The sequence below is a fragment of the Streptomyces sp. NPDC015127 genome, from assembly GCF_043080095.1.
In the GTDB taxonomy this organism is placed as follows: domain Bacteria; phylum Actinomycetota; class Actinomycetes; order Streptomycetales; family Streptomycetaceae; genus Streptomyces.
Map to the genome: position 1 here is coordinate 172,178 of NZ_JBIBVE010000015.1, position 46,382 is coordinate 218,559.

Consider the following 46,382-nt stretch of genomic DNA (forward strand, 5'->3'; position numbering starts at 1 on the left):
CGCATGGCGAACGGCCCGCGGGCGCAACGGCCCGCCGCCGCTGCCCTCCGGCGGAGCCTTGTCATCCGCCCGCGGGGATACCCGGCCCTGCTCGGGCCCGTACCGCAGTGCCCGAGGCATCGAGCACTCGGCCGCGGTGCCCGACGACCTTGCGCATGGCGAACGGCCCGCGGGCGCAACGGCCCGGCGCCCCGGCGGGGCATGTCGCCCGCCCCGCAGGGGTACCCGGGCCCGCCGACGGCCCGAACCGCAGTGCCCGAGGCATCGGAACCCGCCCCCGGGGTACCCGGCGGCCCCGGCAGGGGATCGCCCGCCGGGCGGGCGCGGCCCGGTCGCACCGCTGCGGTCGGGGAGCGAGGCTTGAGGTGACGGGGAGGGCGCGCCGCGTGGTGCGCCGCCACGGGACAGGAACGGAAGGCGGGAATCACGGTGAACACTGCACAGGAGCACACGGAGTCGGTTGTCGTCACGGTCACCGGCTGCTCCAGCGAGGACGCGGACGCCGTCTTCCGCGCTCTCGGCCGCGCGTACCCCTCGGATCGCGACGAGACCGAGGTGCCCCGGCGCATCTCCGAAGGACACGAGACCGTGTGGACGACCACGTTCGACGTGTCCCACCCCCTCGGCAAGACGGAGCCGGTACGGCTCGCGGCACCCGTGACGGTCGAGATGCAGGGCGGCTACTGGGCGGTGGACCGCATGAAGGAGATGCTCGCGACCAGCTTCGACGTCCAGGAGGAGGGCATGGCGGCCGGTGACCAGGAAAAGGACGTGCAGCTGCGGCTGAGCAGCGGCATCCGTCAGTGACCGGCTCGGCGGAGCAGGCCGGCGACCCACCCAGCACCGGAGTCCAGGAGGACCGTTCATGCCCATCGCCACCGTCAATCCCGCGACCGGGGAGACGCTCCAGACCTTCGATCCCTTCGGTGCCGACGAGATCGAGCGGCGCATCCAGCTCGCGTCCGACGCCTTCGCGAGGCACCGCACGACGTCCTTCGCCGAGCGGGCCGGCCTGCTGAACCGCGCGGCCGACCTGCTGGAAGGGGACCAGCAGGACATCGCCCGGACCATGACCACCGAGATGGGCAAACCGCTGGCCGCCGCCCGCGCCGAGGCGGCCAAGTGCGCCAAGGCGATGCGCTGGTACGCCGCCCGCGCCGAGGGACTCCTCGCCGACGAGCACCCCCCGGAGGCCGACGTGACGGACTCCGGAGCGGCCCGTGCCACGGTGCGCTACCGACCCCTGGGCGTCGTCCTCGCCGTCATGCCGTGGAACTTCCCGCTCTGGCAGGTCGTGCGCTTCGCCGCGCCCGCCCTGATGGCGGGCAACACGGGGCTGCTCAAGCACGCGTCCAACGTGCCGCGGACCGCCCTGTACCTGGAGGACCTGTTCCGCCGGGCCGGTTATCCGGAGGGCTGCTTCCAGACGCTGCTGGTGGGTTCCGACGCCGTCGAGTCGGTCCTGCGCGACCCGCGCGTGGCCGCCGCCACCCTGACCGGCAGCGAACCGGCCGGACGTTCCGTCGCCTCCGTCGCCGGCGACGAGGTCAAGAAGACGGTGCTGGAGCTCGGCGGCAGCGACCCCTACCTCGTCATGCCCTCCGCCGACCTGGACCGCGCCGTCGCCACCGCGGTCACCGCCCGGGTGCAGAACAACGGCCAGTCCTGCATCGCGGCCAAACGCTTCATCGTCCACACCGACATCCACGACGCCTTCCGTGACCGGTTCACCGACGCGATGCGCAGGCTGACCGTCGGCGACCCGATGGACGAGGCCACCGACGTCGGCCCGCTCGCCACCGAGAAGGGCCGCGAGGACCTCGAACAGCTCGTCGACGACGCGCTCGCCCGGGGCGCCACCGCCCAGTGCGGCGCCCGCCGCCCGCCCGGCCGTGACCGCGGCTGGTTCTACGAGCCCACCGTCCTCACCGATGTGACCGACGCGATGCGCATCCACCGGGAGGAGGCGTTCGGACCGGTGGCCACGCTCTACCGCGTCGCGGACGCCGACGAGGCCGTCGCCCTCGCCAACGACTCGCCCTTCGGTCTCAGTTCCAACGCCTGGACCCGCGACGAGGCCGAGATCGAGCGGTTCTCGCGGGACCTCGAGGCCGGCGGAGTCTTCTTCAACGGCATGACCGCCTCCCACCCCGCCCTGCCGTTCGGCGGCGTCAAACGATCCGGCTACGGACGCGAACTGTCCGGGCACGGCATCCGGGAGTTCTGCAACGTCACCACGCTGTGGCACGGCAAGGACAAGGAGGAGTAGGGCATGGTGCGCATCGGGTACACGATGATGACCGAGCAGGCCGGGCCGCGAGAGCTCGTCGGCCACGTGGTCGGGGCCGAGGCGACCGGGTTCGACTTCTCCGTCATCTCCGACCACTACTTCCCCTGGCTCGACTCGCAGGGCCACGCCCCCTACGCCTGGAGCGTCCTCGGTGCCGCCGCCCAGGCCACCTCGACCATCCCGCTGATGACGTACGTGACCTGCCCGACGGCCCGGTACCACCCGGCCGTCGTGGCCCAGAAGGCGGCCACCGTCCAGCTGCTGTCCGAAGGGCGCTTCCGCCTCGGCCTCGGCTCCGGCGAGAACCTCAACGAGCACGTGGTGGGCGGCGGCTGGCCCAGTGCGCACGAACGCCTGGAGAAGCTGGAGGAGGCCACCGACATCATCCGCCGGCTCCTCGACGGCGAGCACGTCAACCACCACGGCCCCCACTTCGACGTCGTCGACGCCAAACTCTGGGATCCGCCCGGACAGCCCGTGCCCATCGGCATCGCCGTCTCCGGCGACAGCTCCTGCGAGGTCGCCGGCAGCTACGCCGACCTGGTGATCGCCACCGAGCCGAAGAAGGAGCTGCTCGACGCCTTCGACCGGTACGGCGGCACGGGCAAACCCCGCGTCGGCCAGCTGCCCGTCTGCTACGACCCCGACCGGGACGCGGCCGTGGCCCGCGCCCACGACCAGTTCCGCTGGGCCCTCGGCGGCTGGCGGGTCAACGCCGAACTGCCCGGCCCGAAGTCCTTCGAGCAGGCCACCGAACTCGTCACCCCCGAGGACGTCGCCGGGCAGATCCCCTGCGGAGACGACGTGGACGCCTTCGTCGACGCCGTACGGCCGTACGCGGAGGCCGGCTTCACCGAGGTCGCCCTCGTCCAGATCGGCGGGGACCGGCAGGAGCCGTTCCTCGACTGGGCCGGGAAGAAGCTGCTGCCGGCACTCCGCGAACTCTGACTCCCGGCGCCCCGCCCCCGGCACTGCCCGGGTCACGGTCGCGCGGCAGGTGACACCCGGCGGTCACAACCACCTGCCGAGCGGGCGTACGTCGGGTAAATTCCCTCTGTGCACGGCGAGTTGATCTCATGATGCGCAGCTGGCAGGGGGAGGCGGGGGAGCGCCATGGGCGGGAGACTGTACGGTCAGCAGGCCTTGCAGGAGAGCTTCGTCCCCCGGCTGGTGGGACTGCACCACACGCACGCGTACCAGGTCCCCTTCGCCTATCCCAAGGGCGCGCCCCTGGTGCGGATCGTCGGCGGACGCGGCAGCGGCAAGACCGCGCTGCTCGGGGCCGTCCATGACGCCTACAACGGGCGGGTGCCGCTCGCGCGGGTCGACCTCGGCGCCCGCGGATTCGGCGAGCCCGGCGTCGCCGAGCTCAGCGACGACGACGTCCCCAACGCCTCCCACATCACCCACCTGCTGTATCTCCTCGCCTACAAACTCGGCCTCGACGTACGGCACTTCGGGCGGCCCATGACCTTCCCCAGGGTGTCCCTGGGCCTCCTCGTCGTCACCGCATGGCGCCCGCTGAACAGCGACGAGAACGACGTACGGCCGCCCGACCTGCGCCGGGCCGAGGCCGACCTGCGCACCTTCATCACCGCCGAGGACCCCGACGTACGGCGCCGCAGGGAAAGCCTCGGCCGCTGGTTCGACGTCGTCGCCGACAACCTCCCGCAGGTCCTGGCCGCCGTCCCCGGCCTCGACAGCATCGCGGGAATCGTCCTCGACTCCGCACGCCAGCAGCTCGTCAAGAGCGAACCGGACAAGGGCGCGCTCGCCTGGTGGGGCGGCCGGCTGCACGCCTCCCAGGGCTACCAGGGCGACTCGCTGCAACGGCTGTTCCAGTTCGTCCGCGGCTTCCGCCGCCTCGACGACCGGCGACGCACCGCCGAGGAGCACCTGGTCGCCGCCCTCCTCGACGACGTCGACGCCAACTACGGCAGACTGCGCCGGCTCAACAAGAAGCCCCGCCCGCTGCTGCTCCTCGACAACGCCCACACCGCCGTCGGACGCGCCTTCCTCGGCCTGCTCGACGCCGGATACGACACCGCTGGCAAGGACCCCACCCGGCCCGTCACCCTCGCCACCCTCCTCGGCAAGGGCGAAGGGCATCCGCCGCTGGGCGAGGTCGGCGGCGACGCCGTGCCGCGGGAGCGGCCCCTCGTCCTGAGAATCCCCGGCATCGAACAGGCCCACATCGCCGAGATGCTCAGCCCCGTCGACTACCCCGACCACCTGCCCCGCCTCGTCGCCCGCTACAGCGGCGGACGCGCGGCCGCCGCCCGCATCCTCACGGACACGGCCGTCCGCCGCGTCCAGGAAACAGGCACCGTCCGCAGCCGGGACCTGCTCGACGAAGCCGCACCCCGACTCCTCACCAAGCTGCTGCCCGACCCCGTGCAGCGGGAGCGGCTGGTGCTGCTGTCCGCCGCGGCCGACGCGGGCACCCGGCGCGGACTGTGGACCTTCGCCCATCCCGAGGACCACTCCGACGACCTGGTCGCCGCCCGGGTCCGGGAGGCCGACGACTACCGCACCCGGTCCTGCCTCGACGGCGACCGGGCTCTCGATCTGCTGCTGCGGCACCGGCTGGCCGCCACCACCACCCACGAGCGCTGGCGCGACACCCAGCTGCGCCTGCGCTCGTTGTGCGACCCGCGCGGCGACACCTATCTGCACCACACGCTCGCCCTCGGCCGCGTCGATGAGGTGGTGTGCGTGCTGCACCACCGGTTCACCCTCACCCCGCCCGCCGAGTGGCTCCGCGCGCTCAACCTGATCTGCGCCGCCCCCCATCCCCGCGAGGGCTACGAACCCCCGGCCGGGGGGCCCGTCCTGTCCTGCACGGCCTGCGGCAGCGACGTCCCCGGCCCGCACCACGAGGCCGTCGCCTCGCTGGTGCCCCTCCTGTGGCGGCTGTCCGACCCGCTCACCCTCGCCCCGCGCGAGGACGAACTGACCACTGTCCGCATCGCGCTGGAGACGCTGTACGGCAACAAGGCCGCGCACGCCGCCTACCGCGAGGCGTCCGCCGCCTGGCCGGCCCGCCTGAGGGCCGGAACACAGGCGCCCGACCTGCCCGTCGAGGAAGGTGCCGCGTCATGACGTCGTTCATCGGAAGACTCCCCGGCGGACCGCTCACCAAGGCGGCCGTCATCGCCGTCGCCCTCGTCGTCCTCGGTGCCGCCGTGTGGACCGGCATCGTCGTCTTCGGACCAGACCCCGCCTGCGGCAAGGGCATCGAGGAACGCGGCCCCGAAGGCGACAGGGAATGCACGGGCGTCACCGACGGCAGCTACGTCTTCGCCGCCAACCTCAAGGAGGTCAGCGCACGGATCAAGGCGGAGAACGAGCGGATCGCGGACGAACCGCACGTCTCCGTCGCCGTGATGCTGCCCATGGCACCCGCCCAGACTTTCGAGCAGGAGAAGACCCTGCACGAGGTGCAGGGCGCCTACCTCGCCCAGTACCGCGCCAACCACGACTCCAACAGCAAGAAGCCCGCGATACGGCTGCTGCTCGCCAACCCGGGCCGCAGCCATGCCCACTGGAGGCCCGTCGCCGAACAGCTCGGGGAGATGTCCGAGTCCGCGGAGGACAACCTGCGGGCCGTGATCGGCTTCGACGTCTCCACCGCCACCACCCAGGCGGCCATCGGCTATCTCACCAGGGAACGCGGCATCCCCGTCGTCGGCGGGCCGATCACCGCCGACGACTCCGGCAACAGCCCCGAACGCCCCGACGCCTACCCGGGCCTCGCCCGCGTCGTGCCCACCACCACCGACCAGGCCAAGGCCCTGTCCCACTTCAACAAGGACATCGACCCGAAGCACACCCTGGTCGTCGAGGACATCCGCACCGGTGACAACTACGTCGACGCGCTCAAGCGGGCCTTCGCCGAACGGACCCTCGGTTCGCCGCGCGCACCCGAGCAGTACCGCGCACCGGACGAGTTCCACGAGGAAGGCACCACCGCGAACGCCTTCGACCAGATGGTCGACACCATCTGCACATCGGCCGCCAAGGTCATCTACTTCGCCGGCCGTCCCGTCCAACTGCGGCAGTTCGTCAACGAACTCGGCAACCGCGGATGCACCGAGAAGAAGTACACCGTCATCACCGGCTCCGGCGCCTCCACCCTCTCCTCGGACAAGCGCCTCGACTGGAACGCCTTCCGCAAGGGCGTGACCCTGCAGTACGCCGCCGTCGCCCACCCCGACGCCTGGACCGGCCGCGAGGCACCCGCCACCGGCGGTTCCGCCGCCGCCTTCCGCACCCTCGCCGAGCTCGCGCGCAGCAAGGAGGTCGGAAACATCGGCGAGGTGGAACTCACCGACTCACGGACCATCACCTTCTACGACGCGGGCCTCACCGCCATCACTGCCATCCGGATGCGGGACGACGGCGACCCGGTCATCCCCGCCCTCAGCCGCATCAGCGACTCGTGGCTGCGGCTGCACGGCATGGGCAAGGTGGACGGCGCGAGCGGCTGGATCTGCCTCGACAACTACGGCAACCCGTACAACAAGGCCGTCTCCGTCGTGGAACTGGCGCCGGACGCCCCCGGCCGTATCCGCTTCGTCGGACTGGCCTGGCCGACCGGCAGGCCCACCCCCGTGGACTGCACCGCGAGCCGTACCTGACACGTGACGGCGGCCGCCCCCCCCCCGGGGGGTGGGGGCCCCGTCACGTTGACCACAGCCGGTGGGGCCCGTGAGCGTGTGCCAGCGCGGCTTGGCCGGGATGGCGTGCGCGGGGCGGCCCGCGGAGCCGAGCTTGCGCTGCCACGCCGCGTACGACTTGCGGTCAGCCTCGGTCCACTCCGGGCCCGGGCCCACCTCGTAGCGGCCGCAGCCCTCGGCCACCAGCCGCTTGCCCATCGCCGTGATGATCGGGCTGCGCCGCCCCACCTGGAAGAACGCCGCACCCGGGAACGGCTCGTACCGTGTAGCCGGCGGCGGTGTCGCCGGGCCGTCCGGACTGCCGCCCAGCCGCTCCCTGATCCGGCTGCGCATCGCGTCCATCGTGAACCCGCGCGGGTCGACCTTCCCCGGCTGCCACTCCTTGTGCCCGATCACCGAGCGGTGCGACCAGCCGTGCGCCCGGCAGATCGCCGCGGCCGCCTTCTCGATGGCCTCCAGCTGCGCCGCCGGCCACGGGTCCTTGCCGTCACCGAGGTTGATGCACTCGAAACCGTAGAAGTGCCGGTTCCCGTCGGTGTTGGCCTCGTTGTCCGCGGGCAGCGGTGCCGATTCGTTGACGACCGCGCGCAGGACGTCGTCGTCGCCGAGTCCGGCATGGTTGGCCCGTCCGTTGCCGACGAGGTAGACCGTGCCGTCCTTGGCGATGACACCGTGGCACAGCGGTCCCGGCAGGCTGGAGTGGCCGTTGTAGCAGAGTTCGACGGAGCTCTCGGTGCCCTTCGTCACGGTGTGGTGGATCATCACACCGTTCACCGGGCCCCACGGCCCCTTGTGGTTGCGGTTGTGCGTGCGCCAGCTGCGGTGCTCGACGACGCGCAGACCCTCGTTGCGAAGGGCCTTGAGCAATCTGTCGGCCGACAGGGGTGTCGCCATAGTGGTGCTCCTTCCCGGGAGTCCGTCAGTTCTCCGGCCGTCCCTGATCGTCCTGCCCGGTCTCCACGTCCGCCGAACCGCCGTCGGCGGCACGTTCCGCCGCCACGGCCTCCTCCTCCGCGCTCGCCTCGGCCGCCAGGGCCTGCGCGTCGGCCGCGGGGATCGGCGCCGCCAACCCGCCGAAGGTCTTACGGAGATCGGCGACGGACCCCTCACCGAGGATCCACGCCAGCGGCGCGTGGTGCACCTCGATTCCCTGCGGCGAGCGCAGCAGCGGACGGCGCGCGCTGTCCGTCGGCCACTCCACGTCACCCGTCGCCGTGCGCGCCGCCACGGTCCAGAAGTCCCCGGAGCGGTAGGCGCGTCCCGGTTCGAAGTACACGAACACCCCGTCCTCCAGGGGCAGCCACGTACCCTCCTCGATCCGCAGCGCCCCGCCGCGCGCCTTCGCCGCACCGCCCTTGCCGCGGCCCGACGGCGGCCGGTGGTCCCAGCGGCGAAGGTACGGGTTCAGCTCGGGACGCCGGCCCACCGACGGGTGGGGCTCGCCCGACAGCCGCACCCGGCGCCCGGGCAGATCCAGTTCCTCGACCCGCAGCAGCGGCAGCGGCTCACGGCGGCTGGTGCAGGCGGTGTCGGTGAACTCGACCCAGTCACCCACGTTCAGGTCGAGCTTGCCGTCGCCACCGAGCAACCCCAACTCCACCCAGGTGCCGTCCAGTTCGTCGACCGGGAAGGTCACCGACCCGTTCTCCCTGGACCACTTGAACGTGGCGTCCTTCGCCGCCCCGCCCTCATGGATCTCCACCCGGTACAGCTGGTTCTCCGGGCCGCGGTACCGGGCGTCGGGCCGTACCGGGCACGGGTCCTCGTCCGCACGGTCCGGGCGCTCGCTGCGCGCCGCCATCCGTGCTGTCGGCGCCTGCTTCGCGGCCCACGTGTTGAACGCGGCCCGCACCTGGTCCTTCGTCGCCCCGTCCTCGAGCTCCAGCTCGGAGCCCGGCACCGGAACCACCTGCCAGACCACCTTCACCCGCGCCGCCGTGTCCGGCATGGCCGAGCCGAGCGCGACCTCCCGCAGAAGCGGGTCCTCGGCGGCCGTCACCACCCGCTCCCACACCTTCAGCGCCGCCAGGTACGGGAACTGCGTGGGCAGCCGGTCACCGGGCCGCTCCGGGTCCCGGTAGCCGTCCGGCTGGTCCCAGTACGTCCAGCTCGACGGCGGCGCCGGGCTGTCGGCGGACTCGCCGTCCGCCGTGTCCTGCGTGACCGGTACGCCCGGCGCGGGACGGGTCGCGTCGACGAGGATGCCGTCCACGTAGTAGCGGCCGCCGCCGATCGCCAGGTCGTCCAGCTCCCGGCTGCCGCCCAGGAACTGCACCGCGAAACCGGTCGCGCCCTGCGGACCGCCGTGCTGCCCGATCAGGTCGCGGGCGACGGTACGCGCCTGGTGCAGCTGGATCGCCGTCTGCTCGTTGGCGTCCGCATCCAGCTGGACCCGGCCCTGCTGGGCGATCACCGCCGAGTAGTGCCTCTCCGGCCGGAAGGTGACGCGGGAGATGTCTGCGTGCATGAGTTGGGGTCCCCCTCGGGAAGTTCAGGCAGTCGTGAAAGTCGTGTCAGGTGACGGGGATGATCCCGGCGTCCGTACCGGCCGGGGTGTACTCGGCGAGCCGGGCCCGCAGGCTGTCCTCGCGCTGCGGTTCGTACAGATCGTGGAAGACGCCCATCTCGGAGCCGTCGTCGGCGCCGCGCCGGATCTCCGGCGGGCACACTCCGGCGAGCCGGCCGTACGCGGGCGTGCCGTACCGCTCGCTCGTGAAGAGCGGCCGTACGAGCGAGTCGCCGGCGAGATCCGGTTGGCAGCGGTGCCGGCGCGGCGTGCGCGAGCCCGGCGGCACGTACGAGTACCGCAGGCAGCCGATGCCGCGCCGGGCGACCCGCATCCGCCCCGTGAAGACGCTGTTCTCGCCGATCTCCACGGCGTGCGTGTGCACTTCGCCGATCACGGTGGTGCGGTAGGCGTGCAGCACCGCGTGCGCGAGCCGGCAGTCCGGCGCCGACAGCGCCTCGCGGTTGTGACCGGTGGCGTCCAGGATGCTGTCCCTGATGTGGAGGGCCAGCGGATCGTGGTTCACCTCGTCCCCGATGACCTCGATCGTGCCCAGGATGCTGTGCTCGATCTGCACACACGCCGTCGTCCGCTCCAGCACCAGGCTGGGCTCCTCGGGGGAGTGCGGATCGCACTCGGGCTCCAGCGACCAGCCCGGCACCAGCGTGCAGTGCCGTAGTACCACGGCGCCCACAGGACCGCTCACATGCAGGCCGCGGCCGGTGATCAGCAGACCGTCCAGGACGATGCGCGGCGCCTCGGCCCCGCAGTCCTCCTCCTGCGCCCGGATGTTGAGCGCGTCGGGGCGGTTGCTGTACCAGTCGAGGAGACGGATCACCGGCCGGCAGCCCTCCGCCGCGCGCAGCTCCAGCCGGTCCCCCCGCTCCAGATCGAAGTCCAGCTGCTCCTGGTAGGCGCCGCTGTGCGTGATCTCGATGATGCCCTCGGGCCCGCACCGGCCCGCCCTGCGGTCCTCGCGCCACTCCTCGTACGCGTCCATGATCTTCTGGTGGCCGCCGCGGGGCCCCACCCGGTAGACCTTCGCCGCCGGTGAGGTGTCCCGCTCCCGTGGATACTCGCCGCCGCCGATGTCGTCGCCGAAAGCGTAGTGGTAGGTCACCCACACGCCCTGCCGCGGCGCCGACCGCGATCCGAAGGCGATCCGCCCCAGCACCGGGTCGACCGCCACCTGGCCGCGCCTGGGCCGGTAGCGCCACTGGGACAGGTCGGCGACCACGATGTCCGACATCGGCACCGGCTCGTCCTGGCCGTCCCGCCAGATCGTGAAGCTCTTGCCAGGACCGTAGTAGTCAGCCAGCCGGTCGGCGAGCTGCCGGCGCCGGATGTACGCGGGCACGTTGTCGATCGTCGCGATGTGGGTTGCCGACGGCTCCGGCACCGGATTCGTCACCAGCGGGGCGTCGTTGCCGAGGATCGAGAACGTGTACAGACTGCGCGCACGGTCGATGCAGTACGCCGGGGCCCGGTTGAGGTGATACGGCTTCAGCCGCCACACGAACAGCCCCACCCCCGCGGGCGTGTACCCGCCCGCGCGGCGCGCGGAGCCCGCCCTGCGCACGTCCACCGACCGGGCGGTGTTCCCGAACGGGCCGCCCGCCAGGTCCAGTTCGGCTCCCTCCCGCACGTCGGCGAGACGGCCGCGGCCCGCCCGGCGCACATCGGCGGCCGCCGGTCCGGACCCGTACAGCTTCACCGGCTGGTGATGGGAGACCAGCCGCGAGAATTCCACGGCCCGCGCCGGCCAGCCACCGATCTCCTGAGCCAGCTCCTCCAGCAGGTGCAGCGTGCCCTTGCGGCGCCGGTTGGCGACCGTGGCCGCCACGTCCCGGCGCGGCGCGAGCGCCTCGGCGAGCGCGCCGCGCGAGGCGTCGCGGCCCGCGTCGCCGAGCCCGTCCGTGCGAACCCGCTCGTAACCCGGCAGCGGCCTGTACCCCACCAGGTCGCCGATGTACGGCAGCACCCAGGGCGCGGCCGTCTCCACGAACAGGTCCTCGTAACTCTGCTCGACCCCGTCGCGCACCAGGTCGGCCTGCTCGGCGATCACCGCGAGGAGTGCCCGCAGCGGTTCCCCGGCCTCGGCGTCCCGGAGCCGGTGCCACTGGGGGAGCAGCTCCGCGAGCCCGTCCGGTTCCCTGCTCATGCGGCGCTCCTTTCGTGCGTGTTCATGCGGTGACCTCCGTGAGAACGAGCGTGTCCGCGACGTGCGGGGACAACAGGACGAGCTGGGCGGGGCGCACCCCGCGGAAGACGCACACCGCGCGCCCCTTCGCCAGGGGCCGGGTGTCGGTGATGTCCGGGTTGAGGCGCAGCAGTTCGGCCAGCGGGACGCCGTACCGCGCCGCCACCGCGGTGAGCGTCTCCCCGCCGTCGGCGGTGACCCGGTGCACGTCCTCGTCGTACGCGGCGAGCCGTGCCGGGACCGTCGGCCGCACCTCGGTGAGCCGCTCGGCGAGGCGGGTCAGGCCGTCGGGTGTGACCGACGCCGGGACCCCGCCGAAGACGTCCACGTCGACGAAGTCGACGCCCGGCACCCGGTGCGCCGTCGCCAGTACGTCGGACAGCTGGGCGGGAGCGCCCAGTTCGCGCCGGGCGGGCCCGAACTCCCGTAGCAGCGCCTGCCGCAGCCTCGGCTCCACCACCTGCCAGCTGTGGTCGGGGGCGACCTTGACCTTCGCCGCGATCAGCAGCAGCACCAGCTCCCGCACGTCCACCCGCACCGGCAGCCGCGCGTCCCCGTACTCGGCCAGCGACGAGCGCAGGGCGCGCAGCACGTCGGAATCCTCGGCGATCGGGATGTCGTCCACCCCGGCGACCGTCACGTGCAGCACCCGCCGGCGGCCGTCGAAGACCTCCCGCGCCACCGCGCGCCCGATCCCGGCCCGCGACCGCGCGAAGTCCTCGTAGTCCGCGACCGACACGAGCCGGTCCAGCGCCGAGACTGCGAGCGGCACCGTACGGCGGGTCAGGCCCGGCCCGTCGGCGTCCGCACCGCCCGTCGCCGGCTGCGGATTGGTGACCCCTGTGACGCCCAGCGGCCGGGTGACGGCCTGGGTGATGCGGTTCGCCCGGACATTGGCCGCGCGGCCGTTGCCGAAGCGGTAGCGGGCGCGGACGTTCTCGCTGCCGCCGGGCAGGCGTGCCCCGTGCACCCCGTCACCGAATGTCACCGTCGTGCGGCCGTCGGCCGTCGTGCCCGTGACATACACCCTCTCGGTCGGGCCGCGCCCGGCGAGCGAGTCCACCTCGTGCCACAGGAGCCCGTCGACACGGACCTCCAGCACGGGCACCGCCCCCAGCGGCGTGTCGGCGGGCAGCCACGTGAGCGGGGACTGCCACAGGGCGAACGTCTGGTTCGACCGGTTCGCGTCACCGCTGCCGATCGGCTCGTCACGGCTCTCGCCGTGCGTCGCCGGCACCACGTTGCCCAGCACGCGCACCGTGTCGCGGCGATAGCGGTAGGCGAGCTTCGACGTCAGCGACAGCCGGGTGTGCACATGGTCCCCGGGCAGCCGCTGATCGACCACCTGCTCCACCTCCGCGATCGCCACCAGCTCCGTGCCCATGACGCCCGACGCGCCGGGGGACTGCGGCAGCACGTCCGTGCGCTCCCCGGAGACGACCAGGTGCCGTCCCGGACGCAACCCGTCGTACAGCTCCGCCAGTTCGATCTCGTCACCGTGCACGTCCTCGCCGAGCGGCTCTCCCGCGAGCCGCAGGGGCTGACCGCCCGCGTGGACGGTGGTGTCACGGATGTTGGACAGCAGCACGTCGTGCTCGTCGAGCCACGGATCGGCCAGCGTCAGCTCCGTGCCCCGGCCGGTGATGCCGTAGTTGGTGTACACGGCCGTACGCACGCCCGTGACCCGGGTGGTGACGAAGCTCAGCCCCGCATCACCGGGGATCCCGTCCGGCCCCTCGGCGCCCTTGCGGGGACGCTCGATCGCCACCCAGCTGCCGACCGTCACCGAGTCCTGCACCGAGTCCAGCGGCAGGACATGACGGTTGGCCGGCTCGGGCACCGTCGCGATCCCGATGACGACGTTCGCCGGCTCGCTGCCCACCGTGTAGCTCACGGTCAGCTCGAGGCCCTCGTGCCGGACCTGGCGGCGCTCGCCCGGGGCGAGCCGCCAGTTCACCGGATCGCCGTTCTGCACGGCCACGTGCACGCGGCCGTCCTCTCCGGGGCGGGACACGAACAGCGTCCGCTCGGGCAGGCCGTCGAACAGCTGCGCCGTCACGCCCGGCTCCTGGGAGTCCGCGGGCCGCCTGCTCAGCCAGCTCAGGTCGTGGTCCTGGCCCGCTCGCGTGCGCACCGTGATCCGGCCGGGCCCCAGCTCGATCGTCTTGTCCGCCGGCAGGTTCTCCGACACCTGGACCGACGAACCCGCCTCGGTGTGCTGGAACTCGGCACGCTGCGGCACCCGTCCCGCCGGGTCGTACACGACGCGCATCGTCGTCAGCGCCGCACCCGTCAGCGGCCAGTCCGCCTGCCGGACCACCCGCCCGCGCTCGTCCTGCACCGGCCGCAGCGGAGCCGTCGCACCGAACGGCGCCGCGGTCACCCGTATTGCCTGCACCTCGCTGAGCAGCGCGGGCGCGGTCGGCGCGGACCGCCGCCACGCCGCGTACATCCCGTCGGCCAGCCGCGGGTCGAGCGCGGACAGCAGCTGTGCGCCCAGCTCCGAGTCCGCTGCCGGAAGCCGGTCCCGGGACAGCGCCCCGGCGCCCGCGCCCGGCCGTACGTCCCGGGTGCGCAGCGCGGGCAGCACCGCGCCCAGCGCCCGCAGGGCGGCGGCCCCGCCGGACATCTGCTCCTCCGGCCGCGGCGCCGGGCGGGACGGCTCCAGATCGGACGCCCGCTCGCGCAGATCGCCGACCACCGCCTCCAACTGCTCGAACCAGGCCGCCACCTCCTCGTGCGCGGCGGCCACCGCCTGCGCCTCGGCGAGCCGTTCGTGCGGACCGGCGAGCAGGGCCGCGAAAGCGGCGGGCGTGGTGACGGCGTCGAGGCCGGCCCGCAGCGGGGCCAGCACCTGAGCGTCGAACTCCTCGATGTACCGGCTGACGGGACGCGGATTGGGGTTGTCCGGCGCGGGCTCCCCGTCCTCCGTCTCCCGGTCGTCCTCCGTGATCCACCGGCGCAGCTCGTCCACCAGCTCGCCGAGCGTCGGCGGCGCGGACCGTGGCAGCGCGACAGCGGTCACGTCGTCGTCGCGGTCGATCCGCGTGCGGGCGACCGGCAGCAGCAGCCGCTGACCCGCCGGCCCGCCCTCCTCACCGGCGAACACGAACAGCAGCCGGTCACCGGTGTTCAGCCCCGTGGACGTACCGGCGAAGAAGATCTCCGACCGCCGCTGCAGATCGTCGGGCGTGAGCAGCGAGGGCCTGCGCCGGCGCACCGCCAGCTCGTTCCACGCCGCCCGCGCCACCAGGTCCTCGCTCGTCTCGAAGACCTGCGACTGCTCGTCCGACGTCGTGGGCACGCTGTTGCTCCGTGCGCCCCGGGGGATCACCACCGAGAGCTCCGCCTCCCGCGGATCCCGGTCCAGGGTGTACGCGAGATGCGTGTCCGCCGCGATGCCCGGCCGCGGCCGGTGCCCCACCAGCCTGCCCAGCAACGCCAGCGAGCGGTGCTCGTTCGCGGTGCGCAGATACGCCTCGTCCGCGATGCGCTCCGAGTGGAACGTCAGCAGATCACCGACCACCGCCCACGCGTCCAGCAGCCCGATCGCCGGATCGTCCGGAGTACGGACCGTCAGCCCGCGCAGCGCCGGATAGGCGGGCGAGGCCAGCCGGTCCAGCATGGCCGACCGGAACGAGCCGTACGCGCCCACGCGGTAGTCCAGCGCGTTCCGGCCCGGAGGGTTGTACAGGGCCCTCGGCGCCACACGCTCGTCGTGCCCGCCGCAGCCGCAGCCGCACGTGCCGCTCATCGCGCACCTCCGCCGATCTCGAGGGACAGCAGCCCGTTCTCGGGCCGGTCGGGGTCGTTGTCGCAACGCGCGATCTCCAGCGGGCCGAGCCGCAGCACGCCTGCCTCCAGTGCCGTGTCGTCCGTCTCCTGCGCGGGCCCGGCACCGAACAGCCGCGCCAGCCTGGTCACCCGTACGCTCTCCACGCCCCGTACGGCCGCCGCCGCGGCCACCAGGCGGCTCAGCCGCACCGGTTCGCCGAACGACAGCGCATCGGGATGGAAGAATCCGAGCCGCCCGCCGGGCAGACGCCGGCTGCCCAGCAGCCGGTACAGCTCGGCGAGGATCTGCCCGTGCTGGTGGCCGGGCGCGGCACACACCTGGAGCGCGATGTCCAGCGGCACCATGCGCGCCGGACCCACCACCAGGTCGTGCCCGATGCGCCGGTATGCCTCCAGCGCGTACGCCACCGAGTCGAGCAGCTGCCGCGACGGCTCACCCGCGCCCAGGGCGTCCACCGCCACATGGGCCTCCTGCACACTGCCCGTCCACCGGATCTCCGCCGCCGCGCGCTGCACACCAGGCAGCGCCGACGCCAGCGCCGCGTAGTCGTCGGCCGTCACCGCGCGCAGCCGCGAACGCCGCAGATCCAGCGGCGCGAGCTGACGCACCTGCTCCAGCGGCTCCGGCTCGGTGCCGCCCACCGCCGGAAGCGGATTGCGCACGCCCGCCACCGGCATCGGATCGCCCGCATCCGCCGCCTCGGGATCGCGGCACAGCACCAGGTGGTTGATGGCCTCCGCGCCCACGTTGCCGGCCGTGCCGCCGCCGAGCCGGTAGTGCAGCTCCAGCCGGGACCCGGGCCGCGGCCGCGCCCCGTGCCGCCCGTCGCCGAACCGCAGCGCGATCCGGCCGTCGTCCTCCAGCTCCCCGACGAAGTGCCGCTCCCGCTTCCCGCTCGCCAGCAGGTCCCGCCGCGGCGTCCACTCCTCGTCCCGCTCCGCGTCGACCACCCGCACCGCGGGCAGCGCCTGACGCGGGTCCTGGACGAGCGCCGCCGCGGGGCCGCGCAGCTCCGGCTCGTCCGGGTGCAGCCCCGCCGCATACGCCGGACCCCAGGTGTGCGCGATTTCCCACGCGATCCCGCCGTCGAGAACGGCACCCGCCCGCGCCCGCGCGGTCAGCACCTCCAGCCGGCGCAGTTTCGCCGCCAGCAGCCGCTCGCTGCGGTGCAGCAGCTCCCTCAGGGCGGGCACCGGGTGGCGGCGCAGCTCCAGCCGTTCGAGCACCTTCAGCCCGAACAGGACCGTCAGCTCGGCGATCTCCGCCTCGGTCAGGCCGTCGCAGTCACGGGCGCTGCGCCACAGCTCCACCAGCCGCTGCCGCACCCGCTCCGGGATCGCCGCGAGCCGGGCGGCCTGCCCGCCCGACACGTGCGCCGCCAGGGGGAACGGCACGGACTGGACCACGGGGGAGCGGTGCAGCACGGGACGGAACCGCGGCCCGATGCCCGGATACACGACCTGCGCCAGCAGTGTCTCCAGCGCCTCCGCCTGCTCGTACGCGGTCCCCGGCACGACCTTCTCGCGCCGCCGGCCCGCCAGTTCCAGACCGAGACCGGCCCGGCCGGTCGCGTCCTCGCCGACGACCGCGAACAGCTCGCGTATCTGACCGGCTGTCAGCAGCCTGCCGTGCCCCGTCTGATCGAGGCGCGCACCGATCAGATCGGCGACCGCGTTCCCCGCGTCCCGGTCCCGGCAGCCGAAGCCGGACGGCTCGCACGAGCCGAGCACGGCGGGATCCGCCGGCACGGTCACCGTCTCCGCCGTGCCCTCGCAGAACGTCAGGGAACGCCCGTGGTCGACCAGGGCCACGTTGCCGCGCGCCACACTCACATCGGCCACCGGTTCGCAGTCTCTGCCGCCCCGCGTGGCCAGGCACACCGGGAACGCGAGCGCGTCCTCCTGCGCCCACGTGACCTCCAGCACCGGCTGGTCGCACAGGGCGTCCACCACCGGTGTGACGGAGGTGAGCCGCACCGCCTGCCGGTGCGCCGGGTCGGCGTCCCCGGGCGTGCCCGAACGCGGCCCGCGCACCTCCTCGATCAGCAGCAGATCGCCCGGTGCGAGACACAACTCCCGCACCGAGCAATCCTCGTCCGCCCACGCGTCGCGCAGCGTCGCGGACGTCGCCCCCTCGGGCAGCGAACACACCTCGCCGCCCCAGGTCCAGAAGCCGATGGTGTTGTGCGCGGGACGCAGCACCAGCGGCTCGGCCGCCACGACCGGCTCGAACACCTCGACCGACCCGCGCTCCCCGAGGACCGCCAGATCCCGGTCGTCGATCACCGTGCCGATCTCGGGCCGGTCCCTCGGGCCGAGCCGCGCCACATCGACCGCGGCGAACCGGAACGTGCCCGGCAGCAGGGCCAGTTCCCGCGCCACCTCGACCGTGACGAACGCACGGGCGTTGCAGCCGTCGTGCATCGGATAGTCGATCAGCCGCACGTGCCGGCGCACCGACACCCGCCGCCGCGCGGTGTCGAGATACGCCTCCGTCGCGACCGCGTCCTGCTGGTAGCTGATCCGGTCGGCGGTGTGCGCCAGCAGCTCCACCAGCGTGACACCGAGATCGGCCGGGTTGCGCTCCACCCATTCCGGGGTGGTCAGCGCGAGCCGGTCCAGGATCAGCCGGCGGATCGTCTCGTAGTCGCGCGCCGTGTAGTCGACGACGGGCGCGGCCGGGAAGTCCGGCGGACAGTCACCCGGTTCGTCCTTGCAGTCGAACGGGGTGGGGCAGTCCGGCCGGAACGCGAACCCGGCCGAGAAGTACCGCTGGTCGAAACCCGGGAACGGCTCCGTACCCGGACGCCCGTAGGGATCGGTGTCCACCACCGACAGCCGGTAGCGGCTCGTGTCACCGGTGCGGTCCAGCGTCACCAGCAGCCGGTCGTCGAGCTCCGGGTCCTCCTCCCGCTCCACGACGACGTCCACGGCCTCGATCCCGGTGACCCGCCGCCCGCCGTCGATGCGGATGTTCTCCGGGCACAGCCCGTGCGGCGCCTTGCCGAGGAACGTGACGGTCAGCGTCAGCCCGTCGTCACCCACCTCCACCGCGTCCACGCCGCCGAGCTGCGCCGCGCGCACCTTCCCACGCCTGCCGTCGCCGCGGCAGACCATCTCCTCCACGCCGCTCATGCGGGCCCGCTCCCCTCGAACACCTCGTCGCGCAGGCTCCCGGTGGCGCGCACGGAATAGCGCAGATACACCCGGACCACGTTCTCCTCGCTCACCACGTCCAGCGACTCCACCTCGATCAGCTCGCCCAGCCAGCGCTGCAGCGACGCCTGCACCGACAGCTCCAGCGCGGAGGCCAGTTCGGGGCTGTTCGGGGTGAAGACCAGATCCAGCAGCCCGCAGCCGAAGTCGGGGCGCATGACCCGCTCGCCCGGACTGGTGAACAGCAACTGCTCGATCAGATCGCGCACATGCTCGTCGTACGCGGCATGCGCGGTACGCCCCCGCCGGTCGCCGCGGAACGGAAACGCGATGTCACTGCGGACGGCCCTCATCGGCACATCACTCCCTGTCGTCCGGCGGAGACGACCACCGGTCCCTGCGGCACGAGCGCCGCGCCGAAACACTGCGCCGACGTGGTGTCCAGGAGCACCGGCACGCCGTCCACGAGCACGCCTCTGGCGTGCGGGTCGAAACGGGCGCTGGTGCACGGCTGCGGCACGCCGTCCACGGTGTGCGCGCAGCCCGTCACGACGAAGACGTCCGAGGCCGTGTGGACGGGATGCCCGTCGACGCGCACCGCACCGGCCGCCGACGCGGCGAACACCCGGCCGCCGTGCGGACAGTGCATCGCCGAGGCGGCGCTGATGCAGACGCCCGAGTTACCGGAGTGTCCGGACAAGACTTCTCTCCCCGTTGTGTGGTCACTGCTTGCCCGGCACGATCAGCCGGCCGTCGTTGATGTTGACCTCGGCGCCGCTCAGGACGATCGACGCGCCCTGGCCGTTGGCGATGGTCACGCCCTTCTCGTCGACCTGGATGTACGCGCCCGTCGCGGCCTGGAGCCGGATCCCGTTGCCCCCCGGCACGTCGCCCATCACGAACTTGTGCCGGTCGGAGGTCTGGATCACCACGTTCTGGTGCGCCGGCCCGCCCGTGAGCGCGTCCGGCGGCAGCTCGCCGCTCTCCCCGTACCAGCACCCGCTCCAGATCGGGTAGCTCGGATCGCCCTGCTCGAACTCCACCCACACACCCGCCCCTTCGGCGGGGACGACGTACTGCCCCGACCCCCGGCCCGTGAACGGCAGGCAGGGCAGCGCCCAGGTGGAGGTCTCGCCCCCCAGCACGTCCGGCACGTTGACCGTGACCCGTCCGATCCTCAGCGGGTCGTCGTTGCTCACCACCCGCCCCCGGAACTTGCCGAGGAACCGGTTGTTCCCTCCTGCAGCCATGCGCTGTTTCCCTGATCCCTTCCTGCGGCTGTACTACGGCCGGTTCTGCGGCCCGGTCCACGGCCTGCTCTACGGCCTGCTCTACGGCCTGCTCTACGGCCGGACGGTGCTGCTCCGGGCGATGAGCCCCTCGCGCGAGAGCGTGAAGTTCTGTTGGTACGAGCCGGGCCTGATGTTGTGGGTGACGGACTTGACGTAGTAGTCGCCGTCGTACGTCACCCCGGCGCCGCGCACCCCGACCAGCTCGCGCGGCCGCAGGATGTACCCGTGCCGGTTGACGTCGAGCGACCCGGAACCGGAGATGGCGTCGGCGGACAGCGCCGCACGCGCCAGCAGCTCCGCCTGCGCCTGCTCGGACTCCTTCTTCGCCGTGCCCGTCAGCGTCCGGCGCTTGAGGGCAGGCGTCGCGCGCCGCCCCAGCGGCGGGCGCAGCGGCCCGATGTCCGGCTGCGGCAGCAGCACGGTGTCGCGGGTGGCCGGGTTCTGGACGCGGGCCTGCGGTTCCTCCCGCGCGGTCCCGTCGTACGCGAACGTCAGCTGGTCCACCGTCGAGTTGACGTCCATGTTCACGTTGAGCGCGTGCTGGCGGTCGCCGATCCGGATCTCCGGACCCCACACGGCGGTCGAGGAACCGGGCCGCGGCCCCGGCTCCAGGTAGAAGATGTACCCGTTGGCCCGGGCCAGTTCGTTGACGTAGGCGAGATCCGTGCCCGTCTGGTACTCGACCCGCAGCTGCTCCCGCGGCGGCTGCTCGATCTTCTCCTGGAACACACGCGGCTCGATCCCGTAGTCCGCGTACTTGGCCAGGATGCGGCCCACCCGCTGGGAGGGACGCAGATTCGGATAACGGTCGGTGTGCTCCTCGAGATCCATCAGGATCGTCAGGTCCTCACCGGTCACGGTGAGCGTCGAATGCCCCGGCTCGTTGCTGGCGCCGACCTCCTGCCGCACGACCAGACCGTCCAGCAGCACCTGGGCGGTCCCCTTCACGCTCACGGAGAGGATCACCCTGGTCTTCGGATCGAAGAACCCCTCCGGAAGCAGCCGCTGCGACAGCGCACCCCGCTTGGTGAGGTCGAACGCCAGCTGGAACCCGCTACGTTCGCCGGCGGTCGCCGTGATCTGCGCCGAGAGCAGCGCCTCCATGACCTCCGGCGGCACGGGCCGGGTCAGACGCGGCCCCGTCTGCAGGGTGATGTGGATGGGTCCTTGCCCGACGGGCTGCTCAGACATACCTGTCTCCCGGCCCCGGGAACCCGCCGGCGTGCGGCACCCGGATCTCCCGGCCCGCCTCGGCGGTCAGCTCCGCCGGGTCCAGCACGGGATTGGCATCCGCGATCTGCCACCACTGGCCGGGGTCGCCGATGTACCGCTGGGCGAGCAGATCGGGACGGTCCCCGCTGCTCACGGTGTGCGGGGCGGACTCCTCCCCGTGCGGGTCGATCGGGGGCAGCAACCGGCGCTTGGCGTACCGCACTTCGCTGCCGTCCTCCGCGCGGTGCACCCCGATCTCCGCATCGTGGTACCGGCTCGACCGGGGGTAGGGGTGGGCGCCGGGTATCGCGTCCAGCGCGCTTTCGTACGGCTCGATGCCTGCCATGTCCTTCAGCTCCTCCCCAGGGCGCCGCCGCGCCCGCCGATCCCCAGCGCGGCGAGCCCGCCGCCGCTGCGCGCGCCCCTGGCGAGCCGCTCCTTCTGCGCGAGATGCGCCATGTACAGATCGGCCCCGCGGTGCCCGGCCGGCAGATCGCTGACGCTGAGCACCTTCATGCCGATGCTGAGGCTCGCCCGTATGGGATTCAGATTCACGTCGAACGCGGACTCGTTGACGGACAGCTCGGTGAGCCGCACGGGCATGACGCGCTTGCTGCCCCAGGTGAACAGGGTGAGCGGCATCTCGATCGGACTGATCTCGATGGTCCCCTTCTTCGTGAGCCGGGAGGCCTCCCGCAACTGCGCGGTCGTCGGATGCACGAGCATCTCGAGAGTCGCGAGCTCGGGATGGATCCCGTCGGGAGCGGCGACCTCGAACTGATCGGTGGCGTCGATCTCGGCGGTGAACTTCCAGGTCTCCTGCGCGGGCCCTTTCAGCCGGAGGGCCTCGTTCCTGTCCCCGGACCCGCTGCCGCCCCCACCGGCATCACCGGCCCCTCCGGCGGCCTGCGGCGAGAGGCTTCGCTCCAGGGTGTCGGGGTTGAACTGGAGGACGATGATGCGCTGGGGGGTACCGCGGTCGGGGTCGACGACGACGATGCCGGAGCGGATGGGCTTGGGGATGTCGGGATAGCGGGTCACATGCGCTCCCGGAGGCGGGCCTTGAGGTCCGCGTAGTCGTGGTCGGGGAAGAGCCGGGGGAAGACCTCGAGCATTTCGTTGAGTCCCTCGGCGACGGGCGTGAAGCCTTCATCACCGAAACCTGCGTCACAGAACAGGTACTGCCAGCCGATGGTTCCCTTGGTCACCATCAGCGTGTCCAGGTACGTTCCGTAGTCGAGTTCCATCTCCATGGCGCCCTGTCGCATGTCGAAGAACCAGATCTCGGGATCCGTGGTGCCGGGCGTGGCACGCAGCCCGGCCATGCGCCCGCTTCCTGTCTGAGGCGTGTTGTCGAAGATCCGCAGCTCCTTGTAGAGCGCGCGCTCCCAGTCGTCGGTTCCTTCCCAGGTGTGCGACATGAGCCTTCTGCTGTACACATGATTTAGCTGGAATTCGCCGACCAGCTCAGAGCCCTGGTCTGCCGATTGCCAATATGCTGCAATTTTTTCGAATCGGAAGAAATTTCGCCGAACCTCTGGACCGAACGGCAAATTATAGTCCTCGGCAAGACTTCTGAAGACGTATTCAGGGTCGTCCAAATACTCCGGCACCTCACCGAATTTGGCTTCCCATACCGTCAGTCCGGAGGAACTTCGAATTTCCTCGAAAACATTTGCGCAGAGCTCTTCGAACGGAAAAGGTTGATTCTTGCCGTCGGGATTCATAATTCCTCACACCGTCAGTTTGACCTTATTCTGTGTGATCAGGCCATCAAGCTTGTCGAGCATGTCCTGCAACCCGGGCATGAAGTCGGGCCCCCGCCTTCCCTTCCATGCCCGAAGAACCGGATCGATTCCAAGCAGCGTCTTGAACTTCCCTGCGTTTTCACGTGCATCAATGACGTGCCCGGCGAGCCTCTCGGAGCATTCGAGCATGCCGGCGATGGTCGTCGCCCCGGCCGTGTTGATGAAGAGGGTTCCCCCTTCGTCCTTGCCGGGCGGCTCAACGTGCCGGGCATACTGCTTCTCCGCGCCTTTTCGCGTCCAATCGCTCCGCTTTTTCCCGGTACCGCGGACTTTCTCGTATCCGCCGTACGCGGCATGGATATAGCTGGGGAAGTCGGCGAAGTCCTTGGTACGCGAGTACCCGAACCGGACCTCCGTCTTGTACCAGATGATCTTCTGCTGCTCGGGGATGGCACCGTAGGCCTGATCCTCGATGTTCTCCCGGAACGGGATATTGGTCTGCGGACCGCGTGCGGGCACGAGGTTGTCGCCGGTGGCCTTGCCGCCGAGCCGCTCCGGCAGGAGGTGCATCCTCACCCAGGCGGAGTTCTCACTCAGACCGTTCTTCGTGATGTAGTCCCAACCCGGCGGCTGCCCCTTCTTCGCCTTGGAGGCATCCTGGCCCGGTCCACCGAACACCGTCTTCGCGGAGGTTCCGAGGTACTCGGAGAAGTGTCCCGCACTCCCGCGACCAGGCTTGACGTCATCGAAGTCCGGCCACTTGGGATCGGGGATGTCGTTGTACTCCCGTAGCCTCGCCGCGTTGGCCAACTTCACCATCTGCTTCCGCAGGGCCCGACGGCGGGGCTTGTACTTGTCCCGGTCCGCCTTCTTCACCTTCGCCGGAATTCCCTTCTGAATTCTCTTGGCGCGGTTGTACTTACTCACGGCGGCCTTGAGATACAGCTCTTGGTTGTCCCGCTCGGTCGACGGCTCCTGCTTCGCGATGTCCTCTCGCCATTCGGCAATGAACTTAGTGACCTCTTCCGGAATGCTGTGAACGTAAAGACCTGCGTCCGTGCCGCGGCCGTGGAACCTCAGCACGTGCCGCTCCCCGTCGTCGGCGTCAGCGAACGGCACATCCGGCAGGTCGACCGACTCGGTCCCGTCGTCCCGCCTGTCCCGGCGGTTCCTGCCCCGGTCGCGCGAGCGGTCGTCGTCCCGCCTCCGGTCCCGCCGGCGTCGCCACAGGTCCTTGAGGCGGCGCAGCCGGTCGTTCAGGCGGTTGCCGAGTTTGCGTCGGGCCTTGCCGTAGAGCTTGCCGGCCGCGCGGCGGGCCCTGTTGCGGGCCGACTTGACGGTCTGGCGGGCGCGCCGGGTGCGGCGGCGGTCCTTGTCCCGCTTCCTGTCCCTGTCGCGGTCCCTGTCGCGGTCCCTGTCGCGGTCACGGTCGCGGTCGCGGTCCCTGTCGCGGTCCCTGTCACGGTCCCTGTCCGGGTCACGGGGGCGGTCGTCGTCCTTGCGGCGGTCGGGGCGGAGGGTGTCGCGGGCAGGGCCGCGGCGCGAAGGGGTGTCGTCCCTGTCGTCGCGGGTGGAGCGCCGCTCCCCGTCCCGTATCCGCTTCCGAGCCGCGTTGACCTCGCGCCCCTCCTCACGCCGCTCGTCGTCGTCCCGGCGCTTCTTCGGCCGGGTCGTGTGCGAGGGCTTCTTCTCCGGTGAGGAACGCTTGCCGGGGCGCGGCCGGGCCGGCGGGCGGGACGTCTTGTCCGGCGGCGGCTTGCGCGTCGTCGGTGTGTCCGTGTCCTTGTCGCCCGGCTTGTCGGAGGACTTGTCGGGCGTGGTGCGGTCGTCATCCTTGGACTCGTCGTCCTTGGGCTTGCTTGGTGCGTCCGGCGGCGGGGTGTCAGAACCGTCGGGCTTGTCCTTTTTCTTGCGGAGGTTCTTCAGCATGTCACCGAGCTTCTCGGCCACCTTGCCCATGAACTTCCCGACGCCCTCGATCAGGAACTCGTAGATCAACTCCAGCAGCGCCACCACACCGGCGGCCACCGCCTTTGCGAAGGGCTGGGCGCCATTGCCGCTCTTGACCGACTTCAGGAAGTCCATGAACAGGCCGAAAGCGGCGAGGATTTCGCTGAGCGCGCCCCACGCGGTCTTCAGGGCGTCGATGATCGCCATGACCCAGCCGGCACCGGGGATCAGCTTCGCGACGACCTTCTCGACCACGAGTACACCGATGATGACCGGGAGTTGGGGCAGCGCCTCGTCCCACGCCATCTGAGCCATCTGTTCGACGGTCACACCGCCGGAGATCAGCTCCTGGAACTGGTCCATCGGGATCCCGATGATCTCCTGGACCTTCTGGTTGAACCAGGCCTTGACCGCGCTCGTGACCTCGTTGAAGAGGTGGTCCCTGGCACCGGTGTCCGCGGCGGCCCCGGCCTTGCTGATCCAGTCGCCGGGGTCGGAGACGATGTCGTTGAAGATGGCCGCCCACTCGCCGAGGCCCTCCACCACGGCGGCACCGAACTCCAGCGCCCCGACGGCAGCGGTCTCCGCGACCTCGACGGCCGCCAGCATGCCGGTCTCCAGGGCGTCGAGCCCGGCGAGCAGCGCCCCGCACAGGCCGTCGAGCAGCTTCCCCGCGACTTCCTTGAGCCCGTCCGCGAACTGGTTGACCTTCTCGACAGCCCAGTCGCGCGCTCCATCGATGGTGTTGCGCCACTTGTCACGCATCGCCGGGTAGTCGGCGAGAAGTTCGTCCCCGAGTGCGATCAACGCGTCAGCGAATTTGTTGATCTTGTCGATCACCCAGTTGCGCGCGTCGTCGATGAGTTTGAAGACCTGCTGCTTGAACTTGTCGATGAGGTCGGTGACGATCTGCCGCGCCTTCTCGAAGACGCTCTTGATGGCGTTCTTGAGGTCCTCGAAGAACTGCTTCAGCTTCTCGATGGCCTCTTCGAGCCAGTTGTCGGCGTCGTCCTTGCCCTCGTCCTGCTTCTTCTCCGCCTCCTTCTCGGCGTTGGCCTGCTCGTCCGTGATCTTCTTGTTGTCGTCCTCGGTGCGCTTGTCGACGTCCTTGTCGGTCTCCTCTTCCTTGCCCTTGATGTCCTTGCGGACCTCGTCGTACTTCTTGCCCTTCTTGCCGTCGATCTCCGAGGTCTTGTCGTCCTGCTCCTTGCGCCACTTGTCGCGGGAGTCGGCGATGTCGGAGCGACCCTTGTCACGGGCGTCGGCCTGCTTCTTGCTGCTGGCGTCGACCTCGCGCTTGAGGTCACGGTCGTGCTTCTGCCGGTCGTCCTGCGCCTTGTCGTCCTTGTTCTTGCGCTCCTGCGACATCTTCTGCCGGCCCTCGCCGAAGCCGGCCTGGATCTGCGGACCGCGGTCGTGCTCGGCCACGGCGGACGCGGACTCGATCGGCACGCCGCCGCCGGGCATCGTGCGACCGGCGCCCTTGGCGTTCTTGCCGTTGCCGCCGGGCACCTTGCCGGTCAGGGTCTCGGTGGGAACGTCCGGATAGATCTGGTCCTCGCCCATCGGGCGAGCCGCGTCCGCCCGGCCGGCGCGGTGCAGTTCCGTCTTCCGCTCGTCGAGCTTCTGGCCCTGTTCGTCGGTGCGCTGGGGGTCCGAGTCGTTCTCCAGCGGGAGCCTGGGCGCGTCGCCCACCTTGGCGTTCTGCAGGCCCTCGTCCTTCGTCGGGAGCCCGAGGATCGAGTCGATCAGGTCGTCGAGCGGCAGGATCTCCTTGAGGAGCTTGCCGAAGAGTTGCGCGCCGATCGTGACGGCGATGTCCCACCAGCTCGGCTCAGGCACGTTGGCGCCCGGAACTTCGCCTTCCGGCTTCTGCTCGCCGGCGATCTCGGGCGTCTTGCCGGCAGCGGCCTCGGTACGGGCCACCTTGGCGTTGGTGTACGTCCCGGGTGCCGATGCCGTCGGGCCACCGGGCACCGTCCGCGGGGAGCCGGACGGGCGCTGCTCCTTCGGCGGCGCCTTGCGCAGGGCAGTGCGCTCCTTGTCGACCGAACGGCCGACCGCGCCGTTCACTCCCTTGAGCGTGTCCAGCATCTGATGTGGCTTCAGGCCCGCCGCCGTCGCGAGCCCCGCCTCGGGCGTGGCGTTCGAGACATCCGGTGCGGCGGCTTGTTTCCTGGGCTTTGCCGGGGCGGATGCGCTTGCTTTGGCGCCGCGGCCCCGTGCCGGCGCGGGAGCGGAGGACGAGCGACCGCCGCCGCCTCCACCGGCTCCGCCGCGGCGCGCGTTCCGTGCGACTTGCCGTGCGGCCTGCCGTTTCCTGACCGACGGCTTGGACCGGGCGGCTGCGCCCGCCGCGCCGGAGCCCGAACCACCGTCGGCCTTGGGCGTGTTGGTTTTGGCCTCCGTGGCGGACATGGGTGAGGGGCCGTTGCCCGACGCCAGCTGCGGAGCAGGACCGGGCCCAGAGCCGGACCCTGGTGTGGAGACCTTGTCTGGGCCGGTCTCCGGTCGCGGCGATGTGGCGCTGCCGTTGCCCTCGGTGACGCCCTGGTGGTCGGGGCCGGGGGCCGGCTTGGCGTCGGGAGCGCCCTGGCCAGTGCCGGTGCCGCCGGCGCCCGTTGTGTCCTCGCCCTTGCCGGCCGGCTTGGCGGCCCCCTTGTCCGATCCGGCGCTCGGCTCCGTCTCGCTCTTCGCCGGGGCGCCGGCGGCCTGCGATCCCTGCTTCGCGGTGCCTTCGGCCTGGCCGCCACCGTCCGCCTTCTTACCGGACGCCTGGGACGAACCAGAGTCCTGGGTACGGGCGTCCTCGTCCGCCTTGGCCAGGCGCTCGGGACCGGCCGGTTCACCGGCCGTCGGAGCCGCGCTGGCCTCCGCACCGTCGGCGGTGCGGGCCTCCTCGTCCCGCCGGCGAGCCTCGGCGTCCTCCGCGCGTTGCTCCGACTGTCGCTTCTCGGCGTCCCCTCCTACGGCTTCCGCCGAGGCGAGCCCGGACATCGGCCCCGCATCGCCCGGCCCGCCGGTTCCCTGAGAGCCGAGGTCCTGCTCGGCGGACATGACGTCCGACAGCTCCTGGGCGGTCCGGTTCTCGGAGTCCGCCTCGTCCGTGCGATCGGGGGCGCCCCGGGACCCCTCGGGCCCGGCCGTTTCCTCTACGGTGTCCGGCTCCGAATCGCCCTCGGTGGACGAAATTCCGGGTACCCGGGGCGCCCCCCTCTTGCGCCGCTGGAACAGCTGCGGGTCGTCGGCGGTGTCCGGGCCCTCCGGATCGGCGCCGGCGTCAGTCGTACCAGAGCCTGCCGCCGCCCCGGGGTCCGGCTCTGGAGCCGCGTCCTGCTCGGATTCGGGTTCCAGCCCCAACGGCTCGTCATCGACGTCCTCTTCGTTCTCCGGATCGCCCGTGGCACGGACCGGCTGCGCATCACCGGTACGGGACCTCTCGCCGGGCTCGGCGCCACTCTTGTCCACCGGCGACGGGGCGGCAGCGATGTTCCCGGCGGCCGCCGGCCCCTCGTCCTCACCTGCCCGCTGCTCCTCCGCCTGCCGCTCCGCCTCCTGCGGTGCCTCCTCCTGGCCTTCGGCCTCCTCCCGCTCCTCCTCGGCGGCCTGGTCGTCCTGCTTCGCCTCGTCCTTCTGTGCGCCGTCGTCCTGGGCCTTCTGTTGCTGGTCCTGGGCGGAGGCGTTCTTGTCCTCGCGGGCGGAGGCGTCCCTGTCCGCCTGCTGGGACTGCGACCGGTCCTGCTGTCGCGCCCCGGCCTCCTCCTCGTCCTGTGACGCGGCCTCTTCCGGGGACGTGCTGCCCTTCCCGTCGCCGGCCGCTCCCTCATCGCCCTCGGTCCCGGGCCGCCTACCGCCGTCCTCGCCGGGCTTCTCCTGCTCGCCCTCAGGCCCGCCTCCGGCACCCTTCCGCCGTTCGCGTGCGTCCGGCCGCTCGTCGGCGGACTCGTCGCGCCGACGCTCCTCCGCAATCTCCTCTCCCGCGCCGGGCAGGGCCACCGGCGCCACCGCGGCGTCCAACGGCAGCGGGCCGGCCGCCTCGGTCTCCTCGACGAGGTCCAGCACCCGGTCGAGGACGGGTGCCGGCAGCCGTATCTCCAGTCGGTCGAGGACGAGTTCCTGCACCTGGGGTGCCAGCCGCGCCAGCTGGAGCCGTACCCGGCCCGATCGGTCCTCCGGGTCGCCGCGCAGGGATCGCAGGACGCCGTTCGCGACGCGGTCGATCAGGGTCGCGGGGTCCAGCTCCTCCATCCGGCGGCGATCGGCGTCCACGGTCGCGTAGCGCAGCCAGCCGGGTGTCGCCTGGCCGGTCCGCACCTCGGCTTCCTCGGGTCGCACGGCAATCTCGCCCGATGGGTCTGCCGACTCCCGTACGAGACCCTGCGCCGCCGACTCCGCCTCGCGTTCCATCGCCTGCTGCGGCAGGCTCACCGCGCCCAGGTCACGGCCCGCGCGCAGCGTGCCGAGGCCGTGCGGGTTCTGCACGGTGTGCAGGAGTTCGTGGGCGAGCAGCCGCTGCCCGTCCGCCGTGCCCGGGCGGTACGCGCCCTCGCGGAAGAAGATGTCCTGGCCGACCGCGACCGCGTCCGCGCCGAGCATCTCGGTCAGCGCGCCCGCGTCCCTGTCGGTGTGCAGGCGTACGCGGCCGAAGTCGTGCCCGAGCCGCTCCTCCAGCTCGCGCCGCACACTCACGTCGAGCGGCTGTCCCGCACCGCTGACGATGTTCTTCGGCTCGGGCGCACGGGAGGCCGACCAGTCCTTGCGCTTGCGGCGCTTGCCGGACTGCTCGGCACGCGACTCCTGCGAAGCGGACGTGCTCATCGTGTCACCTCACCCCGGCCCGTCAGCCCCGCGTGCACGGCGCGCGCCAGTTCCTGGCCCAGGCGGCGGGCCGACGCCGTTGCGGGCAGCGGCGGAAGGCCCGCCAGGCCGTCCAGCGCACGGCCGCCGTCCGCGGCGATCGGCACGCCCCGCTCCCGCACCAGCCGGGCCAGCTCGGCTTGGAACGCCGCCGAGACCCGTTCCGGGTCGACGCCCCGGCCGAAGCCGTCGAGCGCCAGCTCGCCGATGTCCACCCGCACCGCCGTCTCGCGCGGTGCCTCGTTCAGACCCATCCGTGGACCTCCGAGGGTGTCAAGGAGCGGTCCAGCTTGAGGTATTCGGTGCGCGCGGCCTCCAGCATGTGCCGCATCTGCAGCCGGTCGCCCTCCTCGGCCGCGAGGAACGCGCCCGACAGCGCGATGTTGCGGATGGAGCCGCCCGCGACCGTCAGCCGCGCCAGCAGCTGCGGGTCGACGCCCTTCATCGGGGCGCGCGCGGGCAGCACCCGGCGCCAGATCTCCGCGCGCTCGCTCTCGCCCGGGAACGGGAAGTCGACGACGAAGCGGATACGGCGCATGAACGCCGTGTCCAGCGCCTGCTTCATGTTCGTGGTCAGGATCGCGAGTCCGCGGTACGCCTCCATCCGCATGAGCAGGTAGCTCACCTCGAGGTTGGCGTACCGGTCATGGCTGTCCTTGACCTCGCTGCGCTTGCCGAACAGCGCGTCGGCCTCGTCGAACAGCAGCAGCGCGCCGCCGCGTTCGGCCGCGTCGAAGACCCGGCGGAGGTTCTTCTCCGTCTCGCCGATGTACTTGCTGACCACCTGCGACAGATCGATGATGAACAGGTCCAGGCCGAGTTCCTTCGCCATCACCTCGGCGGCGAGCGTCTTGCCGGTGCCGGAGCCGCCGGCGAACAGGGCCGTGACGCCGAGCCCGCGGCGCAGCGTGTCGGCGAATCCCCACTCCTGGTAGACGGTGGGGCGCTGCCGTACGTGCGCCACGATTTCGCGCAGGACCCGCAACTGCCGTTCCGCGAGGACGAGATCGCCCCAGTCGGCCTGCGGCTCGATGCGCCGGCCGAGTTCGTCCATCCCCATCCGGGCCTCGGTGAGACCGGCGCGCCAGGCGAGGCCCGTCGCGTCGAGTTCGTCCTCGCCGGGCAGGTCGCGTGCCACGGCCGCGCCGGCGGACCGCACGAGGTGCGGCGGCAGAGAGAACTGGGCGACCAGGTCGCGCAGATCGTCCTGCGACACCTCCGGCACAGCGGCGAACGCCTCGCTCCACACGCCGAGTTGTTCGTCGGCGTCCAGCGGCGGAACGAGGACGCGCTCGCCCCGCGCCCGCTCCGTGCGGCGAGGCTCGGGCGCCGAGACGACGAGCGGTACGGCCGCGCTCTCCACGAACGCGTCGGTGGCCGCTGCCTGCTCCCGGTCCAGGTCGCCGACCTCCAGCAGCAGCGCCGCGGGCAGGAGGACGGCCTCCCGCTGCCACAGCCGTGCGAGCCTGTCGCGATCGGCGGCACCGGTGGGGATGTCCTCCGCGGCCATTTCGTACAGGCCGAGCCCGCGGCGGCGGGCAGCCGCGGCGGCGATGTCCGCGCGCGTCCGCAGGTCGCCGCCGACCAGCTCGACGCGCAGCGGCCCACCCGCCCAGCCCGCGGCGACGCGCTCGGCCGCGAGGTCGTAGGAGGCGGGCAGCGCGTCCGGCACGGCGGTCCGGCGCAGCAGGCCGTGCAGCCGTGCGTCCAGATAGGGCGAGCCGGCCAGGAAGTGCAGGATGCGCTCGTCCAGGCGCAGTCGGGAGGTGGTCAGCCAGGTCTCGTCGTCGAGTTCGACGATCCGCCAGCGCCGCAGGGGCGAGAGAGGAGTGAGCGCGCTCCAGTGGGGTTCGCGCAGGGCGGCGAGGGCCAGGGAGAACGTGGGATGCGCCCGCTCCGGATCACCGCAGGCGGCGGCGCACCGGGCACCGGTGGTGGGTTCCAGCTCGGCGGCGGCCGTGAGCAGCACGATGTCGCGCTCGAACGGACTGAGCCCGAAGCACGCGACGAGCGCGTCGAGCGCGGCGGGTGTGCCGGTGCCGGCCACGCGGCCGCCACGGGCGTCACGCCGTACGACGGCGTCACGGCCGGAGTCGGCGGTCGCCGTGCCGGGTGCGCCGTCCGTCCGGTGCGGCGTGCGGGCCGCGTCCGGTACGTCTGTGGTGGCGCCCTCCCGCGCGCCGGCCCCGCCGGGCGCGGGCACACCGCTGTCCGCACCGGCCGGCTCCGCGACGCGCGTGGCGCCCCGGGCGCGGCTCGAACCGCCCGTGGCCGCCCCGCCCTTGGCGGCGGCCCGCCCGGGCTCGTCGGCCACCGCGGCCGACGCGGACCCGCTCGCAGCCGCAGTGTCCCCGTCGGCGGCCCCGACGCGCTCCGCGCGGCCCGCGCGGCCCGCGTGGGCGTCGATGCGGGCGAGAACCTCCTGGATCGCCGACGTCAGCGCGTGGGCCTCCCCGGCTCCCTCGTACGTACCCATGTCCTCACCCGCCCCCGTGGTCGGCACTCCTGATCAGCTCTTTCCGCCCTGTTTCGGCACATCGGGCCCGCCCGCCCTGCGGGTCCGCGGCGTTGTGGTCCGCTTCGCCGGCGCCGTACGGGCGGTCCGCCTGGCCGGCGTCTTCTTCTCCGAAGGCTCCGCGAGCTCCGGGGACTTCGGGGTCTCCGAAGGTGCGGCGGGCTCGGGGGAGGCGGCCTCCTCGCGGGCCGGCGGCTCCACGGGCCCGGGCGGCACCGGCGCGCCCGGCGCGCCGAACGGGAGCACCCGCACGGTGCGTTCCTTCACCGGCTTCGCCGGAGTCGGCCGCTCCCGGCCCTCCAGCAGTACCAGCGACGCCTGGTACGCGACCGACAGCGTGTACGGCGTCTGGTGCAGCATCCCCCACAGTTTCGACGTCTCGTCGACGTCCATCACCGTCGGCGTGAAGCGCACCTTCTGCGGCGATTCGGCGAGGTCCGAGCCCGCCAGGTACGGCCGCTCCGCCGCCAGTTCGATCAGCTCCTTGGGCAGTACGGGGATCTCGTGCAGCGTGCGGACCACACAGCCGATGAGCCGCTGCCCGACAAGCTCCGCCTCCTCCCCGTACGCGCTGATCAGGTAGTGCAGATCCAGGGCCGCCACCGGACGCTGGAGAAGCGTGCCGTCCGAGGACCTGGCCGGCAGGTCGACGTTGCGCATCGAGGGGTTCGGTGTCACCTGGTACAGGAACACCGTGATGGTCGGCTCCGCCGGCGGCTCGTTCGGCGGCTTGCGGGTCTCCACCTTGACCGCGATGTCCATCTCCGGGCCGAGGTTGCTCTCGATGAGCAGGGCCAGCGCCTGGGTGACCGTCGCGACGGCGAGTGCGTTGCTCATGGTCGGTCCTTCCTCTCGCCGCGCGACAAGTAGTCGTCCAGGGTCAGTACGGGCGCGGCCCTTCCGCCCCGGCCGGCCGGCCGGCGGTCTGTCGTCTGCGGCGGTGCCGCCGCGCTGACCTCCAGCCGTCCGATCTGCACATGCACCACCCGCTCCGCGGGCCTCTGCGCGCGCCGGCCCACCGAGCCCAGCGCCGTGCCGCGGGCCGCGGCCGCGTCGGACGGGCGCGGCAGCGGCACCGCTGCCGGGGCGGCGGGCGCGGGAGCGATGTCTGCGCGCGCGGCCGGGGCCGCGGCACGCTGTGGCGTGTCGGCTCCGTCCCGCGCCGCACGGTCCCGGCGCGCCGTACGCGGAGCCTGTTCCGCCGCGGGCCGGACCGGGGACGGCACGGGCGCGGCCGGCCGCAGCAGCGGCTCCGGGGCCGGCCGGGCGGGCGCCGGTTCCCCGTCGGCCGTTCGCACCTGCTCGGTGCGCACCACCGTGCGGTTCTCCGTACGTACGGCGTGTTCGTGCCGCACCGTCGCCGCGGGCGCGGGCGGCGGCACGTGCGCCGTCGGGATCAGGGCCGCGGGCTCGTCGGGCTCCGGCGGCCCGTACCGCAGCGCCTCCACACGCTCGAACGGGCCCGGCAGCCGCGGCCGCACCCGGGTGGGCGCGCCGGCCGCCGCGCCCACCGGTGTGTACCGGGCGAGCAGCCGGTCGAAGTAGTCAGGCATCTGCGCACAGCTCCAGGTAGTAACGACGCCGCAGCGGGCTGAGCGCCAGGATCTCCGGCTCGCTCCATCCGTAGGCGGAGGCGAGGAGATGGACATCGAGCATCAGGTCCCGTGCCCAGGTGTCGAGTTCGGTCCACAGATAGGAGGTGATGTCCAGCTCGGCCGGGGTGGCCTCGCCGCATTCGGGGCAGGCGACGTTGAGCGTGACGTCCGCCGTCGGGTCGGCCTCCGCCGCCCTTTCGGCGATCAGCTTCTCCACGCTCTGGGGCAGCAGCGCGGCCAGCTCGTCCGAGGCGACCGGTTCGCCGCCCCGCAGTGCCCTGACCGTGCAGTCCGTCACGAGCCTGCGGCGTGCCTCGTCGGGACGGGACGCCGTCGCGGCCGCCGCGAGGCCGGCGACGGTCGGCAGCCGGAACTCGACCACCCACTCGCCGTCCGCCACCCGCAGCGGCTCGTCGGGCAGCGCGCCGCGTCGGGTCAGCACGCTCGCGTCGAGGTCGAACTCCATCGCCTCGCCGCACGCCCCGCACTCCACGCGCACCTGCATGCGCTCGCCGAACAACGCCCGGCGCAGCGCGAACAGATCCGCCTCACGTTCTCCGACCGGCACCGACAGCAGCTCGTCGGCGGTGGCCGCCGGGCGGGCGGCCCGGTGCAGCAGCAGCGATCTCTCGCCCGCGGGCTGCGCCAGGCCGGCCTCCCAGACGGCCAGCAGCTCGGTGGGTCCCACCCCTGTTCCCCTGCGCGCCCGGCGGTCAGGCCGGGTGCGTGAAGGACGGTTCGACGGGCTCCGGCACCTCGTAGTCCCGCTCCCAGCCCTCGCATTCGAGCTTCACGCTCTGGATGGCGACGGCGTTGGCGTTCGCGTCGAGCTCGCCGAGGACCTGGTACTCGCTGACCCAGGCCCGGTAGAGCTTGTGCGAGACGGCCACCTGCCCGGCCTCGTTGAGGACCTGGATGATGATGTCCTTGCGGAAGTCGCGCAGCGACACCTCCGAGCCGAGTCCCGCGCCGACCTGCCAGACCTTGTTGGCCCAGCGGTCGAACTCGGGGTCGTGCGTGACCCCGCGCTCCAGGGTCACCCCCTCGAACTCGGAGCGGCCCGGGGACTTGCGCGGCGAGCTGGGGTCGCCGCCGTGGCGGTGCTTGACCACCTCGGTGGTGCGCTTGAGCGGACTGATCTTGCTGATGCCCGCGACCGTTCGACCGTCCCACAGGACCAGGAACTTGAAATTCTTGTAGGGGTCAAAACGATGGGCGTTTACCTGGAACTCAGCCATCGGTTTCCTTTGTGTTCCTCTTCCTCGGGCCTGGGACTACGACAGGTCGAACTGGCCGGCCATCTGCTGGATCTTGACGATCACGAACTCCGCGGGCTTGACCGGAGCGATGCCGATCACGACATTCACCACACCGCGCTCGATGTCGGCGTCGGTGGTGGTGTCCTTGTCGCATTTCACGAAGTACGCCTCGCGGGGTGTGCCGCCCTTGAAGGCGCCCTGTCGGAACAGGTCGTTGAGATACGCCGACGCCTTCAGCCGGATCTGCTGCCACAGCTGCTCGTCGTTCGGCTCGAAGACGACCCACTGCAGTCCGCGGTACAGGCTCTCCTCGACGTGCAGCGCGAGCCGGCGCACCGGCACGTACTTCCACTCGCTCTGCAGGGCCTCCGCGCCCGCCAGTGTCCGCGCCCCCCACACCAGCGGTCCCACCACCGGGTAGGTGCGCAGGCAGTTGACGCCCAGCGGGTTCAGCAGGCCGTTGTCGCGGTCCGTGAGCCGTACGGTCAGCGAGCGGACTCCGGCCAGGCGCGCCTCGGTACCCGCGGGTGCCTTCCACACACCGCGCTCGCCGTCCGTGCGGGCGATGACACCCGCGACGGCGCCGGACGGCGGGAAGGCTCGCAGCCGGCCCGTGAGCGGGTCGGTGAGCTGCAGGTGCGGGAAGTACAGCCCCGCGTGGTCGCTGCGCACGCTGTCGAACGCGCCGATCCCGGCGCGGGCGGCGTCGACGCTGCCCCAGGTGGAGGGCGAGTCGACCAGCAGGAAGATCCGGCGCTCGCGGCACAGCTGCTCGGCCGCGGAGATGACGGTGACCATGTCCTGCGTCGACTCGTAGGCGGCGAGCTCCGGCAGGGCCAGCAGATTGACGTCGTCGACGTCCCGCAGCGCCTGCAGACCGGTCTTGTCCGCCTCGCTGCCGATCAGGTCGCGCGGTCCGGGCGCGTCGCCGTCCTTGCCGCCGTCGAGCGCGAAGACCGGCGGGTTGACCGAAGCCTCCAGGCCCAGGTCGTTGGCGCATTCCCCGACGAAGCGCACGACGTCGTCCGGGTCGAGGGACCCGGCGACCACCTGGAGCCGGCGGCCGAACGCGGTGACCTCGGCCCCCGCGTAGGCGTGCTTGCCGGGAGCGTCGGGCAGGGCCCGCAGCTTGCGCTCCAGCAGCAGGGCCAGCTCGGTGACGTCCGTGGGCGGCTCGCCGTCGCGGTCGGGCTCGTAGAGCGTGAACTCCCGCTCCACATCACCGATCTTGACCTTCAGCTCGACGTTCAGGTCCGGCAGGTCGGCCGCGAACGGCTTGGACACCGTGCCCGAGGGGTCGGGCCGGTCCTCGTCGAGTGCCTTCACACGTACGAGGGACGATCCCGCGTTGACGACCGTCTCGACGAAACGGCCGTGCCCGGAGTGCATCGACAGGCCGGTGAACGACTCGCGGGCGTCGCCGCGGGCGTCCAGGACATGCAGGTTGAAGGTCTTGTCGGGGGTACGGGTGTCGTGGTCGACGGCCACCCGCAGGCCCGAGCCCCACACGCCCGGCTCCTTCGCGTGCACCTCCAGCACCGGGCACTCGCTGCGCCCCTCGGTGGACTCGAGCGTGACGCAGGCCTCCTCGCCGGTGCCGGCCTTGGCCACGCGTACGACGACCGCGACCGTGCCGCCGTTGCCGAAGAACTGGTGGACCGCGTAGCCGACGGCGCTCTGGGCGGTCAGACCGCCGAAGCGGCGCTCGAAGTCCGCGAAACTGGTGATGCGGACCGGTTGGTTGAGCGGACCCCGGCGGGTGTGGCCCACGAATGCGGTCACCGATGTGGTGACCGAGGCGATGGTACGGACGGTGCTGGGAAGTTCTTCGATGTATACGCCGGGATAGCCCATGTGCGTCGGCATTCCCCCTCCATTCCCTTCGCGCACCAAGAGATGAGGAGAGGACGTGAAGCAGAAGTCCGCGCATGCGGACGCAACGAACGAGCTCTTCACTTTCCCCCGCCACACACCCCGTGCGATATCGGTCTCGCAGGGCCATTCGCATGCGCATGCGCTTGTGGCTCCTGATGCATGAGTGCCTCGTCGAGTCTCGTTCGTCCCTCAAGTGCCGGTCAAGGGACCGATTCGGTCATCCGCGCGGGCGCATCCGTGAATGAAGCAGTCGGTTAATCGTCATGGTCAGCGCGATATCGGTGATCACATGAGGAGAACAATTCACAAGGGCTTCACATGATTTCGTCGGCCGGGGTCCGGATCCGGCCGATCGAAAATTGCTCCGGCGCGCCGCCTTGTGTCCCCGATGCGGCGGATTGTGACGGAATTCTGCGCGGTACGGGCCGCGCCGGCCCGTGCGCGCGCCGCCGGAGCCGCTCGCCGCACCCTGGCAGCGTCCTTCCCGGTCTGGCCGCATCACGCCCAACCGTTCCGACCTGCCGACGGGACGGCGCCGCGGTGCACCGCCGGACGGGAGCCGCTGGGGCCGAGGCCGGAAGACGGCCAACCCCTTCGGTACTCCAGTGGTTCCTTCCCGTCGCACGCCGCCGACGCCGAGATCCCGGACGGACAATGTCACCCGGGGTGCGAGGGGTATCGGCGGTGTAGGGAAGGCGAGTTCAGGAACGAGGGGGCACGGGCGCGCAGCGTGCCGCGCGCCAGTTCCGCGGACGGTGCCGAGGTCGCCCTTCGGTTCGTCCGGAGGCGGGGAGCCGCCGCTGCGGACGATCACCACCGCGGCGAGCCCGAGTGCGAGTCCCACGGCCGCCTGCACCCCGAACGGCTCGCCGAACATCATCGCGCCCCACACGGCGGTCACCGGGGCCATGAGGAACATGAGGGTGTTGACCTGCGCTCGTCGCCCACGGCCTGCGGATCTTCCACGACGCCTTCCGGACGGCCCGTCGGCAGGCGCGCTCACTGCTCGACGCCACCCGCTGAACGACGACGCGGCCCCGCCCACGAGGGGCGGGGCCGCGAGTGCCGAACGGCTCGGAAGGCGGTTCGGAAGGGTGGATCAGTAGGCGGAGTCGACGTTGTCGATGGAGCCGTACCTGTCGGCGGCGTAGTTGGCCGCCGCGGTGATGTTGGCCACCGGGTCGGTCAGGTCGTGCGGGGTGCCCTTGACGTGGTAGGCGTCGAAGGTCGGCTGGATGACCTGGAGAAGGCCCTTGGACGGCGTGCCGTTCTGTGCGTTGATGTCCCAGTTGTTCTGGGCGTTCGGGTTGCCGCTGGACTCCCGCATGATGTTGCGGTGCAGGCCCTCGTAGGTGCCGGGGATACCTTCGGACTTCATGATGTCCAGCGCCTCCTTGATCCAGCCGTCGAGGTTGTCGGCGTAGACCTTCTTGGCCTTCTTCGCCTTCTTGGGGTTGTCCTTCTTGGGGTTGTCCTTCTTGGCCGGCGCAACCCCGGCCGTCGCCACCGTGGCCTTCGACGCGCTCTCCGTGACCGGAGCGGCCTGCGCCGGCGAGGGCGCCAGCGTGAGCGCGAGCGCTGCGGCGCCCGCCGTGGCCAGGCCGGTGACGGAGAACTTGCGGAAGCGGGCGGTGCGGGCGGCGGTGGTCTGCGTGGCGGCGGTCATACGGAAGGGACTCTCCAAACGGGGGACGTCATGGGGAGGCCGACCATGGTCGCGATCGGCGTGAGGCGGAGCGGTTCTCCGCGTCGGGGCCGGAGCAGTCGACCGGGCGGGATGCGCCCGGTCCCGGCGCTGGCTCCCCGGAACGTCAGCCATGGTTAGGGGCGGTTCGAGGCCGGCGCAAGAATGTGACCTACTACCCCACTACAGAGCACATGCCGAGAAGGCGCCTGTATGCGCGTGTTTGTCGGCTTGCCGAGGGGTGGGCTCCACTATCGCCCTTAGGACGTGACGTGGCTCCTATGCCCGGCCTCACAAAGGAGGCGGGTGTGCGCACCAGCGCCGCTACTGGGCGTGGGCAGACGTCACGCCGGCGGCCGCCTGAGAAGGTCCGTGCCGCCGATGACGCAAAAAGGGGCGGGCGCGGCCCTCCGGTCGCGCCCGCCCTGTCGTGTCGTGTACCGGCCTACAGGCCCTGCCACTCCGGCTTCGCCGCGTACGTGGCCCGGAAGTATCCGGCGAGCTTCAGGCTGGACGCCGCTGCCTCGTCGACGACGACCGTGGCGTGCGGGTGGAGCTGGAGGGCCGAGGCGGGAACCAGGGCGGACAGCGGGCCCTCGACCGCGAGCGCCACGGCGTCCGCCTTGGCCTCGCCCGTCGCCAGCAGCACCAGGTGGCGGGCCTCCAGGATGGTCCCGATGCCCTGGGTGATGACGTGGTGGGGGACCTGCTCGATGTCGCCGTCGAAGAAACGGGCGTTGTCGACGCGGGTCTGCTGCGTCAGCGTCTTGATCCGGGTGCGCGAGGCGAGCGAGGAGCAGGGCTCGTTGAAACCGATGTGCCCGTCCGTGCCGATGCCCAGCAGCTGGAGGTCGACGCCGCCCGCCTGCGCCAGCGCGCGGTCGTACGCCAGGCAGGCCGCCACCACGTCCTCGGCGGTTCCGTCGGGACCCATGAACGCCGCCTCGCTCAGGCTGAGCGGCTCGACGACCTCGCGCAGGACGACGGACCGGTAGGACTCGGGGTGCCCGGCGGGCAGGCCCACGTACTCGTCGAGCTGGCAGATCCGCGCACGGGAGGCGTCCACCTCCTTCGCCGCGACCTTGGCGGCGAGGGCTTCGTAGACCGGCAGCGGGGTCGACCCCGTGGCCACGCCGAGGAGGGCGTCGGGCTTGCGTCGCAGCAGGTCGGCCATGGCTTCGGCGATGAGCTCGCCGGCCGCGGCGGAGTCCGGAACGATGACAACTTCCACGAAGATCCCTGTCTCTGAAAGCGCTCAGTGGTGTAGACCAATCTACCTGGCGGGAGCGCCTCTGTCTCGCGGAGAGACGGGTTACGCGTCGGTAATGAGGTGGAGCCCGCAGACGTATCCAAGGCGAAACCCGGCGGAAACGCTCCGTGCGCCCGCGGTTCTACGCTCGGACGCAGATCCTCGTCAGCAGGAGGCCGTGGATGGTCCCGCCCCACACGTCCCCGTCCCCGCCGCAGGGCCGGCTGCGCCCGGTGTCCGCGGCGGACGTACGACTGCACCACCTGACGGTCCATGGCTACCGTCGCGCCTACCGCATCGCCGGCGAGGGCCCGGCGCTGCTGCTCATCCACGGCATAGGGGACTCCTCGGCGACCTGGGCCGACCTCATCCCCGCGCTGGCCCGCCGCCACACCGTCATCGCCCCCGACCTGCTCGGCCACGGCGCCTCGGGCAAACCCCGCGCCGACTACTCGGTCGCCGCCTACGCCAACGGCATGCGCGACCTGCTCGGTGTCCTCGGCATCGACCGGGTGACCCTCGTGGGGCACTCCCTGGGAGGCGGGGTCGCCATGCAGTTCGCGTACCAGTTCCCCGAGCGCACCGAACGCCTCGTGCTCGTGAGCGCCGGGGGAGTGGGCCGCGCGGTCAACCCCGTGCTGCGGGCCGTGTCCGTGCCCGGCGCCGACGTCCTGCTCTCCACGCTGCGCCTGCCGGGGATGCGTCACGCGATACGGCTGTTCACCGAGCTGATGCGCAGACTCGACACCGACCTGGGTCAGGACGCCCCCGAACTGCTCGGCCTCGTGGACGCGCTCCCGGACGCCACCGCACGCAGCGCGTTCATCCGCACCCTGCGGGCGGTCGTCGACTGGCGCGGGCAGGTGGTGACGATGCTCGACCGCTGCTATCTCACCCAGGGGATGCCGGTGATGCTGCTGTGGGGGTCACGCGACAGCGTGGTGCCCGTGGACCAGGCGCACACGGCACACGTCGCGATGCCCGGCAGCCGCCTCGAAATCTTCGAGGGCGCGGGACACTTCCCGTTCCACACGGACCCGACGCGCTTCCTGGCCCTCGTCGAGGACTTCGTCGCCACGACCGAGCCCGCCGACTGGGACACCGAGCACTGGCGCGAACTGCTGCGGGCGGCGGGCACCTTCGGCACCGGCAGCGCGCCGGATCCGGCGAACGAGCGCAGCGCGACCTGAGGGCAGAGCCGCAGCGGCCGGCGTATCGGGAGGCCCACGGCCTGCGTGTCGTCGTCAGAACAGCGGCAACTGCCCCGGGAAGTCCGGCACGAAGCTGCCGTCCAGCGACGGCTGAAGCGCGGCGGCGACCGGAGCCTGCCGCCGTGAACCGGGACAGGAGACCAACTCCGCGCCCGAACGGGCACCGCCCGGATCGTGTCGGGCGAAACGGCCCGCCACGACGGCGATTTCACGGCGGCACTCCGGACACAGCCGGCGGGGAGCGGACATGCACCCCAGTCTGCCGGCGGCCTCTGACACGCCGTCGACAGCACACCGAAAGACACCGCGGCCGCCCATGGGCGAGCGGTGGGATGAGTAGCCGTACTCATGCCTCGTCGCCGCCGGAGCCGGACGATGGCGGCAGCACACCGGACACATGGGGGGACAGGGGGACGGTATGGGCAAGCTGTTGGCGGCGGCACTCGCGGCGGCCGGGATCGCGGGCGCGCTGGCACTGGCGTACGCGGTGGGTGCGCCGCCCGCCGTCGTGCTCGGCACGGCGGCGGGCGTGGTCGGCCTGCTCTGGCTCCTGGTCCTGCTGACCGTGCCCTGGAACCTGTACTTCCGCGCCCACTCCGTGCTGGCCGAGATCGCGATCAGCCGCCGCAAGGGGCTGGACGTGTCCGAGGAACGGGACGCCGAGGCCGCACGCATCGCGCGCACGACGCTGAGAGCGGCCGTCGCGGGGCATGTCGTGACCGCGTGTCTGCTGGTGGCGCTGACGGCGGCCACGGGCAACGCCGCAGGCTACTGGTTCGCGGGGTTCTTCCTGGTGAGCACCTTCTTCCGGCCCGCGGGCGCGTACTTCACCCAGCTGCGGGGCCGCCTCGGCGTGCTGCTGAAGGACGTGACCCACCCCCGCGACGACGTCGTGGAGCTGCGCCGGCGGGTCGACCATGTCCAGTCCGGTACGAGGGTGCTGGAGGAGAAGGCCGAGGAACAGTACCGGGCCATCGCCGAACTGCGGGGCTCCCTCGACGCGTTGGGCATCTCGGCGTTCGCACGGGCCGACGAGACCGACCGGAGGATCGCCGCGATGGGGCGCGAGTTCGAGTCCGCCGTCAACCGCCTCACCGACAACGAAGAGATCATCACGGGACTGAAGGCGTTCCTCCGGATGCTCCGCACGCCCGACGCGACGGGGGCCTGACCACTCAGCGCACGGCGACCAGCCGGGCGGACGCGACCACGTTCCCGTCGTAGCCGGTGTCCTCGGAGTACGCGCCGCCGCAGGTGATCAGCCGGATCTCGGCGTGGGCGCCGTCCGCGTAGACCCGCTCGGCAGGGAAGTCCCTCTGGCGGAAGACCTCGACGGCGTAGACGGCGAACACGGCGGTACGGCCGTCGTGGCGCACCACCTCCACATGCGCGCCGCGTGCCACGGACCCGAGCGGATGGAACACGGCCGGCCCCCTCCTGGTGTCGACGTGTCCCACGACGACGGCCGTTCCGCGCTCGCCGGGTGTGACCGCTCCGGAGTACCAGCCGGCCAGGTTGGCGCGGTCGGCCGGAGGGGCGGCGACCCAGCCGTTCGCGTCCAGCCCGACCGGGGTCAGCGGGGCGTCGATGCCCATCGAGGGCACGGTGACACGGCGCGGGGCCGAACCCGCCAACGGGACGGGCGCGGGCGGCAGGAGAGCGGCCGCGTCGTGCCGCGCGGCCGCGCCGGCGGGTGCGGGCTGCGGCGGCCCGCCGGCCGGCTCGCCCGTCCCGCCCCGCACGAGGTGGACGCCGCACAGCAGGACGCACAGGAGCGTGAACCAGGAGGCGCGCCGTGACGTCGTCGGCATGCCGGGTGCTCCTTTCGACTCGGTGTGCCGCCCCGGCAGGGGGGCGGGGTCAGGCGTCGCTGCCGGGCCGTCGCCGCAGCAGGAGCACGCCGCCGCCGAGGGCTCCCGCGATCAGCGCGGACCCGGTGGCGAGCTGCGCGGGGCCGAGGTCCGAGAAGCTGCCGCCCGCGCCTGCCTTCACGCCCCCGCCGGGCTTGGTTGCGGGCCGGTGGTGCTCGCCGGAGCCGGTGTCCTTGCGCGAGCCGTGGTCCTTGCCGGAGCCGTGGTCCTTGCCGGGGCCGCCGCCGGTGACGGTGAGGGTGGCGGTCCCCTTCTCGCCCTTGCAGTCGAACGTGACGTCGTACTCGGCGCCCGGCTTCGCGTCCTCGAAGATCTGCGCCTTGGCCGGGACGCCGTCGGTGAGGGTGACGGTGTCGAAGACTCCGGAGGAGACCTTCACGGTCTTCGCCTTGCACTCGGACGCCTTGAGGGTGACCGTGCCGCCCGGCGCGACCGTGGCGGGCGTGACGCTGAAGGCGAACGAGGTGATGTCACCGTGGCCTTCGTCCTGAGCTGCCGGGACCTCCTCCACCAGAGGCGCGGGGGTCTCCTCCGCCTGGGCCGCGGGGGCGGACGGCAGCAGGGCGGCCGCGCCGGCGAGGTACAGGAGGGCGATCCGTATCACGCGCATGGGCAGAACTCCGGTTCCCGAGGGGCAGCCGCGGACGGATTCCACAGAAGGCGAAGGGTGCACCTCGACGGCAACGACGCTAGGAGCGGCCGCAGGGGCCTGCCACTTCAAGGGGGCCGAAGGGCCGCACGAGGGACACGGGCGGTCGCGGCAGGCGCGCCGCCCAGGGGACGTGGCAGAGCGTCAGGCGGGCCCGGTGGTGTCGTCGGCGGCGTCCGGCTCCGGCAGGTCGCGCGCGCCCAGGCGCAGGTGCTCGATGTGGTAGACCGCCTCGTCCAGGAGCTGGGCGACATGGTTGTCGTAGAGGCTGTACTCGATGCGGCGGCCCTGGCGGGTGCCGGTGACCAGGCCGAGCGCGCGCAGCAGACGCAACTGGTGGGAGACCGCCGACTGTTCCATGTCGACCGCGTCCGCGAGCTCCGTGACACCGCAGGGCCCCTGGCGCAGGCGCGTGAGGATCATCAGCCGCGAGGGAGTGGCCAGGGCCTGGAGAGTGGCGGCGATCGTCGCCGCGGAGTCCGCGTCCAGGTGGGCGGCCGGTGTGATGCCGCTGCTGACTCCGTGTCCCATGCTGCACATCGTAGCCGTGCGGCCAACCATACAGATGAAGACCTCTTCATGTGTTCCGGTATGGTGAGGGCGTCAGCCGAGACCGCTCCGCGCTGCGCGGAGCCCGGAGAAGAGGTGTCCCGATGGTTCCCCCGACCTCGCCGACCACCGCGCCCGCGCAGACGGCGCGGCCGGCCGCGCCGTCCGCCGCACCGCCGGGCCGGCCGCGCACCCGGCTGTTCGCCCTGGCCGAGGTCCGCTGGGCCGCCCTGTCCGCCGCCGCGTTCCTGTGCGCCCTGCCGCTCGACCTCGCCGGCGCGCCCGCCTGGGCCTGGGGGCCGCTCTACGCCCTGTGCTACGCCTCCGGCGGCTGGGAACCGGGCCTCGCGGGCCTCCAGGCGCTGCGCGAGAAGACGCTCGACGTCGACCTGCTGATGGTGGTGGCGGCCATCGGCGCCGCGGCCATCGGCCAGTACCTCGACGGCGGACTCCTCATCGTCATCTTCGCCACCTCCGGCGCACTGGAGGCGCTCGCGACCCGGCGCACCGCCGACTCCGTCCGCGGACTGCTCGACCTCGCCCCGGCCCGTGCAACACGCCTGGCCGACGGCCGGGCCGAGGAGTGGGAGACGGTCGACGTGGCCGACCTTCGGGTCGGCGACACCGTCCTCGTACGGCCGGGGGAGCGGCTGCCCGCCGACGGGACGGTCCTGGACGGCGCGAGCGAGGTCGACCAGGCCACGATCACCGGCGAACCCCTGCCGGTGGACCGCGGCGCCGGTGACACCGTCTACGCCGGCACGCTCAACGGCACGGGCTCCCTGCGCGTCCGTGTCGACAAGGACGCCGCCCGGTCCGTCATCGCCCGCATCGTCGCCATGGTCGAGGAGGCGAGCGCCACCAAGGCGCCCACCCAGCTCTTCATCGAGAAGGTCGAGCAGCGCTACTCGACCGGCGTCGTGATCGCCACGGTCGCCCTGCTGACCGTGCCGCTCGCCTTCGGCGCCGACTTCACGGGCACCTTGCTGCGCGCCATGACGTTCATGATCGTCGCCTCGCCGTGCGCCGTCGTGCTCGCCACCATGCCGCCGCTGCTCTCCGCCATCGCCAACGCCGGACGGCACGGAGTGCTCGTCAAGTCCGCCGTGGCGATGGAGCGTCTGGGCGAGATCGACCGCGCCGCCCTCGACAAGACCGGCACGCTGACGGAGGGGTCGCCGCGCGTCGCCGAGGTGCGCGTCCTGCCGGATACGGGTGTCACGGAGGACCGCGCGCTGACCCTCGCCGCGGCCGCCGAGGTCCACAGCGAGCACCCGCTCGGCCGCGCGATCGTCGCCGCAGCCCGCGCCCGCGGCCTGCGGCTGCCCGAGGCAAGGGACTTCGCCTCGGCTCCCGGACGCGGCGTCTCGGCGAGCGTCGACGGCGGCAAGGTGCGCGTGGGCAGCCCCGCCGCCCTGCTCGCCGACGAGTGCCCGGTGGCCCGCGAGGTGGAGGCCGAGGGACGTACAGCCGTAGTCGTCGAGGCCGACGGGGTGCCGGTGGCCGTGCTCGCCGTCGACGACCGGCTTCGGCCCGGCGCGCCCGAGGCGGTCGCCGGGCTCGCCCGCCTCACCGGCCGCACGCCGACGCTGCTGACCGGCGACAACGCCCGCGCGGCCGGCCGGATCGCGGGCGAGGCGGGCATCGAGGACGTGCGGGCCGGGCTGCTGCCCGAGGAGAAGGTCGCCGCCGTGCGCGAGTGGCAGGCGGCAGGGGAGAAGGTGCTGATCGTCGGGGACGGCGTGAACGACGCGCCCGCGCTCGCGGCCGCCCACACCGGCATCGCGATGGGCCGCGCGGGATCCGACCTGGCCCTGGAGAGCGCGGACGCGGTGGTGGTACGGGACGAACTGGCCGCGGTCCCGGCCGTGGTGGCGCTCTCCCGCCGCGCCCGCCGGCTGGTGGTGCAGAACCTGGCGATCGCGTCGGTGTGCATCGGCGTCCTGGTGGTGTGGGACCTGGCGGGCCACCTCCCGCTGCCCCTCGGCGTGGCGGGCCACGAGGGCTCGACGGTCCTGGTCGCCCTCAACGGCCTGCGCCTGCTGCGCGAATCGTCCTGGCGGGAGGCGACGGCGGCGTGACGTTCCCCTCCCTGCCCTCCCCCTACGGCCTGGCGGCCGTGGGAGGGACCCCCAGCCCAAGACTGGGGCTTCGCCCCAGACCCCGTACCGCGCTTCGCGCGGTGTCCTCAATCGCCGGACGGGCTGCAGATGCAGCCCCGCTGGGGGCACTCCCCCTAC

General features: G+C 72.2%; 33 protein-coding genes and 2 pseudogenes. 8 read left to right on the forward strand and 27 right to left on the reverse strand.

Annotated elements, in window-relative coordinates; translation table 11 throughout:
• The first annotated feature begins 429 nt into the window (after positions 1-429).
• The 5 genes from ACF08N_RS28315 to ACF08N_RS28335 all read left to right on the forward strand — a co-directional run bounded on the left by ACF08N_RS28315 (position 430) and on the right by ACF08N_RS28335 (position 6,930).
• Entirely contained in the window at positions 430-807 is a 378-nt protein-coding gene (locus tag ACF08N_RS28315; RefSeq protein ID WP_392327529.1) for a hypothetical protein, read from the forward strand.
• Positions 808-865: 58 nt separating this feature from the next.
• Entirely contained in the window at positions 866-2,269 is a 1,404-nt protein-coding gene (locus ACF08N_RS28320) for an NADP-dependent succinic semialdehyde dehydrogenase (RefSeq protein ID WP_392327530.1), read from the forward strand.
• 3 nt (positions 2,270-2,272) lie between these two features.
• A complete protein-coding gene (locus ACF08N_RS28325; protein WP_392327531.1) occupies positions 2,273-3,238 on the forward strand; it encodes an LLM class F420-dependent oxidoreductase in 966 nt (321 codons plus the stop codon).
• 165 nt (positions 3,239-3,403) lie between these two features.
• Complete coding sequence (locus tag ACF08N_RS28330) at positions 3,404-5,392, forward strand: hypothetical protein (RefSeq protein WP_392327532.1); 1,989 nt, start codon at positions 3,404-3,406, stop codon at positions 5,390-5,392.
• On the forward strand, positions 5,389-6,930 hold the full coding sequence (locus ACF08N_RS28335; RefSeq protein ID WP_392327533.1) for a hypothetical protein: 1,542 nt from the start codon (positions 5,389-5,391) through the stop codon (positions 6,928-6,930). The genes ACF08N_RS28330 and ACF08N_RS28335 overlap by 4 nt, the downstream gene beginning before the upstream one ends.
• A gap of 63 nt (positions 6,931-6,993) precedes the next feature.
• On the opposite strand, the pseudogene ACF08N_RS28340 reads toward ACF08N_RS28335, so the two are convergent.
• From ACF08N_RS28340 to nagB, 23 genes and pseudogenes are all read right to left on the reverse strand, one after another.
• Positions 6,994-7,863, reverse strand: a pseudogene (locus tag ACF08N_RS28340) (peptidoglycan-binding protein); the annotation flags it as partial.
• A gap of 25 nt (positions 7,864-7,888) precedes the next feature.
• Positions 7,889-9,436, reverse strand: coding sequence for a DUF6519 domain-containing protein (locus tag ACF08N_RS28345; protein WP_392327534.1), 1,548 nt, complete (start codon positions 9,434-9,436; stop codon positions 7,889-7,891).
• Positions 9,437-9,482: 46 nt separating this feature from the next.
• Positions 9,483-11,636 carry a hypothetical protein gene (locus ACF08N_RS28350; protein ID WP_392327535.1) on the reverse strand — a complete coding sequence of 718 codons (2,154 nt, stop codon included), beginning with the start codon at positions 11,634-11,636 and terminating at the stop codon, positions 9,483-9,485.
• 22 nt (positions 11,637-11,658) lie between these two features.
• Positions 11,659-15,429 (reverse strand): putative baseplate assembly protein, encoded by a 3,771-nt coding sequence (locus ACF08N_RS28355; RefSeq protein WP_392327536.1) that lies wholly within the window; start codon positions 15,427-15,429, stop codon positions 11,659-11,661.
• The gene (locus ACF08N_RS28360; protein WP_392327537.1) at positions 15,426-18,605 is read right to left on the reverse strand and encodes a putative baseplate assembly protein; all 3,180 of its coding nucleotides are present in this window, start codon (positions 18,603-18,605) and stop codon (positions 15,426-15,428) included. The genes ACF08N_RS28355 and ACF08N_RS28360 overlap by 4 nt, the downstream gene beginning before the upstream one ends.
• Positions 18,602-18,979 carry a GPW/gp25 family protein gene (locus ACF08N_RS28365; protein ID WP_177148429.1) on the reverse strand — a complete coding sequence of 126 codons (378 nt, stop codon included), beginning with the start codon at positions 18,977-18,979 and terminating at the stop codon, positions 18,602-18,604. Before ACF08N_RS28365 ends, ACF08N_RS28360 begins: the two co-directional genes overlap by 4 nt.
• A complete protein-coding gene (locus ACF08N_RS28370; RefSeq protein ID WP_392327538.1) occupies positions 18,976-19,326 on the reverse strand; it encodes a hypothetical protein in 351 nt (116 codons plus the stop codon). The genes ACF08N_RS28365 and ACF08N_RS28370 overlap by 4 nt, the downstream gene beginning before the upstream one ends.
• A gap of 22 nt (positions 19,327-19,348) precedes the next feature.
• Positions 19,349-19,876: a phage baseplate assembly protein V gene (locus ACF08N_RS28375; RefSeq protein ID WP_392327539.1), complete on the reverse strand. Its 528-nt coding sequence runs from the start codon at positions 19,874-19,876 to the stop codon at positions 19,349-19,351.
• 93 nt (positions 19,877-19,969) lie between these two features.
• Positions 19,970-21,109, reverse strand: coding sequence for a hypothetical protein (locus ACF08N_RS28380; protein ID WP_392327540.1), 1,140 nt, complete (start codon positions 21,107-21,109; stop codon positions 19,970-19,972).
• Positions 21,102-21,476, reverse strand: coding sequence for a hypothetical protein (locus ACF08N_RS28385; RefSeq protein WP_392327541.1), 375 nt, complete (start codon positions 21,474-21,476; stop codon positions 21,102-21,104). The genes ACF08N_RS28380 and ACF08N_RS28385 overlap by 8 nt, the downstream gene beginning before the upstream one ends.
• Before the next feature lie 5 nt (positions 21,477-21,481).
• On the reverse strand, positions 21,482-22,171 hold the full coding sequence (locus ACF08N_RS28390; protein WP_392327542.1) for a hypothetical protein: 690 nt from the start codon (positions 22,169-22,171) through the stop codon (positions 21,482-21,484).
• On the reverse strand, positions 22,168-22,857 hold the full coding sequence (locus ACF08N_RS28395) for a hypothetical protein (protein ID WP_392327543.1): 690 nt from the start codon (positions 22,855-22,857) through the stop codon (positions 22,168-22,170). Before ACF08N_RS28395 ends, ACF08N_RS28390 begins: the two co-directional genes overlap by 4 nt.
• A 6-nt stretch (positions 22,858-22,863) precedes the next feature.
• Entirely contained in the window at positions 22,864-29,646 is a 6,783-nt protein-coding gene (locus ACF08N_RS28400; protein ID WP_392327544.1) for a DUF4157 domain-containing protein, read from the reverse strand.
• Positions 29,643-29,939, reverse strand: coding sequence for a hypothetical protein (locus ACF08N_RS28405; protein WP_392327545.1), 297 nt, complete (start codon positions 29,937-29,939; stop codon positions 29,643-29,645). The genes ACF08N_RS28400 and ACF08N_RS28405 overlap by 4 nt, the downstream gene beginning before the upstream one ends.
• Positions 29,930-32,161, reverse strand: coding sequence for an ATP-binding protein (locus ACF08N_RS28410; protein ID WP_392327546.1), 2,232 nt, complete (start codon positions 32,159-32,161; stop codon positions 29,930-29,932). Before ACF08N_RS28410 ends, ACF08N_RS28405 begins: the two co-directional genes overlap by 10 nt.
• 33 nt (positions 32,162-32,194) lie before the next feature.
• A complete protein-coding gene (locus ACF08N_RS28415) occupies positions 32,195-33,037 on the reverse strand; it encodes a DUF4255 domain-containing protein (RefSeq protein ID WP_392327547.1) in 843 nt (280 codons plus the stop codon).
• A complete protein-coding gene (locus ACF08N_RS28420; RefSeq protein ID WP_392327548.1) occupies positions 33,034-33,753 on the reverse strand; it encodes a hypothetical protein in 720 nt (239 codons plus the stop codon). Before ACF08N_RS28420 ends, ACF08N_RS28415 begins: the two co-directional genes overlap by 4 nt.
• On the reverse strand, positions 33,746-34,483 hold the full coding sequence (locus ACF08N_RS28425; RefSeq protein WP_392327549.1) for a hypothetical protein: 738 nt from the start codon (positions 34,481-34,483) through the stop codon (positions 33,746-33,748). The genes ACF08N_RS28420 and ACF08N_RS28425 overlap by 8 nt, the downstream gene beginning before the upstream one ends.
• A 25-nt stretch (positions 34,484-34,508) precedes the next feature.
• A complete protein-coding gene (locus ACF08N_RS28430) occupies positions 34,509-35,033 on the reverse strand; it encodes a phage tail protein (protein ID WP_159694533.1) in 525 nt (174 codons plus the stop codon).
• A 36-nt stretch (positions 35,034-35,069) separates the two neighbouring features.
• On the reverse strand, positions 35,070-36,920 hold the full coding sequence (locus ACF08N_RS28435) for a phage tail sheath family protein (protein WP_392327550.1): 1,851 nt from the start codon (positions 36,918-36,920) through the stop codon (positions 35,070-35,072).
• A 781-nt stretch (positions 36,921-37,701) separates the two neighbouring features.
• Positions 37,702-37,863, reverse strand: a pseudogene (locus ACF08N_RS28440) (EamA family transporter); the annotation flags it as partial.
• Positions 37,864-38,028: 165 nt separating this feature from the next.
• Positions 38,029-38,595, reverse strand: a complete 567-nt coding sequence (locus ACF08N_RS28445) for a transglycosylase SLT domain-containing protein (RefSeq protein ID WP_392327551.1) — start codon at positions 38,593-38,595, stop codon at positions 38,029-38,031.
• Between the two features lie 463 nt (positions 38,596-39,058).
• Positions 39,059-39,844: a glucosamine-6-phosphate deaminase gene (gene nagB / locus ACF08N_RS28450; RefSeq protein WP_392327552.1), complete on the reverse strand. Its 786-nt coding sequence runs from the start codon at positions 39,842-39,844 to the stop codon at positions 39,059-39,061.
• Positions 39,845-40,044: 200 nt separating this feature from the next.
• On the opposite strand from nagB, the gene ACF08N_RS28455 reads away from it, so the two are divergent.
• Positions 40,045-41,052 carry an alpha/beta fold hydrolase gene (locus ACF08N_RS28455; RefSeq protein ID WP_392327553.1) on the forward strand — a complete coding sequence of 336 codons (1,008 nt, stop codon included), beginning with the start codon at positions 40,045-40,047 and terminating at the stop codon, positions 41,050-41,052.
• 54 nt (positions 41,053-41,106) lie between these two features.
• Here the strand turns inward: ACF08N_RS28455 and ACF08N_RS28460 are convergent, their stop codons facing one another.
• A complete protein-coding gene (locus ACF08N_RS28460; RefSeq protein ID WP_392327554.1) occupies positions 41,107-41,322 on the reverse strand; it encodes a hypothetical protein in 216 nt (71 codons plus the stop codon).
• 169 nt (positions 41,323-41,491) lie between these two features.
• Between ACF08N_RS28460 and ACF08N_RS28465 the strand changes: the two genes are divergently transcribed.
• Entirely contained in the window at positions 41,492-42,244 is a 753-nt protein-coding gene (locus tag ACF08N_RS28465; protein ID WP_392327555.1) for a hypothetical protein, read from the forward strand.
• Positions 42,245-42,248: 4 nt separating this feature from the next.
• Here ACF08N_RS28465 and ACF08N_RS28470 read toward each other — a convergent pair whose 3' ends face one another.
• From ACF08N_RS28470 to ACF08N_RS28480, 3 genes are all read right to left on the reverse strand, one after another.
• Entirely contained in the window at positions 42,249-42,884 is a 636-nt protein-coding gene (locus tag ACF08N_RS28470) for a class F sortase (protein WP_392327556.1), read from the reverse strand.
• Positions 42,885-42,933: 49 nt separating this feature from the next.
• Positions 42,934-43,554 (reverse strand): hypothetical protein, encoded by a 621-nt coding sequence (locus ACF08N_RS28475; protein WP_392327557.1) that lies wholly within the window; start codon positions 43,552-43,554, stop codon positions 42,934-42,936.
• Positions 43,555-43,737: 183 nt separating this feature from the next.
• A complete protein-coding gene (locus tag ACF08N_RS28480) occupies positions 43,738-44,124 on the reverse strand; it encodes an ArsR/SmtB family transcription factor (protein WP_392327558.1) in 387 nt (128 codons plus the stop codon).
• 122 nt (positions 44,125-44,246) lie between these two features.
• Here ACF08N_RS28480 and ACF08N_RS28485 point away from each other — a divergent pair, with 122 nt between their 5' ends.
• On the forward strand, positions 44,247-46,223 hold the full coding sequence (locus ACF08N_RS28485) for a heavy metal translocating P-type ATPase (RefSeq protein ID WP_392327559.1): 1,977 nt from the start codon (positions 44,247-44,249) through the stop codon (positions 46,221-46,223).
• The last annotated feature ends 159 nt before the right edge of the window (positions 46,224-46,382 follow it).

What these genes read in the sequence shown, in the direction of transcription:
- ACF08N_RS28320 (WP_392327530.1), top strand. Translation starts at nt 866, where the DNA reads ATGCCCATCGCCACCGTCAATCCCGCGACCGGGGAGACGCTCCAGACC.
- ACF08N_RS28325 (WP_392327531.1), top strand. Translation starts at nt 2,273, where the DNA reads ATGGTGCGCATCGGGTACACGATGATGACCGAGCAGGCCGGGCCGCGA.
- ACF08N_RS28330 (WP_392327532.1), top strand. Translation starts at nt 3,404, where the DNA reads ATGGGCGGGAGACTGTACGGTCAGCAGGCCTTGCAGGAGAGCTTCGTC.
- ACF08N_RS28335 (WP_392327533.1), top strand. Translation starts at nt 5,389, where the DNA reads ATGACGTCGTTCATCGGAAGACTCCCCGGCGGACCGCTCACCAAGGCG.
- ACF08N_RS28345 (WP_392327534.1), bottom strand. Translation starts at nt 9,436, where the DNA reads ATGCACGCAGACATCTCCCGCGTCACCTTCCGGCCGGAGAGGCACTAC.
- ACF08N_RS28350 (WP_392327535.1), bottom strand. Translation starts at nt 11,636, where the DNA reads ATGAGCAGGGAACCGGACGGGCTCGCGGAGCTGCTCCCCCAGTGGCAC.
- ACF08N_RS28355 (WP_392327536.1), bottom strand. Translation starts at nt 15,429, where the DNA reads ATGAGCGGCACGTGCGGCTGCGGCTGCGGCGGGCACGACGAGCGTGTG.
- ACF08N_RS28360 (WP_392327537.1), bottom strand. Translation starts at nt 18,605, where the DNA reads ATGAGCGGCGTGGAGGAGATGGTCTGCCGCGGCGACGGCAGGCGTGGG.
- ACF08N_RS28365 (WP_177148429.1), bottom strand. Translation starts at nt 18,979, where the DNA reads ATGAGGGCCGTCCGCAGTGACATCGCGTTTCCGTTCCGCGGCGACCGG.
- ACF08N_RS28375 (WP_392327539.1), bottom strand. Translation starts at nt 19,876, where the DNA reads ATGGCTGCAGGAGGGAACAACCGGTTCCTCGGCAAGTTCCGGGGGCGG.
- ACF08N_RS28380 (WP_392327540.1), bottom strand. Translation starts at nt 21,109, where the DNA reads ATGTCTGAGCAGCCCGTCGGGCAAGGACCCATCCACATCACCCTGCAG.
- ACF08N_RS28385 (WP_392327541.1), bottom strand. Translation starts at nt 21,476, where the DNA reads ATGGCAGGCATCGAGCCGTACGAAAGCGCGCTGGACGCGATACCCGGC.
- ACF08N_RS28395 (WP_392327543.1), bottom strand. Translation starts at nt 22,857, where the DNA reads ATGAATCCCGACGGCAAGAATCAACCTTTTCCGTTCGAAGAGCTCTGC.
- ACF08N_RS28400 (WP_392327544.1), bottom strand. Translation starts at nt 29,646, where the DNA reads ATGAGCACGTCCGCTTCGCAGGAGTCGCGTGCCGAGCAGTCCGGCAAG.
- ACF08N_RS28405 (WP_392327545.1), bottom strand. Translation starts at nt 29,939, where the DNA reads ATGGGTCTGAACGAGGCACCGCGCGAGACGGCGGTGCGGGTGGACATC.
- ACF08N_RS28410 (WP_392327546.1), bottom strand. Translation starts at nt 32,161, where the DNA reads ATGGGTACGTACGAGGGAGCCGGGGAGGCCCACGCGCTGACGTCGGCG.
- ACF08N_RS28415 (WP_392327547.1), bottom strand. Translation starts at nt 33,037, where the DNA reads ATGAGCAACGCACTCGCCGTCGCGACGGTCACCCAGGCGCTGGCCCTG.
- ACF08N_RS28420 (WP_392327548.1), bottom strand. Translation starts at nt 33,753, where the DNA reads ATGCCTGACTACTTCGACCGGCTGCTCGCCCGGTACACACCGGTGGGC.
- ACF08N_RS28430 (WP_159694533.1), bottom strand. Translation starts at nt 35,033, where the DNA reads ATGGCTGAGTTCCAGGTAAACGCCCATCGTTTTGACCCCTACAAGAAT.
- ACF08N_RS28435 (WP_392327550.1), bottom strand. Translation starts at nt 36,920, where the DNA reads ATGCCGACGCACATGGGCTATCCCGGCGTATACATCGAAGAACTTCCC.
- ACF08N_RS28445 (WP_392327551.1), bottom strand. Translation starts at nt 38,595, where the DNA reads ATGACCGCCGCCACGCAGACCACCGCCGCCCGCACCGCCCGCTTCCGC.
- ACF08N_RS28455 (WP_392327553.1), top strand. Translation starts at nt 40,045, where the DNA reads ATGGTCCCGCCCCACACGTCCCCGTCCCCGCCGCAGGGCCGGCTGCGC.
- ACF08N_RS28460 (WP_392327554.1), bottom strand. Translation starts at nt 41,322, where the DNA reads ATGTCCGCTCCCCGCCGGCTGTGTCCGGAGTGCCGCCGTGAAATCGCC.
- ACF08N_RS28465 (WP_392327555.1), top strand. Translation starts at nt 41,492, where the DNA reads ATGGGCAAGCTGTTGGCGGCGGCACTCGCGGCGGCCGGGATCGCGGGC.
- ACF08N_RS28470 (WP_392327556.1), bottom strand. Translation starts at nt 42,884, where the DNA reads ATGCCGACGACGTCACGGCGCGCCTCCTGGTTCACGCTCCTGTGCGTC.
- ACF08N_RS28475 (WP_392327557.1), bottom strand. Translation starts at nt 43,554, where the DNA reads ATGCGCGTGATACGGATCGCCCTCCTGTACCTCGCCGGCGCGGCCGCC.
- ACF08N_RS28480 (WP_392327558.1), bottom strand. Translation starts at nt 44,124, where the DNA reads ATGGGACACGGAGTCAGCAGCGGCATCACACCGGCCGCCCACCTGGAC.
- ACF08N_RS28485 (WP_392327559.1), top strand. Translation starts at nt 44,247, where the DNA reads ATGGTTCCCCCGACCTCGCCGACCACCGCGCCCGCGCAGACGGCGCGG.